At 58.9% G+C, this 54654-nt stretch carries 66 protein-coding genes and 1 tRNA gene (2 of these 67 cut by a window edge); 40 read left to right on the top strand and 27 right to left on the bottom strand.

Annotation, left to right across the window (positions count from 1 at the left end):
- Positions 1-125, top strand: partial view of a hypothetical protein gene (locus WDN46_23125; protein ID MEJ0096199.1) — the end only. It extends 262 nt beyond the left edge of the window; only the last 125 of its 387 coding nucleotides appear in the window; its start codon lies off the left edge, out of view; it ends in the stop codon at positions 123-125.
- Between the two features lie 44 nt (positions 126-169).
- Here the strand turns inward: WDN46_23125 and WDN46_23120 are convergent, their stop codons facing one another.
- From WDN46_23120 to WDN46_23095, 6 genes are all read right to left on the bottom strand, one after another.
- Positions 170-574, bottom strand: coding sequence for an HNH endonuclease (locus tag WDN46_23120; GenBank protein MEJ0096198.1), 405 nt, complete (start codon positions 572-574; stop codon positions 170-172).
- Positions 571-963 (bottom strand): DUF1367 family protein, encoded by a 393-nt coding sequence (locus WDN46_23115; protein ID MEJ0096197.1) that lies wholly within the window; start codon positions 961-963, stop codon positions 571-573. Before WDN46_23115 ends, WDN46_23120 begins: the two co-directional genes overlap by 4 nt.
- Positions 964-1025: 62 nt before the next feature.
- Positions 1026-2039, bottom strand: coding sequence for a hypothetical protein (locus WDN46_23110; GenBank protein MEJ0096196.1), 1014 nt, complete (start codon positions 2037-2039; stop codon positions 1026-1028).
- Positions 2036-3115 (bottom strand): hypothetical protein, encoded by a 1080-nt coding sequence (locus WDN46_23105; protein ID MEJ0096195.1) that lies wholly within the window; start codon positions 3113-3115, stop codon positions 2036-2038. Before WDN46_23105 ends, WDN46_23110 begins: the two co-directional genes overlap by 4 nt.
- A gap of 9 nt (positions 3116-3124) precedes the next feature.
- Positions 3125-3769, bottom strand: a complete 645-nt coding sequence (locus tag WDN46_23100; protein ID MEJ0096194.1) for a hypothetical protein — start codon at positions 3767-3769, stop codon at positions 3125-3127.
- A gap of 48 nt (positions 3770-3817) precedes the next feature.
- On the bottom strand, positions 3818-4120 hold the full coding sequence (locus WDN46_23095; protein ID MEJ0096193.1) for a hypothetical protein: 303 nt from the start codon (positions 4118-4120) through the stop codon (positions 3818-3820).
- Positions 4121-4131: 11 nt separating this feature from the next.
- Here WDN46_23095 and WDN46_23090 point away from each other — a divergent pair, with 11 nt between their 5' ends.
- On the top strand, positions 4132-4257 hold the full coding sequence (locus WDN46_23090; protein MEJ0096192.1) for a hypothetical protein: 126 nt from the start codon (positions 4132-4134) through the stop codon (positions 4255-4257).
- A gap of 244 nt (positions 4258-4501) precedes the next feature.
- On the opposite strand, the gene WDN46_23085 is transcribed toward WDN46_23090, so the two are convergent.
- The gene (locus WDN46_23085) at positions 4502-4999 is read right to left on the bottom strand and encodes a hypothetical protein (protein MEJ0096191.1); all 498 of its coding nucleotides are present in this window, start codon (positions 4997-4999) and stop codon (positions 4502-4504) included.
- Between the two features lie 33 nt (positions 5000-5032).
- Positions 5033-5707, bottom strand: a complete 675-nt coding sequence (locus WDN46_23080; protein MEJ0096190.1) for an XRE family transcriptional regulator — start codon at positions 5705-5707, stop codon at positions 5033-5035.
- A 648-nt stretch (positions 5708-6355) separates the two neighbouring features.
- On the opposite strand from WDN46_23080, the gene WDN46_23075 reads away from it, so the two are divergent.
- From WDN46_23075 to WDN46_23025, 11 genes are all read left to right on the top strand, one after another.
- A complete protein-coding gene (locus WDN46_23075) occupies positions 6356-6733 on the top strand; it encodes a hypothetical protein (protein MEJ0096189.1) in 378 nt (125 codons plus the stop codon).
- Entirely contained in the window at positions 6730-7122 is a 393-nt protein-coding gene (locus tag WDN46_23070; GenBank protein ID MEJ0096188.1) for a DUF1064 domain-containing protein, read from the top strand. Before WDN46_23075 ends, WDN46_23070 begins: the two co-directional genes overlap by 4 nt.
- On the top strand, positions 7119-7790 hold the full coding sequence (locus tag WDN46_23065) for a hypothetical protein (GenBank protein MEJ0096187.1): 672 nt from the start codon (positions 7119-7121) through the stop codon (positions 7788-7790). The genes WDN46_23070 and WDN46_23065 overlap by 4 nt, the downstream gene beginning before the upstream one ends.
- On the top strand, positions 7790-8167 hold the full coding sequence (locus WDN46_23060) for a hypothetical protein (GenBank protein ID MEJ0096186.1): 378 nt from the start codon (positions 7790-7792) through the stop codon (positions 8165-8167). Before WDN46_23065 ends, WDN46_23060 begins: the two co-directional genes overlap by 1 nt.
- Positions 8164-8499: a hypothetical protein gene (locus WDN46_23055; GenBank protein MEJ0096185.1), complete on the top strand. Its 336-nt coding sequence runs from the start codon at positions 8164-8166 to the stop codon at positions 8497-8499. The genes WDN46_23060 and WDN46_23055 overlap by 4 nt, the downstream gene beginning before the upstream one ends.
- Before the next feature lie 83 nt (positions 8500-8582).
- On the top strand, positions 8583-8864 hold the full coding sequence (locus WDN46_23050) for a hypothetical protein (protein MEJ0096184.1): 282 nt from the start codon (positions 8583-8585) through the stop codon (positions 8862-8864).
- Positions 8861-9427, top strand: coding sequence for a hypothetical protein (locus tag WDN46_23045; protein ID MEJ0096183.1), 567 nt, complete (start codon positions 8861-8863; stop codon positions 9425-9427). Before WDN46_23050 ends, WDN46_23045 begins: the two co-directional genes overlap by 4 nt.
- Positions 9427-10194 carry a BRO family protein gene (locus WDN46_23040; protein ID MEJ0096182.1) on the top strand — a complete coding sequence of 256 codons (768 nt, stop codon included), beginning with the start codon at positions 9427-9429 and terminating at the stop codon, positions 10192-10194. The genes WDN46_23045 and WDN46_23040 overlap by 1 nt, the downstream gene beginning before the upstream one ends.
- Positions 10195-10268: 74 nt before the next feature.
- Positions 10269-11291 carry a helicase-related protein gene (locus WDN46_23035; GenBank protein ID MEJ0096181.1) on the top strand — a complete coding sequence of 341 codons (1023 nt, stop codon included), beginning with the start codon at positions 10269-10271 and terminating at the stop codon, positions 11289-11291.
- Between the two features lie 218 nt (positions 11292-11509).
- A complete protein-coding gene (locus WDN46_23030; GenBank protein ID MEJ0096180.1) occupies positions 11510-11725 on the top strand; it encodes a KTSC domain-containing protein in 216 nt (71 codons plus the stop codon).
- 3 nt (positions 11726-11728) lie between these two features.
- A complete protein-coding gene (locus WDN46_23025) occupies positions 11729-12766 on the top strand; it encodes a cell wall hydrolase (GenBank protein ID MEJ0096179.1) in 1038 nt (345 codons plus the stop codon).
- 268 nt (positions 12767-13034) lie between these two features.
- Here WDN46_23025 and WDN46_23020 read toward each other — a convergent pair whose 3' ends face one another.
- From WDN46_23020 to WDN46_23005, 4 genes are all read right to left on the bottom strand, one after another.
- A complete protein-coding gene (locus WDN46_23020; GenBank protein MEJ0096178.1) occupies positions 13035-13223 on the bottom strand; it encodes a hypothetical protein in 189 nt (62 codons plus the stop codon).
- 202 nt (positions 13224-13425) lie between these two features.
- The gene (locus WDN46_23015; protein ID MEJ0096177.1) at positions 13426-13599 is read right to left on the bottom strand and encodes a hypothetical protein; all 174 of its coding nucleotides are present in this window, start codon (positions 13597-13599) and stop codon (positions 13426-13428) included.
- Positions 13600-13842: 243 nt separating this feature from the next.
- The gene (locus WDN46_23010) at positions 13843-14013 is read right to left on the bottom strand and encodes a hypothetical protein (protein MEJ0096176.1); all 171 of its coding nucleotides are present in this window, start codon (positions 14011-14013) and stop codon (positions 13843-13845) included.
- A gap of 41 nt (positions 14014-14054) precedes the next feature.
- Positions 14055-14201 carry a hypothetical protein gene (locus WDN46_23005; GenBank protein MEJ0096175.1) on the bottom strand — a complete coding sequence of 49 codons (147 nt, stop codon included), beginning with the start codon at positions 14199-14201 and terminating at the stop codon, positions 14055-14057.
- Between the two features lie 186 nt (positions 14202-14387).
- Here WDN46_23005 and WDN46_23000 point away from each other — a divergent pair, with 186 nt between their 5' ends.
- The 16 genes from WDN46_23000 (at position 14388) to WDN46_22925 (ending at position 28315) form a co-directional block, all read left to right on the top strand.
- Positions 14388-14975 carry a phage terminase small subunit-related protein gene (locus WDN46_23000; GenBank protein MEJ0096174.1) on the top strand — a complete coding sequence of 196 codons (588 nt, stop codon included), beginning with the start codon at positions 14388-14390 and terminating at the stop codon, positions 14973-14975.
- The gene (locus WDN46_22995) at positions 14972-15385 is read left to right on the top strand and encodes a hypothetical protein (protein MEJ0096173.1); all 414 of its coding nucleotides are present in this window, start codon (positions 14972-14974) and stop codon (positions 15383-15385) included. The genes WDN46_23000 and WDN46_22995 overlap by 4 nt, the downstream gene beginning before the upstream one ends.
- Positions 15382-15639 (top strand): hypothetical protein, encoded by a 258-nt coding sequence (locus WDN46_22990; protein ID MEJ0096172.1) that lies wholly within the window; start codon positions 15382-15384, stop codon positions 15637-15639. The genes WDN46_22995 and WDN46_22990 overlap by 4 nt, the downstream gene beginning before the upstream one ends.
- Positions 15640-15642: 3 nt before the next feature.
- Positions 15643-15795, top strand: a complete 153-nt coding sequence (locus WDN46_22985; GenBank protein ID MEJ0096171.1) for a hypothetical protein — start codon at positions 15643-15645, stop codon at positions 15793-15795.
- The gene (locus WDN46_22980) at positions 15792-16154 is read left to right on the top strand and encodes a hypothetical protein (GenBank protein MEJ0096170.1); all 363 of its coding nucleotides are present in this window, start codon (positions 15792-15794) and stop codon (positions 16152-16154) included. The genes WDN46_22985 and WDN46_22980 overlap by 4 nt, the downstream gene beginning before the upstream one ends.
- Positions 16151-16351 (top strand): hypothetical protein, encoded by a 201-nt coding sequence (locus WDN46_22975; protein ID MEJ0096169.1) that lies wholly within the window; start codon positions 16151-16153, stop codon positions 16349-16351. Before WDN46_22980 ends, WDN46_22975 begins: the two co-directional genes overlap by 4 nt.
- The gene (locus WDN46_22970) at positions 16348-16776 is read left to right on the top strand and encodes a hypothetical protein (protein MEJ0096168.1); all 429 of its coding nucleotides are present in this window, start codon (positions 16348-16350) and stop codon (positions 16774-16776) included. The genes WDN46_22975 and WDN46_22970 overlap by 4 nt, the downstream gene beginning before the upstream one ends.
- Before the next feature lie 30 nt (positions 16777-16806).
- Positions 16807-16986 carry a hypothetical protein gene (locus WDN46_22965; GenBank protein ID MEJ0096167.1) on the top strand — a complete coding sequence of 60 codons (180 nt, stop codon included), beginning with the start codon at positions 16807-16809 and terminating at the stop codon, positions 16984-16986.
- A 15-nt stretch (positions 16987-17001) separates the two neighbouring features.
- Positions 17002-17712 (top strand): DUF6551 family protein, encoded by a 711-nt coding sequence (locus WDN46_22960; protein MEJ0096166.1) that lies wholly within the window; start codon positions 17002-17004, stop codon positions 17710-17712.
- A gap of 196 nt (positions 17713-17908) precedes the next feature.
- Entirely contained in the window at positions 17909-19486 is a 1578-nt protein-coding gene (locus tag WDN46_22955) for a hypothetical protein (protein MEJ0096165.1), read from the top strand.
- An 85-nt stretch (positions 19487-19571) separates the two neighbouring features.
- Entirely contained in the window at positions 19572-26177 is a 6606-nt protein-coding gene (locus tag WDN46_22950) for a DEAD/DEAH box helicase family protein (GenBank protein ID MEJ0096164.1), read from the top strand.
- A gap of 83 nt (positions 26178-26260) precedes the next feature.
- Positions 26261-26551: a hypothetical protein gene (locus WDN46_22945; protein MEJ0096163.1), complete on the top strand. Its 291-nt coding sequence runs from the start codon at positions 26261-26263 to the stop codon at positions 26549-26551.
- A gap of 12 nt (positions 26552-26563) precedes the next feature.
- Complete coding sequence (locus WDN46_22940) at positions 26564-27094, top strand: hypothetical protein (protein MEJ0096162.1); 531 nt, start codon at positions 26564-26566, stop codon at positions 27092-27094.
- Positions 27091-27351, top strand: a complete 261-nt coding sequence (locus tag WDN46_22935; GenBank protein ID MEJ0096161.1) for a hypothetical protein — start codon at positions 27091-27093, stop codon at positions 27349-27351. Before WDN46_22940 ends, WDN46_22935 begins: the two co-directional genes overlap by 4 nt.
- A gap of 11 nt (positions 27352-27362) precedes the next feature.
- Entirely contained in the window at positions 27363-27782 is a 420-nt protein-coding gene (locus WDN46_22930) for a hypothetical protein (protein MEJ0096160.1), read from the top strand.
- Between the two features lie 17 nt (positions 27783-27799).
- Positions 27800-28315 (top strand): hypothetical protein, encoded by a 516-nt coding sequence (locus WDN46_22925; protein ID MEJ0096159.1) that lies wholly within the window; start codon positions 27800-27802, stop codon positions 28313-28315.
- A 1120-nt stretch (positions 28316-29435) separates the two neighbouring features.
- Here WDN46_22925 and WDN46_22920 read toward each other — a convergent pair.
- Positions 29436-29645: a hypothetical protein gene (locus WDN46_22920; protein MEJ0096158.1), complete on the bottom strand. Its 210-nt coding sequence runs from the start codon at positions 29643-29645 to the stop codon at positions 29436-29438.
- 335 nt (positions 29646-29980) lie between these two features.
- On the opposite strand from WDN46_22920, the gene WDN46_22915 reads away from it, so the two are divergent.
- The gene (locus WDN46_22915) at positions 29981-30901 is read left to right on the top strand and encodes an alpha/beta hydrolase (GenBank protein ID MEJ0096157.1); all 921 of its coding nucleotides are present in this window, start codon (positions 29981-29983) and stop codon (positions 30899-30901) included.
- Positions 30902-31374: 473 nt separating this feature from the next.
- Here WDN46_22915 and WDN46_22910 read toward each other — a convergent pair.
- Positions 31375-31450, bottom strand: a tRNA-Phe gene (locus tag WDN46_22910).
- A 140-nt stretch (positions 31451-31590) separates the two neighbouring features.
- On the bottom strand, positions 31591-32520 hold the full coding sequence (locus tag WDN46_22905; GenBank protein ID MEJ0096156.1) for an alpha/beta hydrolase: 930 nt from the start codon (positions 32518-32520) through the stop codon (positions 31591-31593).
- Positions 32521-32685: 165 nt separating this feature from the next.
- On the opposite strand from WDN46_22905, the gene WDN46_22900 reads away from it, so the two are divergent.
- Positions 32686-33090, top strand: coding sequence for a response regulator (locus WDN46_22900; protein ID MEJ0096155.1), 405 nt, complete (start codon positions 32686-32688; stop codon positions 33088-33090).
- 24 nt (positions 33091-33114) lie between these two features.
- On the opposite strand, the gene WDN46_22895 is transcribed toward WDN46_22900, so the two are convergent.
- Complete coding sequence (locus WDN46_22895) at positions 33115-35304, bottom strand: lytic transglycosylase domain-containing protein (GenBank protein MEJ0096154.1); 2190 nt, start codon at positions 35302-35304, stop codon at positions 33115-33117.
- A gap of 226 nt (positions 35305-35530) precedes the next feature.
- Here WDN46_22895 and dapA point away from each other — a divergent pair, with 226 nt between their 5' ends.
- The 4 genes from dapA to ribB all read left to right on the top strand — a co-directional run bounded on the left by dapA (position 35531) and on the right by ribB (position 39493).
- Entirely contained in the window at positions 35531-36424 is an 894-nt protein-coding gene (dapA, locus tag WDN46_22890; GenBank protein ID MEJ0096153.1) for a 4-hydroxy-tetrahydrodipicolinate synthase, read from the top strand.
- A gap of 28 nt (positions 36425-36452) precedes the next feature.
- Positions 36453-36929: an SsrA-binding protein SmpB gene (gene smpB, locus WDN46_22885; protein MEJ0096152.1), complete on the top strand. Its 477-nt coding sequence runs from the start codon at positions 36453-36455 to the stop codon at positions 36927-36929.
- A 53-nt stretch (positions 36930-36982) separates the two neighbouring features.
- Positions 36983-38098, top strand: coding sequence for a chorismate synthase (aroC, locus tag WDN46_22880; protein ID MEJ0096151.1), 1116 nt, complete (start codon positions 36983-36985; stop codon positions 38096-38098).
- Positions 38099-38203: 105 nt separating this feature from the next.
- The gene (ribB, locus tag WDN46_22875) at positions 38204-39493 is read left to right on the top strand and encodes a 3,4-dihydroxy-2-butanone-4-phosphate synthase (protein ID MEJ0096150.1); all 1290 of its coding nucleotides are present in this window, start codon (positions 38204-38206) and stop codon (positions 39491-39493) included.
- Positions 39494-39728: 235 nt separating this feature from the next.
- Here ribB and WDN46_22870 read toward each other — a convergent pair whose 3' ends face one another.
- Positions 39729-40034: an antibiotic biosynthesis monooxygenase gene (locus WDN46_22870; protein ID MEJ0096149.1), complete on the bottom strand. Its 306-nt coding sequence runs from the start codon at positions 40032-40034 to the stop codon at positions 39729-39731.
- Positions 40035-40359: 325 nt separating this feature from the next.
- Here WDN46_22870 and WDN46_22865 point away from each other — a divergent pair, with 325 nt between their 5' ends.
- A complete protein-coding gene (locus WDN46_22865; protein ID MEJ0096148.1) occupies positions 40360-41748 on the top strand; it encodes an FAD-binding oxidoreductase in 1389 nt (462 codons plus the stop codon).
- 40 nt (positions 41749-41788) lie between these two features.
- Here the strand turns inward: WDN46_22865 and WDN46_22860 are convergent, their stop codons facing one another.
- The 6 genes from WDN46_22860 to WDN46_22835 all read right to left on the bottom strand — a co-directional run bounded on the left by WDN46_22860 (position 41789) and on the right by WDN46_22835 (position 46722).
- Positions 41789-42469 (bottom strand): YoaK family protein, encoded by a 681-nt coding sequence (locus WDN46_22860; GenBank protein ID MEJ0096147.1) that lies wholly within the window; start codon positions 42467-42469, stop codon positions 41789-41791.
- Positions 42470-42572: 103 nt separating this feature from the next.
- Entirely contained in the window at positions 42573-42905 is a 333-nt protein-coding gene (locus WDN46_22855) for an HPr family phosphocarrier protein (protein ID MEJ0096146.1), read from the bottom strand.
- Complete coding sequence (locus WDN46_22850) at positions 42905-43306, bottom strand: PTS sugar transporter subunit IIA (protein ID MEJ0096145.1); 402 nt, start codon at positions 43304-43306, stop codon at positions 42905-42907. Before WDN46_22850 ends, WDN46_22855 begins: the two co-directional genes overlap by 1 nt.
- A 348-nt stretch (positions 43307-43654) precedes the next feature.
- Complete coding sequence (locus WDN46_22845; GenBank protein ID MEJ0096144.1) at positions 43655-44110, bottom strand: aldolase; 456 nt, start codon at positions 44108-44110, stop codon at positions 43655-43657.
- Between the two features lie 47 nt (positions 44111-44157).
- Positions 44158-45996 (bottom strand): sensor histidine kinase, encoded by a 1839-nt coding sequence (locus WDN46_22840; protein MEJ0096143.1) that lies wholly within the window; start codon positions 45994-45996, stop codon positions 44158-44160.
- Between the two features lie 30 nt (positions 45997-46026).
- A complete protein-coding gene (locus WDN46_22835; GenBank protein MEJ0096142.1) occupies positions 46027-46722 on the bottom strand; it encodes a response regulator transcription factor in 696 nt (231 codons plus the stop codon).
- A gap of 549 nt (positions 46723-47271) precedes the next feature.
- On the opposite strand from WDN46_22835, the gene WDN46_22830 reads away from it, so the two are divergent.
- Positions 47272-47643: a hypothetical protein gene (locus WDN46_22830; GenBank protein MEJ0096141.1), complete on the top strand. Its 372-nt coding sequence runs from the start codon at positions 47272-47274 to the stop codon at positions 47641-47643.
- A gap of 499 nt (positions 47644-48142) precedes the next feature.
- The gene (locus WDN46_22825) at positions 48143-48466 is read left to right on the top strand and encodes a hypothetical protein (GenBank protein MEJ0096140.1); all 324 of its coding nucleotides are present in this window, start codon (positions 48143-48145) and stop codon (positions 48464-48466) included.
- Positions 48467-48578: 112 nt separating this feature from the next.
- On the opposite strand, the gene WDN46_22820 is transcribed toward WDN46_22825, so the two are convergent.
- The 4 genes from WDN46_22820 to WDN46_22805 all read right to left on the bottom strand — a co-directional run bounded on the left by WDN46_22820 (position 48579) and on the right by WDN46_22805 (position 52197).
- The gene (locus WDN46_22820) at positions 48579-50237 is read right to left on the bottom strand and encodes a cisplatin damage response ATP-dependent DNA ligase (GenBank protein MEJ0096139.1); all 1659 of its coding nucleotides are present in this window, start codon (positions 50235-50237) and stop codon (positions 48579-48581) included.
- On the bottom strand, positions 50234-51268 hold the full coding sequence (locus WDN46_22815; GenBank protein MEJ0096138.1) for a ligase-associated DNA damage response exonuclease: 1035 nt from the start codon (positions 51266-51268) through the stop codon (positions 50234-50236). The genes WDN46_22820 and WDN46_22815 overlap by 4 nt, the downstream gene beginning before the upstream one ends.
- A gap of 63 nt (positions 51269-51331) precedes the next feature.
- Positions 51332-51634, bottom strand: a complete 303-nt coding sequence (locus tag WDN46_22810) for a hypothetical protein (protein MEJ0096137.1) — start codon at positions 51632-51634, stop codon at positions 51332-51334.
- 194 nt (positions 51635-51828) lie between these two features.
- Positions 51829-52197, bottom strand: coding sequence for a hypothetical protein (locus WDN46_22805; GenBank protein ID MEJ0096136.1), 369 nt, complete (start codon positions 52195-52197; stop codon positions 51829-51831).
- A 217-nt stretch (positions 52198-52414) separates the two neighbouring features.
- Between WDN46_22805 and WDN46_22800 the strand changes: the two genes are divergently transcribed.
- Both WDN46_22800 and WDN46_22795 read left to right on the top strand, forming a co-directional pair.
- Positions 52415-53290: a methyltransferase gene (locus tag WDN46_22800; protein ID MEJ0096135.1), complete on the top strand. Its 876-nt coding sequence runs from the start codon at positions 52415-52417 to the stop codon at positions 53288-53290.
- A gap of 18 nt (positions 53291-53308) precedes the next feature.
- Positions 53309-54654 carry the 5' portion of a ligase-associated DNA damage response DEXH box helicase gene (locus tag WDN46_22795; protein MEJ0096134.1) on the top strand. It continues 1258 nt past the right edge of the window, so 1346 of the gene's 2604 nt are visible here — the first part of the coding sequence; the start codon lies at positions 53309-53311; its stop codon lies beyond the right edge, outside the window.

The following is a 54654-nucleotide window of genomic DNA, read 5'->3' as shown; positions in this document are numbered from 1 at the left end:
TCAGGGTCGTTGATCCTGGCGAGTTCATCGATCGCGGCGCATCGCTCGCTATTCAGCATGATCATCGTTCCGCGCAGCTCGTCGATGATCCGATTGAGATTGACGATCTCCGCTTTGAGAGCTGAGGTTTCAGATCCGTGGGCGATATTCATTGTTTTAATCCTTCGTTTCATAGACGCCGGCCGAAGGCGTCAACGGTTCTGGCGTGGACTGGCAACTTTGGTGACGGCAGCGGTTTGTGCGGAAATGGCCGGCCTTGGATTTTGCGGGCCGGTTCCGTCCGAATATTGAATGCGGCTTTGGCCATCGCGTCCGTCTTCGCCTTCTCGGCGACATCGGCTTTAGTCTTGGCCTTGTGCGCGGCGAACGATATCGGCGCCAGATTTGACTCGCAGTTCTTGCCGCCGTTTATGATCGCGATGATGTGGTCGAGCTGCCACTTCGATCCGGGCGCAATCGGGACTCCGGTCTTGTAGCAAGTGAAGTTGTAGCGGCGCAGGATGCGCAGGCGAACCCGCTCGGGCGGCATCGAGTCGTCTGTTTTGCCAATCCACTCGGCGACTTCGCGGCTCATCGCCTGACCACTCTCTGTCCGATAGCGCTGGGGCCATCGACGATGGCGAAAACCTCTCGCTCGAGCGCTTCATCGTTCCAGTCCGGTAGCCAGCGGACGCAAATCGTGTTGATTGCCGCCTTCATGAACTTGTTGAAATCCGCCTGTTTCATGGATTGGAACGCGATCGATTTTGGTTTCATGTTGACGACGCCGGTGTCCGGCATGATGACCATCGTCGCGTGCCCTGTTGCGATCTTCGTGGCGTCGCTCGCGGCTTCGTCGATCTCGAAAAGGTCGTGATCAACGAGGATGCCCATGAGAGCCCACCACAGTCGAAGCTGTCGGAGGTTTCGGGGAAACTTGAACTCGCCAAGGCACTCGCTGCGGTCGCCCATCAGGCGAAGCATCTCGTAAGCTTCATCGCTTGCTGGGACGAGCGCGCGCCCGAACTTCCGCCAGATTGCCCGCATTATCCGCCGAGCCTCGCCTTGTGCTGGAAGAATGCCGCGTGAACCTTGTCGACAATCTCCTTCGCCGCCGTCTTCAGCCATCCGTCTTTTGCCTCGTCGGCGAGATCGAGGAGGCTTTCGAGCGTCTGCGCCGTTTCGAACGAGTCGATCATCTCGACCGCAAGATCGGCTTCCGACACAACGTCGGGCTCCGCCGTCTCGGCAATCTCACCTGTCTCTGGATCATGCGCCGGAAGGTCAGCGGCGGGCGCTGGCGGCTCTGGCGGCGTCGGACCGGACTTCGCCTCTACCGGCGCGTCAACACTGATAGCGGGCGGCGGCGGGGGCGGCGGCTCGCGGCGCGCGGGCTCTACGCGGACACTCTCAATGCGCGGCGCCGAAGAATGCGTCGGGCCGTCGAGATAATCCATCTCGTCGATCGTATAGACACCGAGCATAATCGACGGCGCGTGCAGACGGCCCCATTCGCGCGTTCCCCGATAGGCGAGCTGTATCCGCGCCTGCGACGCCTTTCTCCAAGGCGAGCCAGAATGATCCGTCTTCCATTGCCCGACGGTCCCCTGGACGGTGCGCGGCTCATCCTCATCGGGGAATTGTCCGCTAACCGTGATGCCAAGATTGTCGCCTGCGGCATCATCCCAATCGAACTTCAGCCGAATTTTCAGCTTTGACTCGATGACGGCGGCGATCAGCTTGCCCTCGTAGCAAAGCTTTCCCTTCACGACCGAGACGCACTGCGCGACGGCGAAGGGGTCGAAACCCCACCGCACGGCCTGGTTGACGACGAGGAAGCAATTCGAAACGACAGTCCGCAGCGGAAGCAGAGAGGTTTTCTTGTTGTTTCCCTCGCCTTCCGTGATCTTGCACAGCGAGTCGGGGATCAGATTTGACTCCGCCATCACCATAGCGATGCGCTGCATGTGCTCGAACCGTGCCGTATCGAGCGTCGGGACCGGATCGATGACTTGCAGCGCCTGGCGCTCGATCCGTTGGACTGACGTCATTTCGTTCATGATGCTGAAACAACCCCTTCTTCTTCGATGGACGCATGCTTCACGCCTGCTGCGCCCAGTTTTTGCGCCAACCTCTCGAGTAATGCGTAGATTTCCTCGTTTTCGATCTTGATCAGGTAAAGCGCGAGTTCATTCCTGTCCTTGCACCGCCAAGTCCGGCGCTTCCTTTGGGAGACCGTGCGAAGGTTGCCAGCCCGGACCGGTTCAGCCACTACGGCCGTCACCGTTACCGGCGCTTCGTTTGTCGCGGCAGCCTCGATATCAGCGAGGCGTTGACGCTCGGCAGTTGCGGCCGCAGCCTCAGCGGCAAGCCTGGTCTTCTCGGCGGTCAACCAGCCATTGAGGATCACGAGATAGCCCGCGCGAAGCGCCTCTGCGGCGTTACGCATCCCGAACCACTTCGCGTCGACGGCTCGCCCGGCCTTGAGGTGCGGCTCTTTCTCGACCTTGTGCTTGTCCTCGGCGGTCGTTTTAAATTCTGACATCTTGGTCGCGAAGTCGGCGAGCTTGTCGGCTTCCTCCTTCGTCGTCGGCGAGTTCTTGATGCTCTTGAGGAAATCCTTGGCGCGCGTCGAAACCTTATCGATCCGGTCCTGCAAATCCTTCTCTGGCGCCAGAACCTCGACGACACCTTCGGAATTGCTGCCAGCGACGGCGCGCGGGTTCTCTGCGGCTTCCGGCTCGATATCGGCTCCGAGCTTCTTGCGACCAAGCTCCAAAGTCCAAATGAGCCCAGCCTGTTGTTCCTTCATCGTCAGGCGCGTCTTGTATTCTGGCGGCCATTCCGCTTTGTCGCGCGTGACGGCGGTATAAAGCTCGTAGGGGATCGGGTAGACGAAGCAGCCCGACAGCTCCTCGCCGATTTCATCCTCCGACGTCAGCTTTGAGCCATCGCCGAAGATCGAGCGCTTGCACTGGATCTTGCCGGTTTCGTCGCGCCAAATAGCGATTGCCTCTTGGCCCTTGCTTGTGCCCTGGCGAAAGAAGCCGCTGGGGACATCGCCCCGCGACCATTCCATCGGCTTGCCGGCCAGGGCGGCTTGCCAACGAGCGTATTGGTTGACAGTCTGCGTCATGGAAATCTCCTAGAAAGGAATGTCGTCGTCGGCCATCGCTTGCATCGGCGGCGCGGGAGGCGCGGGCGGTGTTGGGGTCGCGTGCATCGGCGAGGCGCTGATCGGTAGCGTCTTGCGCACTTCATCGAATGCTTCTTCCGCTTGATGGCGGATCATCGCAGGAGCGTCGTTGTACCAAATGACCCGCTCCTCATCGCAAATGTCGAGCAGTTCATCCTGGCTTTGCGCGAGCTTGAAGCGCGCGAACATTTTTTGCAGCATCGACTGCACGTCGGCAGCCTCGCAATATGGCTTCTCCAATATCTCGCCTGTCTCGGGGTCATGCGGCGGAAGATCGGGCGCGGTCGGCGGTGCTGGGGCATCCTGCGGAGCAGCTAGAGCCGGTTCCTCGATAGCCGCTGGCTCGGCGGCCTTGGCGCTCGCCTGGCGGCGCTTAAACTCGCCCGCCGTGCGCCGAAGCTTGGCGATCCGGTTGCCGATTTCCTCGAACGCCTCGGCCAGCTCCAGGTCATGACGGAGAATGGCGGCGCGCACTTGCTCTATCGTGAGACCGACAAGGCGCGACTCGACATTCATCGACTCGTAGGACGCGCATTCGGTCTTGTCGTCGAAGCGTGTACCGTCGAACGCTTCGAACATTTCGATTATTTTCATTGTCCGAGTTCCTTGGTTGATCGTGACGTGATGCGTGACGCGGAGTTGCTACTCTGCGGCTATGTCGTGTCGCGCTGCGGGGCATCCAGCAGCGCGGCGAGCGCGCTCCTTCACATCGAGCTTGCGCTGATATTTCCAGCCGCTGAGCACATCGCGGGTGATGTCCGATATCGCTTCATCTTTGAAAGCGCTGAGGCCTTTCAGATGGATCACTTCGGAGATCGCTCTGCGGACGCGAAAATCATTGAGGCCGAAGTGCGCTATCGCGCGCTCGCACTTCACGCGGCGGGTCTTGGCCATCACCACCACCCAACCGGGTTGTAGTAGCGGCCAGTCCGCGAATATTCGCACTCGCGTCGGTCATGGTCAGACTGCTGGCGATCGAGATCATCTTCATGCGCGGCAACATGCGCGTCGTGCTGCATCTGCGGGCGAAGGGCATCGATCTCTGCGAGATCGGCGGTTTGGGAATTTTTGGGGGCGGCTGACATTTGTCGGCTCCATCGGGTCGATGGAGAAATGGTGCCGTAATGGCGACACTCCGTCAAGCGGAATGGAGCCATAATGGCGACGGGCGTAATTTTGTGCATGAATCAAAACAGGAGTCGGTTTCCCAACTCCTGTCCATCATGTGGAAACAAGCAGACGACAGGCGCTATGAAAAGATAGTCGTGGCGACAGCGGTCGCGCCGTCATTATCGCAGCCGAAATACCGTCACGCGGGAAATTACTTTATTTACCAATAGACGGCGGGCTTATTCTAACAAGAATAAGAAATAACAATAAAGATATAACACCGAGCATGAATACGACAGGTCCGGTATATGAAAACACATAGTAAAACATCAAAAATATAACATATAATATAACCAGACATACTACCGCAGCGCACACCGATATAAGAGCGATAAAAAGATAATATACAGTCTTAAGCGCTAAGCGAAATGTTCCTGTTACCAGGTTAAATACTCCTGTAGCAAGATCATGCAATGCCCTGACTATCACGCCAGGTATCGGTCCGCCATCGTGCTTTAATTTAGACACTATAATTATTGCTACGATGGATAGCATTACCCAGGCAACCGTATTCGTGCCGGTTCCACTCATAGAGTGCTGATCTATAAATTCAGCTTGCGTCGGCAGGGGCGCAGCCTCCCAACCATCCGGTATTTCTGGTGCGGCCTGTCTGATCGCGTAACCATAAGGAAGGTCAGATAGTCCGTCACTCATTTCTTAGACTTCATTTAAGTTTCTTCTTGTTATCTACCTTGGAGAATATACGCCGATCACTAGACCTATAATTTCAATTTGCATTCCATCATCAACACTGATCTCTTTGCTGTTTGGGACGTGCAGCGGGTCCTTAAATCTAACGTCGGTTGATCGCGGCCATAATTCGACGATGCCGTTTGAGACGACGATCTCTTTGCATGTGCGTTCCGTGCGGTGACCGTCTCGTCGCTCAACAACGACGATATCCCCGGTCTCTGGAGTCCGACGAGCAGTCCAATAGGCGACGCAAATCACATAGTCTCGATTAAAAATACGCCGAAGGTCCATGCTTGGCCCCGACACCTGAAAAGCAAATTGCTTCGCGGCGGGGAATCTCATCGGAATAACGGGTATTGGGTCAAACCCATCGGTGCTTAGGTCATCGTGTTCGAACCACAGGCCTGCAGCGACCGTGCCAAGCACAGGAACAAGGCTTACGGGTAGCTGTTTTTCGGACGGACCAAAAATCAATTCCTCGGGACCGATTTGTAGAATCGGCGCAATTTTCATGGCCCAGTCGCGATCCAGATCAAGTTTACCATTCACTATTTTCGACACGGTTTGCCGAGTTGTGCCAATGGCTCTCGCCAAAGCGCTTCCCGACATCTTTTTTTCGTCCAAAAAGTAACCGAGCCAGTTCATGCCGGAAGCGTAGAGCGGCTCCAAGCCGGCGACAACGCACCGTATTGGCGACAATTCTGCTTGACATGGTGCCGATCTGGCGACATTGTTCCGTCCCATGAAGTTATCTCGTTACATCAAGGACAGCGGTATTAAGCCATCCGACTTGGCGTTGGAGATGCACGTAAGCAGGCAGTGCGTCTATCGATGGTCAAGTGGCAAGAGGGCACCCCGCCCACGCCAAATGGCGCTGCTCATTGAAGTAACGAAAGGGCAGGTGATGCCCAATGACTTCATAGAGCCGCGTGATCGAGATTGAGCGACCCGCCGGTGTTTCTCGTCGCGAAGCCAGGCCTGTCTTCCAGACTAATCCAGTTAGGCATGTCCGCTTCATCTCAGTTTTCCTCAATGGCGAACGGGAACGACGCGGCAAGCGCGCGTAGGTCTTCAGGAGCCTCTCTATATGCCTGCTGAAGATCTCGTATTGCGTCCGCGAGTAAATGCCCGCGGCGCGGATCGAGCCGAAACAAACGGCTCAAAGCTTCGGCCACTTTCGGCGCTCCAACGCCGAATGGCCCGTCAGTATCGAGTTGAAGTTGGTCAATGAGTTCGATGCACATGTCTGTCCGCCTTCCAATCCTCAAGAACCACGGAGAGTTGGACATGCGCATCCTTGAATCAGGGATAGTTCCGATGGACACCGCAACCTTTGATGATGAGTCCGCCTCGAAATGGGTGGTCGAGCAAGTCGAACGCATGCGGCGAAGCGGTCGTAGTGATTGCGACAATCGCCCCGACGCCCGCGTAGTTGTTGCGCGTGACATCGGCATATCGCCTGGCACGGTTGAAAACATAGATCGCAAGCGGCTTCGGCGGAGTCTGCAAGGGATCATCCGTGACAAAATCCAAGAGCATAAAATCCGTTTCTTAGAGGCCGAAATAAAAAGGAATATGAATGAACTCGAACGCGCGAGGAGGACTGGTTCGCCACGTCTTCAGAAACATATTAGTGCGTTGGAAATGTCGACTAGCGAGGCTCATCTGGTCTTAGAAGCCGCGCTCCGCCAATGAGCATCACGTCACGCCAGCTTCAGCAGATGATGATTGGCGTGACGCCAAAGAAGTCGCGTTACCCGGTTGTTGAAAAGCATCTGCGCACCGTAGACGGAATCGTCTTCGCGAGCGGTCGCGAGGCCAAGAGATACAGCCAATTAAAGATCATGGAGCGTGCGGGCGAGATAACGCACCTCACGCTCCAGCCTGCCTTTGTCGCCTACATCGGCGGCGTGAAGTTTTGCACATATACGGCCGACTTTTCCTACTTCCGCAATGGCCTCGATCTCATGATCGTTGAGGATGTGAAGTCGAGCGGCACGCGGATCGATCCGGCATACCGGCTCCGCAAGAAGGCAGCCGAAATGTACCACGGCATTCACGTTACGGAAGTCTTGATGCGATGAGCAACAAAAGAGTTTCTGCCGAAGATTTAGAGATCGCCATTCAGATGATATTGGCCGGCAAGACCATGAAAATGGTCGCGTGCGCTATCGCGTCGTCGCCGCATGTCGTCGAAAAGATGGCGCGCCGCGATCCGCGCGTGATTGTGTTCAGAGAGGAGCGGAATAAGCAGCCGCGCTTCGATGATCCTGTCTTTGAGGCTGATTTGAGAGCCGCTTCGGAATGTGCCGGGCGCCGCATCCAGCTTCATTCATCCGCAAAATATGCCACCCTGCTCGTCATTGCCGCGAAGCACCCAAGGTACGGTAACAGCAACGTAGCCAAGCGCCTATCGATCTCGACGCCGAACGCAGCGCACTCGCATGCGCGCGCGAAACGGCGAGGCGGGGCCGGCGTCGTCAACGAGGCGAACCTCAGCGCCATCGCTGCCGCTATCGATTTTGTGATGCCACCGATGGACGATGAGCTTGACCAACAGGTCGCGGCACCTCCCGCGCCGCCCGTCGTGCTGATTGGTGATCTGCCTCCGCTTGCGCGTGATGAGCGCGTGGTGCGTGACGGCAATATCTGGCACGTCGATCAGCCGAGATCGCAGCCAAGAGTTTTGCACCTTGGCGAGCCCGCGCCTGGCCGCTCAGCTCTCGATCAGCGCCGCGCGGAGCAGCGATAATGGCGATGTCTCGGAACATCAGCGACATGAAGCGAAAGCTGCTTGTTGTGATGGTCGAAAAGGGATTGCGGGCTGACGAGATTTTCGCGCGCCTACCGGCCGGCACGTTCGCGAGCATAGATGCTGTTCGCGTTCATATTTCGAACCTCCGCCGCGACGGCACACTACCTCCGCCAGCGCACGCTCGTCATCACGAGTCACAGTTCACCATGAAATCTATGGGCGAAAGCCTATGGATGAAGCTGATCGAGCAGAGTCGCCGTCGGTGCCAAAGCCCTTGGGATTTCGCTTGCAACATTCTCGACATCGTTCTCAGCGAGCCCGCGCTGCTTCGCAACCTTCTCGATGAGGTTGAAGATCACGAGGCCGCAGAATGACGAGACATAGCCTCGCGCAACAGGTTGAGGGGCTTGATCTGCTCGCCCTCGGCCAACGCGATTGGCTCGATAGAGACACCCCCGCGAAGAAAAAGCTCGGCGAACACTTCGTCCAGCGAAAACGGGAGCAACACGAAATCACGCTGTCAACGCTGCGCACACTGAAAGCTATGGCTCCCTACGAGACCGAGCTGCGTGCATGGCTGGCGGCAAAAATTAAGGAGGCCAAAGATGTCAATGATGGACGACAACCAGAAGCCAGACCCGAATCGCGCGTGGAGGCTAGCAAATCCCGAGCGCGTGAAGGCAATGCATCGACGCGCGCAGGCTAAGCGCAAAGCCCGGCTCGGCGTACAGGGGCTTCGCTCTTACAACGCCGCCGCTCAGCGCCGATGCAGGGCGCGGAAGAAAATAGATGAACAAACCCCTGCGGAATGACGAGCGCGCGGGGAGAGATCCAGTCCACGCCGGCCCTGACACATTAGGCGTCCTGCCCGGAATGCTGATGGACGAGATGGATCCGACCCTCAGAAAGATCATCGCCTACAGCGAAATTTGCCACAGCCATCACAGCATCGATGACGCCCACGGCTACATCGAAGCCGCCGACAAATTGATCAACGAGGCCCGCACTCTCGCGAAGTTCCTCAGAGACATGAAGCTTTGCTTTCAACCCCCGAAGGATATCGTTCGATGACCGAATTACCGGCGCCGTTCGTCCCGGCTAATCTTGATCTGCGATCGTGCAGATGGATGAAATTCGACATTCTCGCTTTGACCTCGAGCGAGTTCAACCAGACCCACAATGATAGCGCCTGGCGTGCTGGCGTGACCCTGTGGTGCCGTGCGTGGCATCAGGTGCCGTGTGGATCTCTGCCCGACAACGACAACGCTCTGTGCGGCCTCGCCGGCCTCGGGCGCGACATCAAAGCATGGATGCGCATTCGTGGTGATGCGATGCACGGCTTCGTAAGGTGCTCGGACGGTCGCCTGTACAATCGCACGCTGTGCGATTTCGCTTCGGAAGTGTTCAAGGCTCGTGTGGGCGCGCGCGATAGAATGAGAGACGCACGTTCGCGTAACAAGACCGCAACGTCAGAAGAACGTGAGGAGCCGTTACCAGAACGTTTATACTCTACCTCTCCTACTACTCTCTCTACGTCTCAGAATAGTAGGCTATCCAATAAAGGAAGGGAGAGATCTATAGGGCTTGCTGCTGTTGGCGGCGTTGCGTTTGACGCTGACGGGGAGGATTTCTGATGGCGAACGTGGTTCAACTCTCCGTCGCCCCTCTCGACTTCGAGGGGAATACGATCCGATCCGTCTACATCGACGGAAAAAAATGGTTTGTGCTGCCCGATATCTGCAAGGTGTTGGAGATCAAAAACTCAAGCATGGTATCCCGTCGTCTCGACGCCGACGAGAAAGGGATAACAACAATTGATACCCGAGGCGGCCCTCAAAAGATCAGCATAATCAACGAGTCTGGCTGCTATGCGCTGACCCTTCGCAGCTACAAGACGGTAGCAAAGCGGTTTCGGAAATGGCTCACATCGGAAGTCATACCGTCTATCCGCGAAACGGGTTCCTACGGATTGCCAGCACCCGCGCTGGCAATCGACTATCTCAATCCCGCCTTGCAGCTCGGATTTGTGCAGGCTTTGCAAGCCCAGGCAGCGGCGTTGACCCAAGCGGTAGTCGAGCGTGACGTGACGATCGCGGTTCTTGAGCCGAAGGCCAAAATACTCGAAAAAATTATCGAGTCTGAACAGGACTATGGAATTTACGAAGCCGCAAAAGTAATCGGTCTACCGTGCAAGCGGTTCAAAGAGTGGCTCATCAAGAAGGACTGGATCTTCAAGCGCGGCCCGCAGGATAAAATCCATGCATCGGCCAGAGGCATCGCAGCCGGCGTGATGCGTATGCGCAAACGCAAATCGCCAGCGTTCGGACCCTTGTTCGGCGCCGGGCCCCTGAGTTTGATTTTATCATCATCGATGAATGTCATAATCAGTACGGCGCGCTGAACGAAAAGCTTCAGAGCGAGGAATGGAAAGACACGATAATCATCGGATTGACAGCAACGCCGTGGTCGAAAGGCATGGGACTGTATTGGACCAAGCTGATTGTCGCCGCGACCGTCGGCGAGCTGATCGACGAGGGCTTCTTGTCGCCATTCGAGGTGTACGCGCCGCCGCGTGAGGTTGATCTCAGCAAGGTCAAGATCACGGCGGGCGACTACAACGAGAAGCAGCTCGGCAAGACGATGAACCAACCGGAGCTGGTCGCGGACATCGTGAAGACGTGGCTCGAGCGCGGCGAAAACGAGCAGACGTTCTTGTTCGCGGTCGATCGCGCGCACGCCGCCAATCTGCAAAACGAGTTCCGCAAGGCCGGCGTCCCATGTGGATACATCGATGGCCATTCTGACGACGACGAGCGCAGAGAAACATTCCGTCGTTACCGGAATGGCGACGATCGAATCATCGCGAGTGTCGGCTGCTTGATTACCGGCGTTGACGAGGACGTGCGCTGCATCATTGTGGCGCGCCCGACCAAGAGCATCATCCTGAATGATCAGATGATCGGGCGAGGCCTGCGGACGGCAGCGGGCAAGAAGCGGCTTCTCATCCTCGACCACGCCGGCAATAGCCTGCGCGAAGGCGTTGGGCTCGTGACGGACCCGAGACCGACAAAGCTGAGCACGGCGAAGCCCGGCGAGCGCGAGCCACCGGAGGCCGAGGAGAAGAAGCCGCCGAAGAACCACAAGTGCCCGTCATGCGGTCGCGTGATGCCGCCCCAGGCGCGCGTGTGTCCATCATGCGGAGAGGTGTCGATCCCCAAGAGCGACGTGAAGGCTGCGGAGGGCGAGCTTGTCAAACTGAACGTCAGCAGGAAGGCAAGGAATGCCGAGCGCGCCGAACGACAGGCGTTCTATAGCGGTCTGCTTTGGATCGCCAAAAAGAATGGTAAGGCGGAAGGCTCTGCAGCTTACACCTTCAGGGAAAAATTCGGCTGCTGGCCAGATGGATTGCTCAAGGAAGCAAAGGTTCCGAGTCAGGAAGTTCGCGCCTATGAGACCAGCCGCCGAATCGCTTTCGCAAAATCTAGGAAACAGGGCTAGCAGGTGAATCGGATTTGGAGTCTAGTCCAATTCTACTCGCGGTTTCGCGGGCATATTAGGAGCGCCAATTCCGCTCAGGCTTTGGGGGCCGGTCTCAGTCACGCAAGCACAAGTCCAGATGGGGTGGCGCTCCGCCGGTTCAGGGACCGGTTCATTGGTACCTATAAATCTGGACAAGACCCCCACTCATTCACTTCGACAACGAACGGAAAACGATAATGGAAATGACCCCGGTTACATCGTCGAACATCGCGAGCATCGGCTACGACCCAGCCACACAGACGTTGCATGTCGCTTTTAAGACCGGCTCAACCCATGCGTATGCCGACGTATCGTCGAAGGTTCACGAGGACTTCATGGCTGCGAAGTCGCTCGGCAGTCACTTCTACAGCCATATCAAGAACAAGTTCAAATCGACGAAGCTTGAGGCGTAACGCATGACCGATATGAGCGCGCTCGACCGTGATCTTATGATCAGAACTGTTCTTGCCGAGGCTGGAAATCAGCCAGCTCAGGGTCAAGCTGCGGTCGCTCACGTCATCAATAATCGCGTCACGTCGGGCAAATACGGCGGTTCAACGCCGCATGAAGTGATCCTAGCGAAAAGCCAGTTCGAGCCTGTCAGCGACCACACCAGCTCGTTTTACACGGCTCAGCCCGGCGACCCAGCTTACCAGCAGGCCGCGCAAATCGTGGATGGCGTCAACTCGGGCGCCATCAAAGATCCGACAGGCGGAGCAACGCACTTTCTCAATGCGGCGACCGTGCGAGGCAGGGGAACGTATGGGAATGCCAACGGCTTGCCGGATTGGGCGCAAGGCACGCCAATCGCGACCATCGGCGCTCACAGCTTCTATGCCCCCAACGGCGCGGTAGGGGCCGGCGCTGGCAGCGCTACGCCAGGCGCAACGCCGTCTTCGTCAACGCCCGCTATGCCCTCGACAGCATCGACCCCATCCGCGCCCGCTCAGGGCGCAACGCCGTTGCTCGACGCCAAGATCGCGTCGCTCAGCAACCAGATTGGGCATGACGCCGGCGTCGCGCCGCAACAGCGCGGCTTGATCCCGCGCGTGCTGTTTGGCGACCAGCCGGGCGCGCCGCCGCAAAAAGGATTGTTCGGGGCGATCCCGACGCCAAACAATGGGCTTGGGCTTCTCGGCTCGCTATTCAAGCCGCAGGGCGCGCCGGCAGCGTCCCCGAGTGTTCCGCCCCCAGCCCCAGCTCTATCGCCTGCCACGCCTGTTCCGCCGCCCGCACCAGTGCAGAGCGCGCCTCTACCCCCGCCAGTCCCAGCCGTAGCCCAAGCAACGCCAACGCCGTCGGCCCCGACGCCTGGCGCTACGCCAGCTCAACCGACGCCTGGTGCCGCCCAGGGTGCGCCGCAGACGCCAGGCCAACAGGCCAGCGCCGCGCCGGCCAATCCAGACCTATTGGCGAGCCTTCAGGGGCTTTTCGGCGGAACCTCAAGCTCTTGAGATTTCGCCAGCAGCATCTGGCAAAGCAAGATGACAGGGCCAGGGACTTTCGTGGCCTCGTTCTCCCAGTTGTAGATCGTCCGATCGCCGGACGGCATCAGCAAGAACTCTGCAAATTTCTGCTGGCTCATACCTAAAACGTCGATCCGAACCGCTCGAACCAGTTTCGCGGCTTGCTTATTTGTCATCGTGATTCGCTCAAAAGAGATATCCGCGCCAGGGTAGCCCAACGCGGATTGATGGCAAAATGCACATACAGATCATGAGGTTAATCAGTGTCTATGTGACCCTCGAAGTAGCTAGAGTTTTCGATTATGATGCTAAAGAGAGACTCCTCTGAAATCCCGAGGAGATCAGCGATCATTTTCCAGTGCTCGCTGTCCGGCAGGTCGAGCCTTTCAACCACCTCCATCATATCGCGGACTTCTTCCTTCGTTCTTTCAGCTGCGCTAGCCATAATCGTCTCCTGATCAGGGACCAATCCCTTTGTGGCTGCACAATCGAACTCATGAAAAAATGCGCAGGTTCGCCGCGGCGCCCAAATTAGTCAGTCAAGCGGCGCTTGGACCTACCCTCGCGGATGAGAGGGAGCTATTGTCCCGGATCACAGGTGACCAATGCGTAGAGTTTCATTTAGTTCATTCCGTGATGCGTGATGCTTAGGCAACGATCTCGACGATCGCGACGGACGCGTCCGTCTTGTATTTGCTCCGCGCCGCCGCCTCGACCTTCTTCATCGAAGCATCGACGTCGGCTTCTTTGTTGCTGATCGCGTCGGGGGCGAGGACGATAATGATCGAGCCGTCCGTGAAGGAAACTTTGAATTTCAGCATATGCGTCACTCCGTGATGATTGGACCCTGCGTCCATTGAGGCGGCGCATGGCCGCCCTGTGGAGGCTAGCGACAACTGGTGAAGCGAATGCGGACGTAAAGGTCGGGCAAGAACTGTCTAATTGACGCCCGGTGAGTTCCGCCACGGCTGATCCAAGGAAATATTTTGGAGTCAGTTTTTGTCCATCCTTGCGCCAGAAGGAAATCGATCGCTTCCTGCATCGTGTCAAAATCAACGCCCATCTCAATACCCCGCGAAATTGCGCAGCGCGCTGAAGCTGCTGAACGAGCACCACTCGCAGACGTTCTGGCCAGTCACCAGTTGGCTGTTGTCGAGGACGAGCACGCGCCCGTCGCCCATGTCCGCAACGAACCAGTCGTGCGAGGCTGCCCATTTGATCTCCTGTTTAGTCATATCAATCACTCCGATTTGAGAAGGAGGGCCGAAGCCCTCGATTAGTTGAAGCCCCAAGCCTTGAGGCACTCGACCTCGACGTGCGAGGCCATGCAGACGGCCATTGGATGCCTGCGCAGGTATGTCTGGAGCCTGACGCGATTGGTGGGGGTTGGGCGAGCCTTGTAGGCGTTAATCAGCTTGGTCATTTCCATCTCCGTCGTTTGTCTATGACTCGTGTATAGGGAAATTAATTCCCTATGTCAACACGCATGCTAAAGATTTATGGAGGTGTTTATAAACACCCTGCGGCAATTGAAGCCGTGTCAACATTCATCATCAAAATCAGCACGATGCTATTGGCGAGCGCTCTTGGATGTTGCTAACTAGCAGACATGGCGAAAACACTTTCGAGCAAAAAGAAAAACACCCCGCAGCCGGAAATGCCGGCTCAGGATCGCGCCCCCGCAATTTGGGAGGAGTCCAAGCGGAAGGCCAATGCATCGGACATCGCCCGCCAGTTGAAGGATGAGGGCTATGGCGTCATATCGCCGAGCACCATTCGTCAATGGAAGTTCAAGGACGCATGGGACGTGACGGCTGGGCTAACTCAAGCGACCACGCTCGAGGAGATCGTCACGTACGAAGACGTGGCCGCTGCATTGCGTAGGGGCGGAGCGATAGGGGCGCTCAAGAACATGGAATGGATCAGCCGCCGTGATCCAGCGACGATGGAGAACGCCGACGCTCTGGTGGTCGACAAAATCAGCATGAGCATGATCGAGCATTCGGCGCTCCTGTACGACAAGGTGATCGCCCGCATGCAGACCGTGAAAGAGAACGCTATCGCTGCGCTCAACGTGCAGGGTCAGCAGCAAGGGCAAATGATCGAAGGCGAGTTTCAACGGATCGAACCGCCATCGGTCAACAGTTTGGATACGGCAGTCGCCGCATACTCAAGAGCAGCAGGACAGAGACGATGAGCACGATTGGGAAATGGCAATGGTGGGCGAGCACGGACGGCGAGAACTACGATGTGGGCCCACATGACTGCCGGGAGGATCTGATCGCGGAGCTTGATGCTGAGCGTGACATCGGCATGACCTTTACGATTACTGAGGCGCAGCAGGGCAGCTACAACTACCGCGTCATGAGCGGGCCGGGCATCATCGAGAAGATCGAGGATCGCAACGAGGAGCGTTCCTCCTATGAGAACGGCGAAACAGTGTTTGATGCTGTCGCTGACAATATCCTCGCCGAGCTGACGAACTCGGTGAATGACGCCATCGAGGATTGGGTGAGGATACACCAACTCGAGAAGCCAGCGGCTGTGTTCTCGGCCATGCGCAACGAGAGCACGCACACGGTACCGGCTCTATCGGGTGACGCATGAGCGCCAGCGAGAGGCCGGTGACCCCGCCGCCGCGCGATATGACGTTCTTCCGTGGCTGGGGCGCGCCGGGCGACGTCGACATCGAGGATCTGTCATGCGGCATCTATGCGCTCGTCGGCATGCGCGGGCCGATGCCATTCACTAGCGTGATGGCCATCTTCAACGCGACCGAGGACGCTGTTCGCAACGCCTCGGCAACCGATTACTGGCTGACGATCAGCGACGACGGCGTGATCAGCATCAAGGGAGCGTGACGCATGATCATTTGGCTTCTGGTGATTATCGCGATAGGGCGGCTGATCGAGCATCCGTCGTGGCCAGCCGTCCTGATCCTGGCGGTGTGCGTCATCTGCTTCACGTTCGCCTACGTGACGGATCGCGTGATGGATCACGACGGAGAGCAATCATGAGCGTGATGGTAGACCGCATCGCAAAGGCGTGGCGTGACGAGGCGCAGCTATGGTTCTGGTACTTCGACCATGCGGCGGAAACGCACAAGGCAGTTAGGATGAGCGAGCCAGGCCTTCCGACTAATCGCGAGCGCTTCACACCGGAGACGCACAAGCTCCAAGCGCTCCCAAGCAATCACGACGAGGCCAGTGTGATCTACAAGGCGTTGTTGGGCGCCGCCTGCGGCCTCGCCGTGCTCGAGGCTATGACCAAGCCGACGACGATGATGGTGGACGCCGGCGACGAGCGCGCGACCGATCACATCAGCGACAGCGCGGCGGACATCTGGACCGCCATGATCGAGAAGGCCAAGCAATGAGCAAGAAACTGAAAATGGCGATAGTCGGGCACAGAGGCGGGTACATCGGCGAGGTGGAGCTGGTCATCGAGAAGTCGGACGAGCATGGCGCTGAGCTGTGCATCGCGTTCCCTCGGGAGAAGCTGATGTTCTCGCGCGCTGATGCGTTTGAGATCGCCGCGTTCATCATCAGCGAGTACGGAGCGATCCCGCAATGATCAGCGACATCATCGACGGGCTCGGCCTGCGGCGTCACGCGCGCCATCTGCGCAATTGGTATGCCGCGAACAAGTTGCTCGAGGCGGATCTGACCCAGGCTATCCAGCACCGCGACGAGGCGCACGTCGAGTTCATGGCGCTGAAAAACCGTCCTGGAGCCAAGGAGAACATGACACCGCATACGTTGACACACCTGCCATCATCGCTAGCCGACGTGATGACTGATATCACTATCCAGCAGGGCATCGTCGACGAAATTCTGTGTAAGCTCAACGGCCCAAGCCCGCTCGCTGGCAGCAGCAGTAACGATAAAGCTGAGCCGGTTGGGTTGACCGAATTGCTCCACTCGCAGGTCTCGCACATTCGATCGCGGTTGGATCATCTGACCAGCTCGCTCTATTCCCTGAAAAGCCAGATCGGCTGATCCGCCCTCTAACTCGAAATCTACAACATCTTGAAAGCATTGTTTTTCTTCGTGTGGATGGCCTTCTTGTGTGGGCTTAGCTGGGGTTGGGTGCTCAACTTCATCGAAGTCGTTCACCTGGCGGCCTCCCACGCTCCGATCGACGCCATGCTGGTATTGCGTGGCCTTGGCATCTTCGCTGTTCCGCTCGGGGCCGCGCTGGGGTTTTAGGCGTATCAGCGCCCGATCCAGCGCCAGGACGAGGAGAACGTTCGCAAGATCGTCAAGGCATTCAATTGGTGCATGTTCGCCCCGGTCGTGGTCAGTCCGATCGACGGCGGCAACTATGCCATCATCGACGGCCAGCACCGCACGACGGGCGCATGGATGTGCGGCGTCAAGAGCGTCCCCTGCCAGATCATCCAGGCCGACCAGCGGCTGCAAGCCGAATGCTTCGGGGCGATCAATGGCGCGGTGACGAAGGTGACGAGCGCGGCCCGCTACAAGGCCATGTACACGGCCGGCAACCCGGAGGCGAAGCGACTCGACGCCATCGTGAAGGCGGCCAACGTCGACGTCATCGGCTACAACATCTCGACGAAGCGGATGGCGGCCAACGAGACGATAGCCATCGGCGCGATTATGCGCTCGCTCGAGAAATACGGCGACGAGGTGACGCGCGTCACGCTGCAAGTAATCGTCGCATCATCGGATGGCGAGGCTGGCAACCTCTCGTGCGCGAACATCCGGGCCGTGTCGGATGTCCTTGGCGATCACAAGGAGTGGCTACGGCATCCGAATCTGTTCGAGGCGTTCAAGAACCTCGATCTCGGCGACGTCAGGATCAAGGCGCAGGCTCGCTTGCGGCGCGGTGTGATCCTTGGCGATTTGGTCCAGGCCGAAGTCGTCACGCACCTCTCGGAATGGCTCGACACGCCAAAGGGTAAGATGAACTGATGTTCGGCGTGACGGCTACAACACGCGAGATGGCCGCGTTCGATCGGCTTCCGGCAGAGGCGCGCGCCATCGTCAGGGAATCGCCACAGCCATCGGCACTCCAAGTTGAAAAGCGGATAGAGGAAATTGGAATAAAGCGCTGGCTAGCGTCTTATGGGCGTGTTTCCTCATTAACGTTTCCGTTAAACTGACCCATATGCTCCGGCCCAAGACGCGATCCGCCGTGCGGAAGGCCGAGGCGCAAGCCGCTGACGCGCTATTCGGAACCGGCGACGTCGTTTCGATCAAGCCGCAGAACACCGGCGACCGATTTCAGGAAGCCAGCGCGGCTATCAAGCAAGAGTTGTTGAATTACCGGCTTTCGCGCGGCACGCGGCGCAACGGCATTCGCTGGTTCCAGATCGCTATGGGCGCGATCGAGAACGCCAAGATCACATCGATTGTCGCATCGAAGCAATCCTGGCTGTTTCAGGAGGAGGAGACCGGCGAGTTCGAAGCGAAAATGGTTACGGACCCGCACACCGGAGAAGTCACGCTCCAGAAGGCGCCGAAGATGCGCATCATCATGGATCGGCCCGACATCTTCCTGTTCCCGTCAGAAAACGTGCTGATGGACCCGAATTGCGATTGGACCAATCCGGCGCAGACCTCGCAATACGTTCAGCTTCGCTATCCGATGGCGCCCGACGACGCCTTGACGATGATCGAGAACAACGTCGGCTCGGCGAATATCCCCTGGTATCCAATCACCCGCGAACAGCTCATGGGCTACGTCGACGACACCGGCCCAATGGATGCCATTGCGATCAGCGAGGAGCAAAGCCTTCCAGACGCTGCCACGAACATCGCTAAGGGCGCGCTGACAGGCACCATTGCAGCCCCCATTCTCGGTGGCGCTGCGCATGGCGCTGGGGCAGTCGTAGGCGCTGGTCTTGGGAACCTCGGCGCGTCACTGAAGCCTGCGGCATTCGCCGATAAAACGATCGCCGAGAAGCTCGCCGACGCGAAAATCAGCCTTTCCGATCTCGTCGACGACATGCACGCTCACCATGATGCTGCGGCTACCGCTGGCGTGACGCCATCCTATACGCTTGCCGATGCCGCGAACGATGCGTTGGGAAATACAGCGAGAAATATCGCCGATCGGCCGGACAAGGCCGGACAGGCTGCGCGTGACCTATTTGAGCAGCGCCAAACCGATCAGCGCAACCGGATCGACGGTCATCTTGGCGAGCTATTCGGCCATGATGGTTCGCTCGAGACGATTGATCGCGTGAAGGCTGACCAAATCGCAAGAGCCACTCCACTTTATAAAGCGGCCTATGCCGATCCGATCGATCCGCTCGTTACGGCTCACCCGGACCCGGACTCTCCGTCGCTCAAAGACCTTACACCAAGCCTTCAGCGAGCGGGGGTTTTCGGCGCTACGCAAGACGCAATGGCTATCGACCGGACACCGTTCGATCTGAATACGCTTCAGCCGTGGGACTATATGAAGCGCGAACTAGATTACAAGATAAAGCGGGTAAACGCAGGGCAGGAAAATACCGGATCGGCAGACCTCCCAAAGTTGCGAAGGGATCTTATCGCTGAGCTTGATGCGCAGAGCCCGAATTATTCATTGGCTCGCGATGCATGGAGCGGTCCAGCCAAAGAGATGGAGTCGCTTGAGAATGGCGCGAATGCCACGAAGCCGGGATACACGCGTGAACAGGTTCAGCGGGACATCGCGGGAGCAACAGCCGGCGAGAAGGAGCTTTATCAACTCGGCTAAAGAAGCAGCGCCGCGTAGCCTCATCAAGTTTTTGCAAGAGGCAGGCGGCGTGCGCGATCAGGGCGGCGATTTGAAGTCAATGGGGATGAATCGTTTCCCCGGACTGATCCGAAAGAACGGCATGCCGCTGGATCGAGCCCGCGAGGCAGCCGCTGAGGCTGGATATCTCGGCGCTCATATCGATCACGCGATGGCAGAGACGACAATCAGCGACCTTAAGGACGCGATGGATCGCCATCCAACTTATTCAGTTCACGACCTCGACCGCGTTTTGGAGCGTGACTCGCATGCGGCGAACGCTGCCCAGGCTGAGCGCGAAGTTGACGATAACCGCCGTGCGATACACGACGGGTTTCGAGAATATGCGGTCGCGCAAGAGGAGCCCGATCACGATCTCGTCGACGCTGCCGCGCACATCATGCAGAATGAGGGAAAGTCATGGGATGACGCCCTCGAGGCCGCCGCGGTCCGATCGATAGATGATTTGCCGGAAGCGCGCGAAGCAATCGACGCCGAGGGCGCGAGTATCCCGTGGAGAAAGTTTGATGAGCCTGCAACCCCAACAGCTCCTGAGAGCGGTAAAGGCGCTGCGCCAACTGTCCAGCCAAGCGAAAAACCCGCAACTGAGGGAGCAATACAAGGTGGCGGCGTCAAACCTGCTGACGGTGGCAAAAATCCGCCAAGGGCAGAAGGCCAAAGCGGCAAAGCCCCACAAGTAGATCCGAAGGACGAATTTCGCGAAATTGGCCACAATGCCGACGGCAACCTGATTAGAGAGGACGGAAACGGCGTCCGCTCTTACTTTTACCGTGGATTTTGGCATAGCGAGTCGGTTGGACTCCAACGCACGCCTGCCGGGTGGAAGCACGTTCGCCCGACCATGCATGACGCCGAATATGAGCCGGTTGCCGCAAATACGTCGCCGGCGACCGAGGCCGGAGCCGAAGGCAAGCCTCAGACCGTCATTCCGGGCGCTGAGCGTATCAGTGACGCCGATCTCGCACAGCGCGAGGCCGAGAAGCCGCTTGCGCCAAAAGTCCCGCAGAAAGACGCGGGCGGCATGTTCGATGAGGCGAATACCGCGCCCCAGCTATTTGACAAACCCGCGAAGGCGTCCAAGTCTGAGCCGGAAAAGGATTTGACCAATGCCATCGGCGACAGTCTACGCACGGATGCACCAGCAATACCTGAAGGGCAGCAACCCATCGATGCTGGACGCCCTCCAGAAGTCGGGCCAACAGGCGGATTACTTGCGGACGGTGGGCGAGCAAGCAATGGACCTCTACGACACCCTGATAGCGCAGATAGTCAACAACCCGAACCTGCCGACCGACCCGCAGGAAAGGCTAAACGCAGTCCAAAGCGCCCCGCTGGTAGCGGAGGAGATAGTTCTGGCGGAGATAGTGTACGCACCGCGGCCGAACGCGGACGATTAGAGGCTGCCCAAAGCCTCGCCGATCGAGCGAAGCGCAACTATCTCATTGACCCGGAAGCCGACCAGATTGGCGTCGGTGGCCCGCGCGCCAAATTCCGCGCCAACATCGAGGCTATCCGCACGGTACACCAGGTGCTCGCCGAGGCGCGTGAGCCGACGCTCGCCGAGAAGCAGGCCCTCGTGCGCTATACCGGATGGGGATCGCTCTCTCAGAAGGCGTTCGATCAGGACAGGGAATACAAGGCCGAACGCGCTGAGTTGAAAGAGCTTTTGACGCCTGAAGAATATGCGGCTGCTCGAGCCTCGACGACGAATGCGCATTACACGAGCGTCCCGGTCATTCAGGGCATTTGGAAGGCCGTAGAGAGCCTTGGGTTCATGGGAGGTCGTGCGCTCGAGCCCGCAGCCGGCGTGGGCCACTTCATCGGCCTTACCCCGGAGTCGGCCCGCAATGTGACGGCCTGGACTGCGAGTGAGCTTGATCCGACGTCCGGCGCAATAGCCAAGATGCTGTATGGTGGAGCCGACGTAAACGTCACCGGCTTTCAGGATTTGAAGCGGCCGGACGATTATTTTGATCTCGCGATCTCGAATGTCCCATTCGGGGCCTATGGCATTCGCGACGCAAAATACGGCCTGCCGAACCTTCCGATCCACGACTATTTCTTCGTGCGCTCGCTCGACAAGGTACGCGCTGGCGGAATGGTAGCATTCATCACGTCACGCTACACGATGGACAAGGAGATGAGCCGGGCGCGCAAGATGATAAATCAGCGTGCTGACTTCATGGGCGCCATACGCCTGCCGGGCGGCAAGAAAGGCGCATTCGCCGGGAATGCTGGGACGGAAGTCACCACGGACATCATCTTTCTGCGCAAGCGCGCGAATGGTCAGTCTCCCGCAGAAAACGCACCAAGCTGGAATGATGTGACCGATATCCGGATCGGCGATGGAACTGCGCGCATCAACAAATATTTCGACGAACACCCCAACATTGTGTTGGGCGAGCACGTCTTGTCCGGGTCGATGTACCGGGCGAATGAATATGGCGTCGCCAGCGAGGATATCTCGAATATCGCCAATCAGATCGCCTCTGCGGCCTCGACCATTCCGCGGGACTTGCGCATGGTTCCGCGCTCGATCGAGGCCCGGACCCCGAAGCAAACGACAGAGGCGGCCGAGACAACCGGAAAAGTCAAAGAGGGCGGCTTTTTTGAGAAGGATGGAAAAATATTCCGTGTTCTCAATGGCGTGGGCCAGGAGACGAGCCTCAAGGGCGAAGATGTCGCAAAGGTAGCAAGCCTCTCGAGGATGCGTGACATTTTCAACGACCTCGTGTCATCGCAGGCGAGCGGTAAAACGGAAGCCAATGCGCATCTTCGCGAGAAGCTTTCTGCGGAATACGAAGCTTTTGTGAAAAAGCATGGACCGATCAGCCGAGAAGTCGTCACGGTCACAAAGCGGCTGAATAAGGCCGGCGAACCAGTCATCGTCACGTCGATGCCGAACTTCAAAGCGTTCCGACCCGATCCTGATGCCTACAAGGTATTGTCGCTCGAGAACTATGACGCGGAAACCGACAAGGCCCGCAAAACGGCGCTGTTCGAGCGCGACATCGTGTCCGCTCCTGTCGAGCGCATGATCTCAGGGCCTTCCGATGCGATGATGGCCTCTCTGGACGCCCGCGGCGGCGTCGATGAGTACTACATCGCTGACGCTCTGAAGATCCCCGTTGAACAGGTCGAGGCGGCCCTTGGCGATGTGGCCTATCGCGATCCAGCGGGAGGAAAGCTGGCGACGTCCGACGATTACCTTTCTGGCGACGTCGTTCAAAAGCTCGAAAACGCCGAGGCGGCGGCGAAGGACGATCCGCGGTTCGCCCGAAACGTCGAGGCGCTCAAGAAAGTCCAGCCCGAGCCTCTGACGTCGGTCGACATCAAGGCGCAGATCGGCGCGCCTTGGATACCAGATGACGTTTATAAGCAGTTTCTCGAGGAGCATTTAGGGGCAGACGGCTCAACCGTTCGCCGAAACCCCGTCACGGCGGAGTGGAACATCGGCGTTGCAGGAGCGTCCACAGAAGCCTACGCGAAGTATGCGACGAACCGCGTTGACCTTCCGCAGATCGTCGATGCCGCCATGAATATGCGTCGGATCACAGTCACCGATAAGCATTCGGACGGCACGTCGTCAGTCAACGACGCAGCGACTAAAGAAGCGAACATCAAGGTTGCCGACCTGAAAGATGCCTTCGCCGGCAATGATGAGACCGGCGCAGAAGGCTGGGTTTGGAAGAACGACGCTAACCGCGATCGCCTCGAGGCCATCTACAATCGGCAGTACAACTCGACGGTCAATCGTAAATTTGACGGTCAGCACCAAACCTTCCCAGGCATGACGCGGATGGCCGCGCAGTCGGACGGAACCATTGTACCGTTCGACCTCAGAGCGCATCAAAAGAACGCCGTCTGGCGTATCGTGCAGAACGGGAACACGCTTCTCGATCACGTTGTCGGCGCCGGAAAGACCTACACGATGGTCGCCGCCTCAATGGAAATGCGCCGGCTCGGTCTTGTCCGCAAGCCGATGCATATCATCCCGAACCACATGCTCGAGCAATACTCGCGCGAGTTTCTACAAGCCTATCCGACCGCTGATATCCTCGTGGCTGAAAAGGACGAGATGACGCGCGACGCTCGCCGGGCTTTCGCGGGCAAGGTGGCGACGGGAAATTGGGATGCGATTGTCATCACGCATGACGCCTTCGGTCGCATCAAGACCTCGGAAGAATGGCAGGCCTCCTACATAGACAAGCAGATGGAGCAGCTCGAGGAAATCATCGGCCAGATGCACGCGGACAAAAATGACAAGAAGACGGTCAAACAGGTCGAGACGGCCAAGAACAAGCTAGAGGCTCGCAAAAAGGCTCTCCTGAACATCGAGCGCAAGGATGGCGGCGTGACGTTCGAAGAACTCGGCGTCGATCACATTTTCCTCGATGAAGCGCACCTATTCAAGAACCTGGCGTTCGCCACGAAGATGACCCGCGTCAAGGGATTGTCTCAGGCCGCCAGCCAGCGCGCCGAGGATCTTTATCAAAAAATCCAGTGGCTCGAGCAGAACAAGCCCGGCCGTTCGGCGACATTCGCAAGCGGAACGCCGATCTCGAACACGCTGGCTGAAATGTTTACGATGCAGCGTTATCTGCAAGAGAATCGCTTGCGCCAGCTCGGCATCGATAAGTTCGATAATTGGGCGTCAACCTTCGGACAGACCGTCGACTCGATGGAGCTTTCGCCGGACGGACGCACCTATCAGCCCGTCACGTCTTTCTCGAAATTCGTCAATATTCCCGAGTTAGTTTCCATTTACTCGGAGATCGCAGATACGCAGACGGCAGACATGCTCAACCTGCCGCGCCCGGAGCTTGCAAAGAATGAGAGCGGCCAGCCGGGCATCCGCATCGTCCAGGCGGAACCGACCGAGGAAGAGGAACGGCTGATCGACGGCTTTGTGTCCCGCGCCGCGAACCTGAAAGGTGTTCGCCCGGGTAAGGGCTCGGACAACATGCTGAAGGTCGTGTCGGATGGCCGCAAGGTCGCGACAGACGCTCGCCTTTACAATCCCGATCTGCCCTTTAACCCGAATGGCAAAGTCGCACGGGCGATCGACAAGATCACGAAGATTTACAAGGAGGGCGAAGGCTCCGACAAGGTCAATAAGTTGCAGCTCGTATTCCTCGACATGGGCGTGCCGCAGACTCGCGCCGCCACGAAAAAGCCAAAGGCCGATCAGGTTGATGAGGGCGCGACAGACGAAGAAGACGCTGGCGAGCCATTAGAGACAGCGCGCATTAACCTCTATGAAGACATGGCCAAGCGCCTCGTCGAGCGCGGCATCCCGCGCAATGAAATCGCCTTCATTCATGACGCGAAGGACGACCAGGCCAAAGGCCGCCTCTTTGCGAAAGCGCGCTCAGGCGAAACCCGCGTCTTGTTCGGATCGACAGGCAAAATGGGCGTTGGAACGAACGTGCAACGCTTGATGACGGCGCTGCACCACATCGATGCGCCCTGGAAGCCCGCTGAGGTATCGCAGCGGGACGGACGCGGCTTGCGCCAGGGAAACATGAACAAGGAGCTTCAGCTCTATCGCTACGTGACGCAGCGGTCGTTCGATGCCTTCATGTGGCAAAAGCTCGATACCAAGGCGAAGTTCATCGGGCAGATCATCTCCGGAGCCAAAGGCGTGCGCTCCGCGGAGGACATCGATAATCCATTGCCGGAAGCGGCCGAAATGAAAGCCGCCGCCACAGGCGATATGCGCATTCTCGAGCAAGCCGAGCTAACCCGCAAAGTGAACCAGCTCACCGCTCAGCGCCGATCATTCGAGTCGACCCAATCAAGGCTCTCGGGCTCGATCAAATTCCTCAAATCCCGGCTCCTCCACTCGGCCAGCCAGATCGAGTCCGCGAAGACTGAAGCCGCGAAGGTTCAGGATGTCTCGGGCGATAACTTCAAGATCAACCTTTCTGGCGTGAAGGGAGGCGAGCAAACCAGCCGCGAGGCTGCCGGCGCGGCGGTTAAGAAATACTTCGTCGAAATGGAACGGTCTTTCATGAACTCGCAGGACGCGAGGATCGGAAATTATGCGGGGCTCGAGATTTCAGCGCGTGCTCAGCGCGTCTTTAACGAGTCAAACTACGGCGTGCGCATTCAGCCGTTCATTCGCTGGGAAGGCGGCGAGGTTCAGTCGCGCGAGAGCGTGTTTATTGACAAAGACGCGAACCTTGACGGGTTTACGCGCCGTCTCGACACCATGATTAGCGAGATCAAGCGACGCCCAGCCGTCCTCCAGGAAGGCATAGCGCGCGACAAGGCCGACCTTGCTCAGTCTGAAGGCGCTATGAAAGATAGCACCTGGCCGAGAGAAGCTGACTATCGCAGCACGGTCGAAAAGCTTTCGGCACTGAACAAGGCGCTTGCAGAGAAGGGCAAGCCCGCAGAGCAGCCGAAGGTCGCGGTCAACATGACTCCGGCACCGAAACCCGAGTCGGAGCCAGATAGCGTCGATGCCGTTCGCCGCCAGCTATCGATCGCGCAAGATCGCATCAATGCTCAAGTGCTCGATATTCAAAGAAGCACGACGATGAGTGGCGAGGAGAAGGATGCGCAGATCGAGTCGCTCAATGCGAAGGCCGTCTCAATGAACGAAGTAGCTGCGCGACGGATTGCTGCATTTATGAACAAACCGTGAACGATTTCGCGCCGTGCAGGATTTCTTGATCTAGCAGGATTTCCAGTCGTGCGTATTTTAGCAAAGAACAAAAGGAGAACGCCTTGACCGTGCTTTCAAAGTTCATTCAGGGCGTTTTTCAACAGCAAGTCTCTATCAATCAACGACTTACCAGCATCGAGGCAAAAATGGCCGCCATTGATACGCTCAACACCAACCTCGCCACCCTAAAAACTAGCGTTGACGCGCTTGTCGCCAAGCTGGGCTCCGAGCCCGCGCCTGTCGACCTGACCGGAGCGCTCGCTGTAGTCGCCTCCGCCCAGGCCGAGATCGACGCCGCGCTCGCTGTCCCCGCGTCCACCACGCCCGCCCCTTCGGTGACTTCAGCTTCCTAAGAAGGCGCGACAATGATCGACCAGGGCTCATTCTTCGACCATGTGCGGGCGGCGCCGTTCGACGGCAGGCTTAATCACCTGCAAGTCGACGGCATGACTCGCATTCTCGGGGAATGGTCCCGGCGCGATCTGACGGATCAACGGTGGCTCGCCTACATGCTGGCCACCGTTTTCCACGAGACCGGCACCGCGATGCAGCCGGTTCAAGAGGCAGGCAGCCAGGCCTATCTCCGCTCCAAGCCCTACTATCCGTATATCGGGGAAGGACTTGTCGGCGTCACATGGAAATCGAACTACGCGAAGTTCGGAGCCAAGAACCCCGGCGATTTGCTGCAATGGCCGCTGGCGCTCCGCGGACTTTACGACGGCATGATCAACGGCATGTACACGGGCGCCAGGCTCTCGACCTACTTCAGCTCAATGCATGCTGACTGGATCAACGCCAGGCGCATCATCAACGGCGAGGACAAGAACGTTCTCATTGCCGGCTACGGCCATTCATTTTTCACCGCGATTGGCGCGGCCAGCGGGGCGGCAAAATGAGCTTGTTCAGCGAAATCGTTTCATGGTTTTCCCCGGCAACGGCCACCGTCGAGAAGGTTGAGAAAGTCGTCGCTGCGGTTCCGGCCGACGTATCGACCGGCATATCGGATGTATCCAAAGTCCTTGCGGCTCTTACGCCGATCAGCCCCGACTTCGTGGCGCTCGAGGCCGCGTGGAAAGAGAAGAGCCTTCAGGCCGAACTCGCCGCTGGCCTCCCGATCGTCGAAGCGATCCTCAAGGCCATCTCCATTGTCTAAGGGCTCGCTTGATGACAGATCGAGAGGACGCAGATCGCCACCTTTACGAAGGTGAAATAAAGGGCACGCTCGCCGCTGTCGTCACCAATCAGAAGAACCTCAAGGAGAGCTTCATCGAGTTCAAGTCAGAGGTCCGCGAGGACATCAAAGACCTCCCTTCGGCAATCGCAAAAATCCTCGGGCTCGAGATCGCGGTCTTGCAGGCGGATATGAAGCGGATCGAAGCCAAAGGCGATACGACGGCGGCAAAGTCTGACGATCACTCCAAGCGCCTCAAGGTTCTCGAGAAGGCCGCCGCCGAGCGGGAAGGTGCGGCCAAGCACGTCGCCACGATCATCACCACGAGCGGTGTAGTCGGCGGCCTGTTCACCGCGATAGCGACCTATCTTTACATGATTTGGCACGGCTCGCCGCCGCCGTCCACTCCGTAGCCCACAAGGACTCTGGCATGATCAAAATTCTACTCTTGCTGGCTGCGATGCTGGCTCCGGCCTCGGCGTTCGCACAGGTTGTACAAGATGGAGCCCCGAACCCCGTACCCACCGGCATCGTCGGTTCCAACGTCGGGATATGCGACCCTGGCAATCCGACGAATTGCATAAAGCCAAATGCGGATGGATCGGTCACCGTCGAGGGTCCGGCTTTCGCTTTCGGCGATCACTCGCTCAACGCCGCGCTGTCGACAACGCCGGCCACCGGGGCGACCCTGACGACGACGCAGACCAATGTTGCCACAGCCGTCGTTTCTCTGGCTCCGATTAACGCCAACAATGTCCAGCGAATCGTCAAAAACTGCACGGTGGCTCCCAATGCGACGACGATCTTTATCGGAAACTCAAGCGTTACGGTTCTAACAGGATTTGCGCTCGCGCCGGGAGAGAGTAGAGATATGTCGGTATTCACTGGTCAAATTTTCGGCATCGGTAGCGATGCCAACGGCAGAGCCTGCTTTATGGCGAATTAGAGGGCCCGGTTCCGAGGCGATTACGGCACCGGCGGCGACCGGACACCGGTGGATCGCGAAGATCGAGCGAAGGGAAAGACAGGTCCTCGCCGCGGATGCGCCCTGAGGATCTACCTCTTCTCACCGGACTCCTTATCCAAAAAGTGAAGCGCGGCTTCGATCAGCGAGCGCGCCGCTTCCGGCCTTGTGGGCCTCGGATGAGGCTGGGCGGCAATCCAATTATCAATAGATTTGAGAGTATCGATAGCAATGCGAAGTGTTTTCGTTTCGGGGCGCACGCGTCCCGTCGGCCTACCTCTTTTCTTTTTTGTGGCAGGAAAATTTTGCTTTGCCTCAAACAAAGAATTTTACTCCTGGTGGCTCAGATGGGATGATTATCGGCCTATGGCGTCCAGTTTGTGGCTCTTCAGAAGCATCATTATCTGCCTCGCTCCTTCCTGCCAAAAGCACGGTTGGTTAGGAGCGAGAAAAATTTACGCAGTTTGTTACAGCATGATGTCCGTGCTCGCGAAAACTCGTCCGCCGCCTCGCCAGTAAGAGCACGATGGCTGCATGCAAGAACGCAACAATTTACCGTGCAACGGTGATCAATCGTCCCCATTTTCCGACAATCGATGGCTGCGGCGATTTTTTTTCGAAGTTGAAATCACGTCGTAACATCGCTGTTCCATATGCGTTGCTTGCTAGGCGGGAGTGCGTCGGCCTCCAGTCTAGTCGAAAATCGCGGGGCACCAGCCTGCGGGGAGCCGGGCCGCTTGTAGGACCGGCGCAAACGCGAGGAAGCTACGATGCCGTTGGCGAGTTCGAGCTGCAAAGCTCGGTTGGCCCTAACCAAAGTTGAGTTTTCTATGCTGAACGGCGCAAATCCTGTGGTCTGCGCAATCGCTAGAGATGACTTAGACAGGCTAGTTGGGTCGGCTTCTCGCAGTAAAGATCCTCTCGCTCTCTTTGAGATCTACCGAGTGCAAATCGAACGGATTGCAAGCCTTAAATTTGATCTCGGGCTCCGGTGCCCCAATGGCGACGTGTTCGTGCGAAGCGAAGACCTGAAGACTTTAGAATCGCGTTAGCCCACTTCCGACCCCATCCTGATTGCGGGTCATCGAGTAAAGGTTGCACATCAGACGTCGTGACCGCCGCGGAGAACCGCCAAAGCCTCACTTATCTCGAGGCCGAGGCCAGTTGGCTCGACGTGAACGGTATGGCCAAGCGGCTGCCATGAGAACTCCGGTGCCAGCTCGCGGGCATATTCCTGTGCCTCGCGCGTATCGCCGTGGCCATATTGATCCTCGATCCCCGGCGCCGAGAAGCAGAACCATTGCTTTTGCATGGGATATTCCTCCGCCAGGCGCTTCTGCCGCTCCTGCTCGAAAACCTTGTAAAATTCGTTCCAGTCCCAAAAACGCCTGCTGGGACAGCAATAGAGCCTGCGACATTGACGAAGAATCTCGTCATGTCATGCGGTTGCGCAGATGCTCGGGAGTTTCTACAGTCTCGAGATGAGATTTGATCCAGGCACCCCTCCGAAAGACATGTCATCAAGTAATAAACCCCGGATGAATTCTTACAGCGGCAACACATTTAATCGCGAAAGACAGGGCCTACCATCTAACGTAATTTTGTCTCTTGCCGCTACCCCCACCCTCTGAAAGGAACAATGTAGTTATGAGTACAGCGCTACAGGGCACTAGCCTCGCCACATCGACGGATCCTCTAGATTCGGGTGATCACGTCGTTAACCTGAACGGCGTCGAGCTCCACTACCGCGTATGTGGCAACGGACCGCTGTTATTTCTCATTTCTCCGGGGTGGGGAGTAGGCGCCGCCTATTTGGAAAAGGGATTCAAATTTCTGCAGGAGCGGTTCCGCCTCATCTTCGTCGACACCCGCGGAAGCGGCCTCTCCAGCCGCCCAGCCGACAGCGCGAAGATGAGCAGCGACGACATGGCGGATGACTTAGAAGCGCTGCGGGAGCATCTGACTCTTACTAACGTTCGACTTTTGGGTCATTCAAACTCCGGAGCCATTGCACTCTCCTATGCGGAACGCTACCCGGATCGTGTCGCCAAGCTGGTGCTTATCGACAGCCAGATGCTTGGCTTCAGCGCAGGCGGTGTTACACAAACATTTTTGGAGGCGAAAGCTGAAGATCCGCGGTATAAAGCGGCGGTGCAAGCAGCGATCGGCCATTTCTCCGGGAAGGCGAAACCCCTCGCAAGCGACGCCGATCTGTCAGCTTTTGTCGCGGCCCTTTTGCCGTTATATCTTCACAGTCCGGAGAAAAACTTGGCATTCGCCCAGGAGCAATTACTGTCCGGGCAGATCGCCTTTTACGCTTTTGAGGCCCAGAACGCAGCAGACAGAGCTGCCGGAAGTGACCAAATGGCCTTGCTTCATCAGGTGCGCGCTCCCGTGCTGATCATGATTGGCAGGCATGACTGGATTTGTCCAATGCCGGTCTCGGAGCGGCTGCATACGAGCATCCCCAACTCTCGACTGGTGATATTCGAAGAAAGCGGCCATATGCCATGGCTGGAAGAGCCCGAAAAATTCGCTACTGAGTTGCTGCGGTTTTTAGAAGGCTGATGCAGCGCCGATATGCGCGGACCTGCGAGGAGTCACGCGGGGAGCGGCCGGTCGAAAAGGCCACGCTGCTTTGGGTCGGCCGGCTTGGGGACGATCGCGCGACTAGTTATCCGCTCCGCGACGACGTCGGCCTTGCGGGCGGCACTGGGCAGGACGTTTGGCCATGGTTGCAAACGTAACATGGCCCAGCCGTTGGACAAAAAGATGATAGCAGCGCGCTATTGGTGAAATGGCGCTTGGCGAGCGATTCGGACAGTGCTGTTATCGATTTGGGCATGAGCCCTGTCAGGTTCACTGGCAAGACCGCCGTGTTTTCCTCGTTTCCACGGCGGTCATTTTTTCCTGAAATCGTTCTTCTTTGGTTCCAAATGATCGGTCTGAATGCCGACTCTGCCGTGAACATATGCTAGACAAATTTGTCTAACTTTTTGTCTAACATATATTTGGTGAAACAGCTAAGCCCTTGATTTCAATGGTGCCCAGGGGCGGAATCGAACCACCGACACTGCGATTTTCAGTCGCATGCTCTACCAACTGAGCTACCTGGGCATCGCCAGGGACAAGCCGCTCGCGAGATGCGTCTTATAGAGGAGCTGCATTCCTGTTGTCCAGCCGCCGCATTCGGGAATTTGCCAGAATCACGGGCAAATTCTTCGCGCTTGAGCGCGAAGCGGACCCCGGCTCGATCCTCAAAGGGCGGCTGCGTCAGCCGCCGCGGGTTGAGTGGCGCGCGCATCCGCCTTGGCGATGAAGGCGGAGACCCTGCCGATCGATTCGGGGTCAAGGAGAAGCGCGGGGTGACCTTGGCCGGCGACGACATAGGTTTCGCATAGAGGGTGCCGCATCGCCATTTCGGCGAGCGTCTGCGGCGAGAGAAGATCGGAATTCGCCGCCCTTATGGCGAGCAGAGCAACATTGCGCAAACCCTCGAATTGCGGCCAGAAACTCGGCAAGGCCTGCTCAAGGTCGAGATTCTCCAGTTGCTTCTTCAGCTTTGGGTCATAGCGGGGCCCGAAGCGTCCTTTTTCGTCGGCATAACTGATCTTCGCATAGGCCGACCAATCGGCTTCGCTGAGGCTATTGAATTGCTCGCTCATCGACCGTTTGAGCAACTCGACGGCATCGGCCAGCGACCGCGGCGGCGGCAGCTTTCCGACATAGCTGCGAATGCGGGCCATGCCGCGCGGCTCCACGACCGGGCCGATGTCGTTCAGGACGACGGCGGCTATCGCTGTGGGCCGCGTCGCCGACAAAAGCATGGCGTGCAGGCCCCCGCGCGAGGTTCCGACAAAGACCGCGCGCTCGATGCCGGCGGCCGTCAGAACTGTGAGTATGTCGTCGTTTTCGACCAGGAGGCTATAGTTTTTCCAATCCCGATCATAATCGGAGCGGCCCCGGCCGCGATAATCGAGCGCCAGAACCCGCCGCTTTGCGCCGGCAAGACCTGCGGCGAGGGCGCTGGCGAGAGGCCCGAAGTCGGCGGCGCTGCGCGTCAATCCTGGCAGGCAGACAACGGGAAGGCCGGGATCCAATGTCGAGCCGTAGTCGCGGACGTGGAGTTTCAGGCCGTCTGACGCCGAAAAAAAGCGGCTTTGAAAGGGAAGCTCCGAAAGCGCCATTGTGAAATCCAAATCCTGTCAAAGACCAAACCTTGGCGCCGGGAGTCGGCGAGCGGGCTCACCCCATCATTAATGCCGCGACAATGCTAAATTTAAAATGAAACCAATTTTTTACCAGAAATAGATCGCGCAGGAACGTATCTCAAATAGGGCTGTTTAGGACCCATGGAACAGCCCCAAAACCACTCTTCAGTCGTTCTAGTCGTCGAGGATGAGCCCTTCGTGCGGATGTTCGGAACGGATGTTCTCGAGAGCGCCGGTTTCGAGGTGATTGAGGCTTGCAACGCCGATGAGGCGCTCCGGGTTCTTGCCTCGCGCGAAGATGTGCGCGCGGTCTTCACCGACGTGGACATGCCTGGATCGCTCGACGGATTGGACCTTGCCTGGCGCATTCATGAGCGCTGGCCGGAGATTGGGGTGGTCTTGACGTCGGGACGCTGCTTCATCGAGCCGGGCGCTATGCCGCGCGAAGACGTATTCGTGTCCAAGCCCTACGCCGCGCCGGTTCTGGTGCGGCACATCGAAGCTCTAATGGCGCGCGCACCTGCTTCGGACGGGTCCTCGGACTAAGCTCAAATACTCAAAGATTCACGCTCAGAGCTTGGCTTCCGCCTTTTGAATTGCTGCGTTGGAGTCAGGCGGGGCGCCGAAGCGGACTCGGTAAATCCCGAGGTTTTCGAGGACGCGCTGCACGTAATTGCGCGTCTCCGTGATGGGAATCCGCTCGACCCAATCGATCGGATCGACGCCTGGTCTGCGCGGATCGCCATAGGCGTCGAGCCACTGCTTCACGCGTTTGCCGCCAGCGTTATAGGCGGCGAAGGCGAGCACATAAGAGCCGCGTTGCTCGGCGAGAAGCGCGCCAAGATGGGCCGCCGCCAGCCGCGCATTGAAGGCGGGATCGAACAAAAGCCGGTTCTCGTCGAAGACGACGCCGGCGCGTTCTGCGGTGCGCCTCGCCGTCGAGGCGATCATCTGCATCAGCCCTTTGGCCCCAGCGCTCGAGACCGCGTTGGGATCGAACGCGCTCTCTTGTCTCGCGATCGAGTAGACTACCGAAGTGTCCGCCGAGTTCTGCAAAGGCTCGAATGCCGGCACGCCATAGGTCGGGAAGGCAAGCGCGTCGAGGGCAATGCCGCGCTGGCCGGCAAGCTTGCCGATGGTGAGCGAAAGATGCGCGTCCTGCTGCTTGGCGACGATGCTCGCCAGCGCCGAGACTTGCGCCGGATCTTCGAGATGGCGGACCGCCTCCACGACGAGGGGGCTGGCGAGGCCTTTCTCGCCGATGGCGTATAGCAGTTCGACAACCTTGATCGAATCGTCGCGCGCGTCGCCTGTCGCTTCAGCGGCGGGGGTTCGGATCTGCGGCGCATTCACCCCAAGTTTGGCAAGCGCGAGCTGGCCGTAGTAGGTCGCCGGATGGGCTGCGGCTTGCTCGTAAAATGTCTTGGCGGCGACGGCCGCGCCTTCCGTCGCGGAGGCCTCGGCGGCCCGGCCGCGCCAATAGGCTGCGCGCGCCGCCGACATCGGCGTCAGGGCGAGCTTGGCGACGGCCTCGAAGTGGCCGGCAGCGCGAATTGGATCATTCAGGAAGCGAAGCGCGATCCAGCCGGCGTGAAACTCGGCCTCGATCTGCATTTCGCGCGTCATCGCCGAATGCTCCGCGCAGAGCTTGTAGGCGGCTTTTGCGTCGTTCTGGTCGAGCAGTTTGCGGGCGAGAAGCCGCCGCTCGACCCACCACTCATCGCCGTTGACGAGCACAACCGGATCGCGCGGGGCGGCCAGCATCGCGTTGGCCGCCTCGCGGATTTTGTCGGCGCGGCGCAGCTTCTGGATCATCGCGAACTGAAAGCCGGGGTCGGCGCGCAGAGGCGTCGGCACCGATGCGAGCAGCTTGTCGCTGGGCGCTTCGGCGCTGACGGCGGCTCGCGCCTTGGCGAGCGCCGCGACGTCCGGCCCGGCCAGGGTCGCGCTGCGCATGGCCCCTGCCATGTCCTCTTTATAGAGCAGACGGTCGGCCCGGTATTTATAGTCGGCTTTTTGCAGAAGGGCGCCGAAATCGGACCGGATCCGCGCTTCGAGCGCTCCATTGAGATCGGCGTCGCGCCAGACTTCGCGAACGAGCGCGGCGGCTTCCGCGGTTTTGCCGTCATCCCTCAGCACATGGGCCAGCGCGAGTCTGCCCGCCGGCGTCTGCGGCTCAGAGGCGGTGAAATAGGTTTTGATGAGATTCGCGCTTTTATGATCGCCAAACAGCGCTTCTTCACTGCGCCTGCGCAGCCAATCCTGCGCCGGCCAGGACGGATGCGCCGCCAGGAAAGCTTGAATCCGTTCAAATCCGGCCTCTCGCGGAAAGGTCCTCAAGGCGACCCATTCAAGCGCGATTTGAACGGTTTTGTCCTTGGCGGATTTGGCGGCGACGTCGCCCTGGGCGAGGGCGCCGGTTTTGTAAAAGCCGATCGCCTCGCTGAGCCCGGTCATGTCGAGACCCAGCTGCTTTGAGGCATCGGCAAGGTTCACGCTCGGCGTCTGCTCAGGATGAGGGGCGTCGCCGTTGCGCAAAGCTAAAGCTGCTTCATCGTCATCTTGGCTGTCGCCGTCGCCGAGAAAAGGCGCTGCAGGTGGCGTGAAACGCTGTTCGGAGACGACGAGATTCTGGGCGGCTTGTTGCCATTCGGAGATATCGAAATCCGCGCCGTTCTGTTTGATCCACGCGCTGCAAAGTCCGATTGTCAACGCGCCGGCGGCTGCGGCGAGCTTGAAATTGGATGGCCTCGTGATCATGCTTCGTCCAGTCCCGCAAGTTGGCGCAAGGGAAGTCCAGGTGAACCAATTCTCATTAACAAAGAGACAAATTAGCGCAGGAGGAGGTAGGGATTCATGCCGCAGGCCCCTTTCGGAAATTTAGTTTGGCGTTTATGTGTCTCTGTTCGCGCGGTTCGACTCGCGCTTGAGACTCAGCCTGAAAATTGCGGCGTTGATCGGGCGGATTACGGAAAGGTGACGTTCGATGACGAAGAAGGCGGCTTTTAAGGGGTCCATTACTGCGCTTGTTACCCCATTCAAGGCCGGCAAGTTCGACGAAGCGGCGTTTCGGGGACTGATCGAGTGGCAGATCGAGAGCGGCACGCATGGGCTCTCCCCCACCGGAACGACCGGGGAAAGCCCGACTTTATCGCCTTCGGAGCACCGCGAGGTCATCGCCGCCTGCATCAAGCAGGCGAGGGGGCGCGTGCCCGTTCTCGCCGGGACAGGATCGAACAATACGCATGAGGCGGTCGAGCTCGCCCGTTTTGCCGAGGGAGCCGGCGCCGATGGCCTTCTCGTTGTGGCGCCTTACTACAACAAGCCTTCGCAAGAGGGCTTATACCAGCACTTTAAGGCGATTAACGACGCGGTCGGCATTCCGATCATCCTCTACAACATTCCGCCGCGTTCCGTGGTTGACCTGTCGGTCGAGACCATGCAGCGGCTGTTCGAATTAAAGAACATCGCGGGCGTCAAGGACGCGACGGGCAATCTTGCGCGCACCGCGCAGCAAAGACAGGCGCTCGGCCCCGATTTCATCCAGCTGTCCGGCGAAGACATGACCGCGGTGGCGGTGATGTCGCTCGGAGGACATGGCTGCATCTCGGTGACCTCGAACATCGCGCCAAGGCAATGCGCGGAGATGCAGGAGGCGTGCCTCAGCAACGACTTCGCGACAGCCTTGAAGATCAATGATCGGCTTAGCCCGCTGCACCAGGCCTTGTTCATCGAGCCCAATCCCGCCGGACCGAAACATGCGCTGGCGGCGCTCGGCAGGATCACCGAGGAGGTTCGCCTTCCTATGTTGACGGCGACGGTCAAGGCGCATGGCCCAATCAAGGCTGCGATGGCGCATGCCGGGCTCATTAATGCGTGATTGGCTATCGCCCTGTGAGGTGGCTTGAGTGGCGCCGAAGAAAGAGAGCCTGTTCAAGATCGCTGCGGAAAATCGACGGGCGCGCTATAATTATGAGATCGGCGAGGTTTTCGAGGCCGGCCTGATGCTGACCGGCACCGAGGTCAAATCCTTGCGCACAGGCAAGGCGACGATCGCCGAAAGTTACGCCTCCGTCGAGCGCTCGGGCGAACTCTTTCTCCTCAACGCGACCATTCCAGAATATCTGCAGGCCAACCGGTTCAATCATGAGCCGAAACGGCCGCGAAAGCTATTGCTCAACATGCGCGAGATCGCAAAGCTGGCGCAGGGCACGGAGCGCGAGGGCATGACCATCGTGCCTCTCAAGATCTATTTCAACGAAAAGGGCAGGGCGAAAATCGAGATCGCCCTGGCGCGCGGCAAGCAGCTGCACGATAAGCGCGAGACCGAGAAAAAGCGCGATTGGAACCGCGAAAAGGGTCGCTTGATGCGCGAAAAAGGGTAATGCGCTAGGCTCCGCCGGACATTCGGTTCCCTTGTCTCATTGATCGCTAGCCCATGTCGCATAATAGCTTTGGCCACCTTTTCCGCGTGACGACCTTTGGCGAAAGCCATGGGCCTGCGATCGGCTGCGTCGTCGATGGTTGCCCGCCCTTGATCGAACTCACCGAGGAGGAGATCCAGACGTTTCTTGAGCGCCGCCGCCCGGGTCTCAATCGATTCACCACGCAGCGGCAGGAGGCGGACCGGGTCAAAATTCTGTCCGGCGTGTTTCTCGACGCAAAAAGCGGCCATCAGGTGACCACGGGGACGCCGATTGCGCTGGTGATCGAGAATACGGATCAGCGCTCGAAGGATTACGACGCGATCAAGGACGTCTATCGGCCGGGCCACGCCGATTTCACCTATGACGTCAAATATGGCGTTCGCGATCATCGCGGCGGCGGCCGCGCTTCCGCCCGCGAGACGGCGACCCGCGTCGCCGCTGGGGCCGTTGCGCGAAAGATTATTCCCGGCGTTCTGATTCGCGGTGCGTTGGTTCAGATTGGTCCGCATAAAATTGATCGAGCCAATTGGGACTGGGACGAATGCGCCAGAAATCCGTTCTTTTGCCCCGACGCCAAGGCGGCGGCATTTTTTGAAGGCTACCTCGACGGGGTGCGCAAAGCTGGTTCTTCGATTGGCGCGGTGATCGAAATCGTGGCGGAAAATGCGCCCGCCGGGTGGGGGGCGCCGATTTATGGCAAGCTCGATGCTGAGTTAGCCAGCGCCTTAATGTCGATCAATGCGGTGAAGGGCGTCGAAATCGGCGAGGGGTTCGCCAGTGCGGAACTTTCCGGCGAGGCCAACGCCGATGAAATGCGCTTTGGCAATGACGGCGCGCCCTTGTTTTTATCGAACCATGCAGGCGGCATTTTGGGCGGCATTTCGACGGGTCAGCCGATTGTTGCGCGCTTTGCGGTGAAGCCGACCTCCTCGATCCTGCAACCACGCCTGACCATCGATCGCACCGGCGCCGAAACGGAGATCGTCACCAAGGGGCGCCATGATCCGTGCGTTGGCATCAGGGCCGTTCCCGTCGGCGAGGCCATGGTCGCCTGCGTACTCGCCGACCAGTTTTTGCGCCATCGCGGCCAGATCGGCGAAGGCCGAGAATGGCCGTTCACCGGGTAAAAGCCATGTTTAGTGCTGCCAAACAGCGGGGAATAGAGTTCGTTTAGTTTGACTAAACGCACCAGGACGCCCATATCACGCGGGTAAACACACGCGGATCTTCGCATGAAACTTGGTGATTGGCTGAAGCGGAACAATGTCAGCCGCGCGGATTTTGCGCGCAGGGTCGGCCTATCGAAAGGGTCTATTTCGCAGTTCTGCAATCAGGATGACGCCTGGGTTTCGCGCGAGACGGCGCAGCAGATTTTGCGCGAGACCAGCGGAGCCGTCACGCCGAATGACTTTCTCGAGCTCGGCAAAACAATGGAGGTTGCGGCAATGGCCAATTCAGTCACCCAGGCCATCGAGGCCATTGCGCACGGAGAAATCGTCATCGTCACCGATGACGACGATCGCGAGAACGAGGGCGATCTCGTCTGCGCCGCCTCCCTCTGCACGCCGGAGAAGATGGCCTTCATCATTCGCAATTGTTGCGGCATCGTCTGCACCCCAATTACCGCGGCCGACGCCCGGCGGCTCAATCTTCAGCCGATGGTCGCGATGAATGACGCTCCGCACGGGACCGCTTTCACGGTCTCGATCGACGCCAAACATGGGCTGACGACCGGCATTTCCGCCGAACAGCGCAGCAATACGGTCCGCGCGCTCGCCAACGGCAATATGGGGGCTGCGGATTTCGTTCGGCCCGGACATGTTTTTCCGCTCATCGCGAAAGAGGGCGGCGTGCTGATGCGTTCCGGCCATACGGAAGCGGCGATCGATCTTGTGCGGTTAGCTGGGCTGCCTCCGGTTGGCGTCATTTGCGAACTGGCTAATGACGATGGGACGGTGATGGCCGGCTCGCAGATCGAGGTGTTTGCGGAAGAGCATGGCTTGAAGCGGATCTCGGTCGCGGATTTGATCGCCTATCGGCAAGCCCGCGAAAGAATAGTCGAGCGCGTCAACACATTTTCGGTGCAAGGGCCGAGCGGTCCGCTCACAGGTTACGCCTATGTCACGCCCTTCGATCAAGTTCAGCATTTCGCTTTTGTGCAGGGCGACATCGGCGATGGCCGCGATATGCCGACGCGGCTGCATCGCGCCGACATTATCGCCGACGTGATCACCGGCGGCGACAGCATTCGCAAGACTTTGGCCTCTTTCAAGAAAAGCGGACGCGGCGTCTTTATCTATTTGCGCGATGGCACGGCGGGCGTTCCTGTCACCATCGCGGGCGCGCCGGCCTTTGATTCGGAGTCGCAGCGGACCAAGGCGTGGCGAGAGGTCGGTCTCGGCGCCCAGATCCTTCGCGATCTTGGGATCTCCTCGATCCGGCTGCGCACCTCGGCTCCAATGACTTATGTCGGCCTCTCCGGCTTTGGGATTGAGATCTCATCCAGCGAGCCGGTTGAGTAGAGCATAATCCGCTGACGCCTCTGTTCAATCATGCCTGGATCCTCACCGCGCGCATGACGTTCTAACGCCGGCTCGCCCAACGGCGAGCCTTGACCGGCGCAAATCCACGTGAGGGTTTTTGGGCTCCAGGCGCTGGCTTGTTGAGCGGGTCGTATCCACTCAACAAGATGTTCGATTGTTCGCAGCCTCGACAATCGTATGAGCGGGCGGTCGAGGGAAGGCAGAAGCTATGCGCTTAAGAGCGCGGCAACTTGTCGGCGAGAACGTCCAGCTTCTCGATCTTGGGCGGGGTTGCGAAGAGTTCATCGGCTCTCGCCATCAGCGCTGCGGCAACCTTTCCTGAAAGATGCGCATCGCGCCCCGCCTCATGGGGAAACGCATCGAAAATCGCGAAGGTGGAAGGGCCAAAGCGCACCGCGAACCAGGCCTTTGTAGCGGGCTCCTGTTCCACGAGCGGCAGGGCGCTGCGCAGAAAAGCCTCAACATCAGCCTCCTTGCCCGGTTTTGCTTCCAGACGCACAAATAGCGCTTTGCTCACCATGTCGTTTTCCTTCTCGTCCAATGGCCTGTCCGCGGCCGAACGATCTACGCATCTGTCGGCCCGGCCGCGCAAACGAAACATACTGCCAGGGGGTGCGATTAGCGTCTGCGGCGGCGCCTTCTCGGCTATAGGCTAATCGACGATTTTGCGAGCCACAAATCGGTGAGCCAAGGGCTGACCGACAGTCATGAGCCGGAAGAGTTTTGGGCGCTCGTCGCGCAAGGCTTTCATTACATTCGTAACGCTACAACTTGCGCTCGCAATCGAGGCGTAACTCCTTGCGACTATTTCTTCCGGCCCTAAGTCCTATTAGCAGAGGTGGAACGTGAAAACTGCGACGCTCAAACGACGCGATGGAGCCTCTGTAGACGATGCGACCGTCGGCGCTTTCAAATCTGAGTTCGACGGACGGGTCACGCTGCCGGGCGATGCCGGCTACGATGTCGCGCGCAAAATCTGGAACGCGAACATCGACAAGCGCCCTGGCTTGATCGCCCGCTGTTCGGGGGTCTCGGACGTCGTCCGCGCGGTCAAGTTCGCGCGCGCGAATGATCTGCTCGTCGCGGTCAAGAGCGGCGGCCATAATGTTGGCGGAAGGGCTTTATGCGACGATGGAATCGTCATCGATCTATCGGCGATGAAGGGCATCTTCGTTGACCCAGCGCTGCGCACGGTTCGGGTGCAGGCGGGGGCGCTGTTATGCGACGTTGATCGTGAAACTCATCTGCACGGTCTCGCCGTGCCGGTCGGAACCGTCTCCAAAACAGGCATTGCGGGTCTCACGCTGGGCGGCGGCATTGGATGGCTGGTCCGCAAATATGGGCTGACGAGCGACAATCTCCTTTCCTGCGAAGTCGTTACCGCTGAGGCTAGGGTCGTCACCGCCAATGCCGACGTCAACGCGGATTTGTTCTGGGGCCTACGAGGCGGCGGCGGAAATTTCGGCGTCGTAACGTCCTTCCTGTACCGGGCGCACCCGGTTTCGTCCGTGCTGGGCGGCTTGCTCCTCTATACGCGCGATCAGGCTGCCGCCGTGTTGCGCCACTACCGCGCATTCATGGCGTCCGCGCCGGATGAACTGACGGCCTTCGCCGGTCTGATATCATTGCCGGACGGCATGCCGGTCGTCGGCGTGCTGCCTTGTTACTGCGGCGATCTAAGCGAGGGCGAGCGCGTCCTGAAGCCTTTGCGCTCTTTCGGCTCGCCGATTCTTGACGCGATACAACCCATGCCGATGCCGGCGATGCAGAAGCTTCTCGACGGCGGCTCTCCGGACGGCTCGCACAATTATTGGAAATCGACTTTCCTGAAAGAACTCAGCGACGACGCCATCGACGCGATCATTGACTACGCTAACCGGGCGGAATCGCCGCTGTCCGGCATCGTTATAGAGCTGTTCGGCGGCGCGGCAGGCAGAGTAGGCGCTGCCGACACGGCATTCGCGCAGCGGCAAGCGGAGTACAATGTCCAGATCGCGGCGCAGTGGACGAACGCCGCTGAGAGCGAAAAGCACATCGGCTGGGCGCGCGCCGCCTCGGATGCGCTGAAGCCGTACTCAAGCGGCGCCTATATGCTGAATTATCTTGGCGACGAGAAGCCGGACGCGGTCAAGGCGGCGTTCGGAAGCAATTACAAACGGCTGGCTGAGCTCAAGACCAAATACGATCCAACAAACTTCTTCAGCCTCAACCAAAACGTTGAACCGCTGCGCTGACCGCCGCGTGGCGCGGTCGGAAAGGAAATCAACCCGCGCCTCAGTCCGCCAATGGAAAGCGGATGGACGCGGCCAGCGCCAGCAAAACCAGTGTGGGCGCCAGTAATGTGCGAACGGCGAAGCTCGGCGTCGCGGCCCCGGCGAGCAGCGCCCCGACGACGAAGGCGAGCCATATGCCCGCGAGCAGCGCCGCTCGTCGCCCGTGGGTATCCGATTGGCCCTGTGCGTCAGCCAACGGCGCGCGCTTGACAGCCAGCGCAAGGTGCCGCCCCACATTGTTGAGGCCGCCCGTGACATACCCGAGACTTATCGACTGGCCGCCAACGCGGCTGAGCGCGGAATTCATCATCCCCATCGCTAGGCTAAGTATTGCGATGCTGAGCCAATCGGCGGCGCCAAGGTAAACGGCGCCCATATCGATAATGAGCAGCGCCGCGACGAGCGCAAGGAGCCAGCGCAACGGGTGGCGCAGGCCAGAATGGGTGATGAGCGTTCCCAAAAAGACGCCAATGACGAAGAGCGGGATAGGCAGCAAATTATGCCCCGCTTCCGCCAGCCTTCGCTGGCCGGCCTGCAGGCCGGTTTGCGTGGTGTCGCCGCTCATGAAGGATGCGTAGACCCGATAGTTCAGAAAACCATAGGAGTCGACATATCCGGCGATCAGAGCGAGGACCGCGGCTAATCCGCCCTGGGTTCGCGCCGAGGGCCGCGATGGCGGCATGTCGTTAGCTCCCGCTACGGAGGGGTGCGATGCCGCGCTCGCCGGCAAATTCAACGACGCTCAATGAATTGATGCGAGGGGGAAGCATATGCGGCGTTCGCGCTCATTCATCCTCGCCGAAGCGCTCGGCAACGAGAGCTTCGATCGCGTCGAGGGCCTGTTCCGCCTGCCGTCCGGTCGCGGTCACGGTGATCGTCATCCCCGCGCCCGCTCCGAGCGTGAGAATGCCCATGATCGACGCGCCGCCAACCATTTCTCCGCAGCGGCCAACCATTACGCACGCGTCAAAACTATCGACGCAGCGCACGAACTTCGCCGTCGCGCGCGCATGCAAGCCTTTGCGATTGAGGATCGTAAGCTCGCGCACTAGCGCCCCGTCCGGCGATTGGCCGGCGGGACAATCTTCGGCTCCGTATTGATCGGGGTCCTCTTCCACTACTGTCCACTCAAAACGCGGCTCGCAACATAAATATATTTGCGGCCAGCGTCCTGCGCCTGAATCACAGCCTGTTCGAGACTTGAGCTTTCGCGCACGGAAGCGAGCTTGATCAGCATCGGCAGATTAATGCCGGCGACCACCTCGACATGAGCGCCGTTCATAACCGATATGGCGAGATTGGATGGCGTGCCGCCGAACATATCGGTCAGCACGACGACGCCAAACCCGCTATCGACATCGCCGACCGCGGCGACGATGTCTTTGCGGCGTTGCTCGATATCATCGTCCGGCCCGATCGAAATTGTTTCGATCTGTTTTTGCGGACCCACCACATGCTCCAGCGCGGCGCGAAAGGCTGTCGCGAGATGGCCGTGGGTTACAAGAACCATTCCAATCATCGGATGCGCCTGCTCATTCAGGAACTCCGTTTGAGATCAGCGCCGGCAGGGCAGCATTCGTCAAGGAAAGGACCACGCATTTTTAAGAAGGTCCGGTTCAGAAGATCCGGCGCCGAAAAATCCGATACAGCAAAGGTCTGTATCGGCGGACTTGATTGAAAGATCTAGAGTTAGGAAGGTTCTGATTTGGATGGTCCCTTCGGCTCCGTGGCGGCGCCGGCGACTCTCTCTGCAAAGACCTCTTGAAGACCATTAAGCAACGCTATTTTGTGCGTTGCGGCGATCTTGGCAAGTAAAATGAATCGTTCTCCGTCGGATTATCGTGGCTTTTCTTTCATGAAGATATCATTAATGGCGCGTCAAGCGGAGACGCCGCAGCGTAGAAGCAGCTAAATCGCAAGTTGCGCCGCTTTGCCGCAGGATGAGCAGCGGCAAGCTTACGCCGGCCAAGAGCAAGCGATCTTCCTCCGGCTCGGGACAACGCGGCGGCGTTCTGTCCGGCGGAACGAGATCGACGACCAGCCGCACTATTGCCGCGGCGACGAAAGGCGTCGGCAGGATGCCTTGGCCGCGTTGCTCGATCCGCCCGAGGATCAACGGATGGCCCCGCGCGATCAAGCGACCGCCGCGGCTCTCGAGACCAATTCTGTCGTCGCCGACAAGTCTTGCGAAGGATCCGGCGCTTTCGGCCGCAGCGATCAAGGCCAAAGCGAGGCTGCTTTTTCCCGATCCAGATGCGCCGCGGATGAGGATTCCAGCCTCCTCGATGACGACGGCGCTCGCATGAACATCGATCGGAGACATTTGCTAGGAATATCGCTCGCGCTTCGGTTGAGACGGCGATCGCGTCGTCACGCTTTGGGCAGCCAAATCAATAGGCGCGCGCCTAGCACGGGTGCCTCTTCGTCTTCGGTGATCGCCCCGACGCGGTTGATCGCGGATATGCGCCCGCCGTGGGCTTCGATGATCTGGCGCGAGATCGACAAGCCGAGCCCCGAATTCTGGCCAAAGCCCTGACTGGGCCTATCCGTATAGAATCGTTCGAAAATACGTTCGAGGGCTTCGGCCGGAATGCCCGGTCCGTCATCATCGACGATGACTTCAAAACCCTCTCGCCAATCGCCATTGTCGGCGCAATCCTTTGCGGCGCGCAAATGCACCCGAACCCATCCGCCTGGGTTGGAGAATGATCTGGCGTTGTCGATCAGATTATTAAAAACCTGAGCGAGGCGTGAGTCATATCCAAGAACGCGAAAGTTGAGCTTGCGGCTTTCGTCTTGATAGCTGTTGCGGGCGACGGTGAGGCTGACGTGAACATTCGGTTCGGCGTTCACCTGATTTGCCATCGAGACGACGGCGTTTAGGATAAGTTCGAGATCAACCATCTCCATTTCGGCGCGCGCCAGCTCGGCGTCGAGCCTTGATGCGTCGGAGATGTCGCTGATCAGCCGGTCGAGGCGACGAACGTCGTGCTCGATGATGGCGAGGAGACGCTGTTGCGATTCTGGTTTGCGGGCGATGGGCAAGGTCTCGACCGCGCTGCGCAATGAGGTCAGCGGATTCTTTAATTCATGCGCGACGTCGGCGGCGAAGCTTTCAATCGCCTCGATCCGATCATAGAGCGCCTTGGTCATGTCGCGCAGAACGCCGGACAAATGGCCGATCTCGTCCGAACGGTCGGTGAAATTGGGAATTTCGCGGCGGAATTTCGTGCCGCGCCGGACCCGTTCCGCCGCCTCGGCGAGTCGGCGTATCGGCTCGGCGATCGTGCCCGCGGTGAACAGCGACAGAAGAAACATGATGACGGCGGAGGCAAGGAAGATGCGGACGATGGCCCAGCGCTCCGACGCGATAAGCTTGTCTATGTCGCCGCCCTGCGTCGAGAGCAGAAGCGCGCCGCGCACGACGCGGAAGCGCTGAATGGGCGCCGCCACGGAGACGATGGTTTCGCCTTTGGAGTTGACGCGAACGACCGATTGTTCGCCGCCGCCAAGAGCCAGAAGGACTTCCGGATGGTTCTTGCCGCTGTCGACGCCGCTGTCTTCATAAAGCGGCAGGTACGACCGCCAGAAAATGCTTTTCAGCTTCATCCACGTGCGATCGATGAGCGAGCTTGCCTCATCGGATGATGAAACCGGCGGGAGATCAAAACGCAAAATGTTCGAGCGGCTGGAAAGCGAACGCGAGTCGAGCAGCAGATAGCCGTCGCGATCGTAGATGCGCGCGCGCGTGCGCGTTGGCGAGGCAAGCCGGCGAAGCACGGGGCCGACCCGTTCGGGATTGATCGAAAACTCCAGCGACGGCGTCGTGTCGTCGGCGAGCCCATAGCTTTCGCCGGGCGCGAGCTGAAGCAGCTTCTCAGGATCGAGTGTGATCGAATCCGTATCGACCGTCGCAGAGGCTGCTATCGCCGCAGCGATGATTTCGCCCTGAGTCTGCAAACTTTGCACCCGCGCGTCGATGAGGCCTTCGCGAAATTGGTTGAGATAGAGAAAGCCGACGAGCAGCGCAACGAGACCGCCGAGGTTCAGGACTACGATGCGTCGCGTGAGAGATGATGAAAAGCGCGAAACCACCGCGCGAAAAAGGCCGCGCAGGCGCGCTGAAAAGCTGCGGCGCATTCGCCTCGCTCGCCGCGCGGCGTCGCGCGTTCGCTCGAAGTTCAGTTCCTCGCGCGCCTCAACAGTCATCGACCCGTCGTCCCCCCCGAGCGGACTACTCTACTCCTTGAAACGATAGCCAACCCCATAAAGCGTTTCGATCATCTCGAATTCGTCGTCAACGGCCTTGAATTTTTTGCGCAGGCGCTTGATGTGGCTGTCGATGGTTCGGTCGTCGACATAAACCTGATCGTCATAGGCCGCATCCATTAAAGCGTTGCGGCTTTTTACGACCCCTGGCCGCGTCGCGAGGGCTTGCAGGATCAGAAATTCGGTCACGGTGAGCGTCACCGCATCATTTTTCCAGGTGCAGGCGTGCCGCTCCGGATCCATTTTGAGCAGTCCGCGCTCCAGAATCTTCGCGTCGGCTTCTTTTTGAGTTGCGGCGTCCTTCGGGTTGGCGCGGCGCAAGATCGCCTTGACGCGCTCGACCAGAAGACGCTGCGAGAAGGGTTTGCGGATGAAATCGTCGGCGCCCATTTTGAGGCCGAACAGTTCGTCTATTTCCTCATCCTTGGAAGTCAGAAAAATCACCGGAAGGTCGGATTTCTGCCGCAAGCGGCGCAACAGCTCCATACCGTCCATTCGCGGCATCTTAATATCGAAGATCGCGAGATCGGGCGGATCGCTTTTCAAACCGTCGAGGGCGGTTGAGCCATCGGTGTAGGTTTGAACCCGGTAGCCTTCGCCTTCGAGGGCGATCGACACGGAGGTAAGGATATTGCGGTCATCATCGACCAGGGCAATCACGGGCATGAAATGGTCCTAACTTCATATCGAGCGCGCAAAGAACTTTGCGTGAACCGCTCGCGAAGTGAAAGTCTCACGCTTCAGGATGCCATTTGCGGCAGCGCGATATCCATTGACTCTTCGCGTCCGACACCAACTCCCAGCGCAAGTGTGAATTGAGATACCTTCCCAAACAACATCCGGGAGGCGCTATTTTTCACCTATACAGGCACGGCGTTCGAAAATCATCACTTAACTTAGCGTTGGCTCGGCCGCAGCAAAACTCAACCATCGTTTTTCCAGAGCGAGCCTGTGATTCTGCTTTAAGCAGGCGTCAGCGTCAACTTCTCATATCAGTAGATATGCGAGGCCGAAATAAGGCAAGCGCGTTTATCGCCCGTTTGCCGCCACCTTGCCGCCTGTTTCGCGCCTGCCGTTCCCAAGTGCTGCGCCAGTGCAGCCACAGCCTCGCCTGGTCGTCGCCACATGTGGCCGTCCTATTCATGAGTGACCATATTGTAAGAGGCTGTTCCGACCGGGGACGCGCCGCCAAGGCCTTTTGAGGACTGGACATCCTTGTTCATTGCAAAACACAACATCACTCACGAGCGCCAGGGAGCTTCTCTAATTGAGGTTTTCAAAATGAGTTTAACAGGAAAATTCGTTCATATCGTCGATGCCGAACATTATCGAACGGGGGAGGTCGCCGAGGAAGTCTCGCCTAGTATATATCTCATCAAATATGACTCCCCAAACGGTGGTCCTCCCGGCCTTCCCAGAATGGTTCTGGCCAGCACAGAACAAATTGTAGCCTCCGAAATGGAAGACTGGAGCTTCTTTGATTCGAAGGAACAACTGCAGCTCTGGGTCGATTGGCTAGAGCATTTTCCGCGCACGTTGCATCACCTGGAGCGGCAGCGAAATGATTTTGGCGTTCGGCTGAGGTGAACCCTCTAAAGCGGGCGCCATAATGCCGATGCCCGCTGAAGCCCAGAAATTACCGGGGAACCCCCAGCTCTCCGGTGGATTACTCCGACACTGGCTGCGTACAGGCTTTGATAATCGCACCCTCAACGGAGATTTTTCAAAATGCCTGACGAAACAAGATCAATCGAAGTCGCCAGAGGTCGAGGGTCCGAGGGAGCTCCTATTTCAAGGTGAGATCCACTGCGAAAAAGCTTTGGGAGCATTGCGCCGATTTAGCGTTTGTTGCTGTCTGGGCAGAAACTTTTTATGCGGAGAAGGAGCGATGCGCTCGCCCCAACAAATAGCTCCGCAGGGGAAGAACTGCTGCCGGCGATGCGTCGAGGCCCTTCAGGCGATTTAGCTCAATCCCCGCGCGCGACATTATCGAACACCAACAAATTTGGAAGGACGGAAGCGCTGGGCGACGCACGGCGTGCGTGACGCCAAGCGCTCCGACTAGCAACCCTATTGGAGAAGCAAAATGATTGGCATGCCAAATATCAGCAGGACAACTGACGCAAACGATCCGGCAATAGTGGCCAAGATCGAAGCCTTGGCTCAGCGAATGTTCCAAGGTGAAATTGACCTGTACATCACCGAGCACAAAGGCTGGGATATGCAGCAGGAGGAATACGCCGCCCTGTTCAACGAGATGGGGCTTGAGAGCCAATTCGCATCCGGCGATCTTGAAGAGCACTGCCTCAACCTGGCGCACAGCATCGTCATATACGAGGAGTTTGAAAAGGAGATCGAGGCAGACCGCCTCCTCAGACGACGCGCCGTCTTCGGAACGCCGCAAGACTAAAGTTAACCCCCGGCCACGAATCCCTCGGGGCGTGCAGGTTTTCTAAGCCATTGATATCGCAAGTACACCTCGACAGGATTCGCTCGCGCCCGCAGTTCCCAAAATATCGGCCCTATTTCAGCAACGCCTCCAGGCTCTCGATCCGATCGGCTTCGCGGGCCGGCTTATCCCAGCGAATGCGCGCGACGCGCGGAAAGCGCATCGCGACGCCCGATTTGTGCCGGCTCGAGCGGTTCAACCCCTCGAATGCGATCTCGAGGACGAGGCCCTCCTCGCCGCCGTGCGTGACCTCGCGCACCGGCCCAAACCGGTTAGCCGTATTGTTGCGAACATAGCGGTCGAGTTCGACAAGTTCGGCGTCAGTAAAGCCGAAATAAGACTTGCCGACTGGAATCAAATGCGCGCCTTCGCCGTCCTGCCGCCAGACGCCGAAGGTATAGTCGGAATAGAAGGATGAGCGTTTGCCGTGGCCGCGCTGGGCGTACATCAATACGGCATCGACTCTGAAAGGATCGCGCTTCCATTTATACCAAAGCCCTTTTGGCCGGCCTGGCGTGTAGATCGAATCGGCGCGTTTCAGCATCAACCCCTCAATGGCTTCGGCGTCGTCTTCTGCCCCAAAAGAGCCCGGCGCGCGACGAGCCTCGGCAAGCTCCGCCCAGGAGTCGAACGGGACCAGGGGCGATAGATCGAGGCGCGGGCAGCGCACATTCTCAACGAAGGCGCAAAGCCGTTTGCGTCGCTCAAGAAAGGGAAGCGGGCGCAGGTCCTCCTCGCCCTCGCGAAGCAGATCATAGGCGCGAATACAGGCTGGAAAATCGGCGAGCAATTTGGCCGAGACCGTCTTGCGGTTGAGCCGCTGTTGCAGCACGCCAAAGGGCTCGACGCGGCCCTCGCGCAAAATCAGCAATTCGCCATCCAGCGAATAGGTTTGGACGTCGATGTCCCACAACGCCTGCGTCAGATCGGGGAACGCCGGGGAAATATCTTCGCCGGTGCGGGAGAACAGCCGCGTCGTCTTTCGTCCGTCGGCGGCGACCCCGCTCACCGCCTGAACCCTTATGCCGTCCCATTTCCATTCCGCCAGGAACTCCGATGGCAGAAGTTCATCGAAGTCTTTGGGCTCGATGGCGTGAGCCAGCATGGCGGGATGGAACGGCGCGGGATCGGACGGATCCGGGCGTTCTTCGCGGCCCTCGAGCCAAGCGAAAAGATCGAGATAGGGTGGTGCCGATCCGTGCCAGACTTCCTCAATTTCATTGACAGCCTTGCCGCCGAGGTCAGCAAGCGCGGTTTTCGCCAGCCGCGCCGAGACGCCGATCCGCAGCGAGCCGGTGATAAGCTTTAGCAACGCCCATCGCCCGATTTCATCCAGAGCGTCGAGCCAGCCGCTAAGCTTTGCCGGCAGGCTAAGCTTGCTCGTTGAACCCAGTTCGCGCACGACTTCGGACAGCATCAACGGTGCGTGATTTGCGCCTTGGCCGGCTGGCGCACCATTTGGAGTTGGCCAAAGGAGGGCGACGGTTTCGGAAAGATCGCCGACGAAATCATAGGAAAGATCAAATAGAACCGGATCGACGCGTTCAGCGATGAGGCCGCGGATAAGGGCGGGTTTGGCGTGCTGGAACGACAGCGCGCCGGTCAGCGCGGCGAGGGCATAGCCGCGTTCGGGATCGAGCGTCGCGCCGAAATATTCCGTCATCAGGCGGAGCTTGCCGAGGCGGGACGGCTCAAATCCCAGTCGATCGAGAAGAAAAGCGAAATGATTCAAGCGCTCTCCCCTGAAGCGGGCGCCGCATCCGCATCTTCGTCGCCGTAGCCAAGGAGATGCAAAGGGTCGGCTTCGATGCCTGCCCCCCGCGCCCAATGCACCAGCGCATCCGCTTCGCCATGCGTCACGAGAACCTTCCGGCATCCCGTCTCGCGGATGGTGGCGATGAGCCCATCCCAGTCAGCATGATCTGAAATGACCAGCGGGAGTTCGACGCCGCGTTGACGCGCCCTGGCCCGCACCCGCATCCAGCCCGAGGCGAAAGCCGCAATGGGGTCGGGAAATTTGCGCGACCAGAGATCCTGCAAGGCCCCAGGCGGACAGATCACGATCTCGCCGCCCAGCTTTCCCCGATCATAGGCCGAGACCTTGCGAATCTCGCCAAGCTCTACGCCTTCGCTCGCATAGAAATCGGTCAGCTTTTCGATCGCGCCGTGAACGTAGATCGGCCGCTCGTAGCCGGCCGCCCTGAGCAGGGCCATCATCCGTTGCGCTTTTCCGAGCGCATAGGCGCCGACGAGATGGGTCCGCTCTGGAAACAATCGTTGCGAGGCGAGAAGCTTGGCGATTTCATCGCCAGTTTGCGAATGCCGGAACACCGGCAGGCCAAAGGTCGCCTCAGTGATGAAGACATCGCAGGAAAGCGGCTCGAAGCCCGTGCAGGTCGGGTCGGCCTCGCGCTTGTAGTCGCCGGACACGACGACGGTTTGGGCGCGGTTCGCCAGACGAATTTGAGCTGAGCCGAGGACGTGCCCGGCCGGATGGAAGCTGACCTCGACTTCTCCCAGCCTCAGCGCTTCGCCATAGGCTACGGATTGCGCCGCGCCGCAAAAACTGGCTCCCAGGCGGATCGCCATTATCGCCAGCGTTTCCCGGGTGGCTAGGACTTGGCCGTGTCCTGGCCGCGCATGATCGGAATGGGCGTGGGTAACCAGCGCGCGGTGAACAGGGCGCAGCGGATCGATAAAAAAATCGCCCGCAGGGCAATAAAGCCCGGCGGGCGCAAGGGAGAGAGGGTTATCCGACGCCATCGGCGGGAAATAGGGTTCGAAGGCATGGCCCGCAAGGCGCGCCGACCATCAAAGCGGAAACTTCTAATCGGAGCAGACGAGGCCGCGGGTCACATAGATCCGGCCATCAGGGCCCATCATCCGCGTAACGCGAACGCAATCTTCATCTTCGCCCGGCCCGGCGCGGCCCAGCTCCATGGCCGGACCCTTGGTCAGCGACTCATAAGCGCTGCGGTGCTCGACCATCTGGCCATTATAGGCAATCTTGCTCTTCGGGGTGATCGTCAGCGGAGCCGCGAAAACAGCTGCGCCCAAGCAGGATACGGCAATCGCAGCCATGGTGAGCTTGAGGGCATGCATTCCGATTGTTTTGCGCGATTTGACCATGAGCTCTGCTCCTTCCACCCGCCACGTTTGCTCGAAGGATATTCCCCCGAAAACCCGACAAGTGCTGTGCGGCAATACACAAGTAACAACGCCACGCAAGACGAAAGGTTGCGGCTCAGCCAGAAAAAATTTGAAAAAATATAGAAGCCCCGCCAAACCGACGGGGCTTCTATCCTAAGATGGGGCGCAAGCGCTCAATAGCAAACGCGGGCCGGCTGATAGCCGACGAATCGTCCCCAACCGTCATAAGTAGGCTGGTTCTGAACGTAGCAGCCGCCATAAGCGCCATAACCATAATAAGGATAGGCGGCGGCTCCAGCGAGAGCCCCGACTGCGAGGCCAGCCGCGAGCGGGACGCCCCAGCCGCCGCCATACCAGCGGCCGCCGCGCCAATATCCGCCATGCCACCCCGCGCCGCGCCAGCCGCCTCCATGCCAGCCGCCGCCATGAAAACCGCCGTGAAAGGCGGCGGCAGCCGCGGGCGTTGCAGTCGCGGCGCTGGCGAGCCCTAGCGACGCGGCGGCGACGGTCGCGATGGCGCCTTTCTTCAAATTGCTGATCATTTCAAGTTCTCCCTGACGTTCGGCGCGGCCTCCTGAGACCAACGCTTCATGGCCAAGATGCAGCCACGAGCCTGAACCTGTGATGAATGAAGGATCAACGAATCAGTTCAATTCGTGGAGAGAAATTTGGGGTCAAAAAATGCCGTTATCAGAACCAATCGCCAAGAACTCGAGTCAGAATTGGCTCCCGCCGATAAGGCGCTCTTCTGGCGACGTGGTGGTCGATCGCCGTTATCTTTATGCCCGCGCCATCGCCGCCGAAGGCGATCACGAAACGGCATCCGAGGTTTTGGAGCAGGCTTGCGAGCTGGCGCCAGATTGGGCGCCGCTATGGTTGGCGCTGGCGACCGCCTATGAAAAATCTGGCCGCGCAAAAGAGGCGGCGGCGGCGCTTCGGCGCCTGGCGGCGATCGACGCAGCGGGTGAATTCGGCGCCGAACTTCATCTTGCCCGTCTTGGCGTTGGAGAGACGCCCAAAACGGCGTCGAAATTTTATATTCAAGGGCTGTTCGATCAATATGCCGATCGTTTCGATGCGCATCTCGTCAATCAACTCGCCTATCGGGGACCCGCTCTGCTCACCGACGCTTTGACGCGGCTCGGGGCTGGGCGATTTGATCAACTCATCGATCTTGGCTGCGGCACCGGCCTTTGCGGCGCGGCCTTTCGCGGCTCAAGCGAGCATCTAAGCGGCGTTGATCTCTCTCCCGGCATGATTGAGGTTGCGCGGAAGAAAGCGATTTACGACCGACTCGAAACGGCCACGATGGACGATTTTCTCGGGCTTGAGCCACCCCTCAGCGCCAATCTTATTCTGGCCGGCGACGTGTTCATGTATGTCGGCGATCTGGCGCCTGTCTTCGCGGCCGCCGCCCGCACGCTTGCGCCGGACGGATTCTTCGCTTTCACGGTGCAGCGCGCCTTGGAGGGAACGTATAAGATTGGCCCTGACCTGAGATTTTTCCACAGCGATGCTTATGTGAAGGAGACCCTCGAAGCGGTTGGCCTGCGCGTTTGCCTAATGGAGCCGGTCTCGGCGCGAAGGGACGCCGGCTTCGACGTTCCGGGCCTCGTGGTCGTGGCCCGCGCATAAAACATTCCGGGGCGTTTTGTGAAAGGTTCGGCCTTCGAGCTTCCGCCGCGTTTTCTGAACTGGTTTTCAGCGCGCGGCTGGACGCCCCGGAAGCATCAAATCGAGCTATTGCGCTTCGCGCGCGAAGGCCAAAACACCCTTCTCATTGCGCCGACGGGGGCTGGCAAGACGCTTGCGGGATTCTTGCCGACCCTCGTCGATCTTGAACAGCCGCCGAACCGGCGCGGCCTCCACACCCTTTACATATCGCCGCTGAAAGCGTTGGCGGTAGACGTGCAGCGCAATCTCGAGACGCCGATTGCCGAGATGCGCCTTGGAGCGCGCGTCGAGACAAGAACGGGCGACACCTCCGCCTCGAAACGCCAGCGCCAGCGCCGTTATCCGCCGGACATTCTGCTGACGACGCCCGAGCAACTCGCTCTGCTGATCGCCAGCCCCGACGCGCAGCATTTCTTCGCCGGATTGCGTCGCGTCATATTCGATGAATTGCACGCCATCGCCGCGACGAAGCGCGGCGATCTCCTTTGCCTTGGGCTCGCGCGACTGCGGACGATCGCTCCTCATCTCACCGCCATCGGGTTGTCGGCGACCGTGCGCGACCCGGCGGAGTTGCAGCGCTGGCTGACGCCGCGGGGGACGCCGGGCGCCGACGCTGCACTGGTCCTCGCGGAGCCAGGCGCTGCCGCCGATCTTTCGATTTTGGATACGCGGGAGCATTTGCCTTGGGCCGGACATAGCGCCCGCCATGCGCTGGCCGAGATTTACGCCGCTATCAAAGCTGCGAAGATGAGCCTCGTCTTCGTCAATACGCGGGCGCAGGCGGAGTTTATTTTCCAGGAGTTATGGCGGCGAAACGAGGACGACTTGGCGATCGCGCTGCATCATGGCTCGCTCAATGTCGCGCAGCGCCGCCGCGTCGAGGCGGCGATGGCGGCCGGCAAACTGAAGGCGGTGGTCTGCACGTCAACGCTCGATCTTGGCGTCGACTGGGGCGATGTCGATCTCGTCATCAACGTCGGGGCTCCTAAGGGCGCAAGCCGTCTGACGCAGCGGATCGGACGCGCCAACCATCGGCTGGACGAACCGTCCCGCGCGATTCTCGTACCCGCCAACCGGTTCGAGGTGCTGGAATGCCGCGCCGCCATCGACGCCGCGAGAGAAGGGGCGCAGGATACGGCGCTGGCGCGGGCAGGGGCGCTCGACGTGCTGTGCCAACACATTTTAGGCGCGGCTTGCGCGGAGCCTTTCGCCGCGGATGCACTCTATATGGAGATCATATCCGCCGAACCTTACGCCAAACTGAGTCGAGAGATGTTCGACGCGGCGCTTGGCTTTGTCGCCACCGGCGGATATGCGTTGAAAAC

The sequence above is a fragment of the Methylocella sp. genome (genome assembly GCA_037200525.1).
In the GTDB taxonomy this organism is placed as follows: Bacteria; Pseudomonadota; Alphaproteobacteria; order Rhizobiales; family Beijerinckiaceae; genus Methylocapsa.
This window is presented reverse-complemented; position numbering and strand designations above follow the sequence as displayed.

Excerpts from the sequence above, each read along its gene's own strand:
- WDN46_23120 (MEJ0096198.1), bottom strand. The coding sequence starts at position 574 with ATGAGCCGCGAAGTCGCCGAGTGGATTGGCAAAACAGACGACTCGATG.
- WDN46_23115 (MEJ0096197.1), bottom strand. The coding sequence starts at position 963 with ATGCTTCGCCTGATGGGCGACCGCAGCGAGTGCCTTGGCGAGTTCAAG.
- WDN46_23110 (MEJ0096196.1), bottom strand. The coding sequence starts at position 2,039 with ATGAACGAAATGACGTCAGTCCAACGGATCGAGCGCCAGGCGCTGCAA.
- WDN46_23105 (MEJ0096195.1), bottom strand. The coding sequence starts at position 3,115 with ATGACGCAGACTGTCAACCAATACGCTCGTTGGCAAGCCGCCCTGGCC.
- WDN46_23100 (MEJ0096194.1), bottom strand. The coding sequence starts at position 3,769 with ATGAAAATAATCGAAATGTTCGAAGCGTTCGACGGTACACGCTTCGAC.
- WDN46_23090 (MEJ0096192.1), top strand. The coding sequence starts at position 4,132 with ATGGTCAGACTGCTGGCGATCGAGATCATCTTCATGCGCGGCAACATG.
- WDN46_23085 (MEJ0096191.1), bottom strand. The coding sequence starts at position 4,999 with ATGAGTGACGGACTATCTGACCTTCCTTATGGTTACGCGATCAGACAG.
- WDN46_23075 (MEJ0096189.1), top strand. The coding sequence starts at position 6,356 with ATGGACACCGCAACCTTTGATGATGAGTCCGCCTCGAAATGGGTGGTC.
- WDN46_23070 (MEJ0096188.1), top strand. The coding sequence starts at position 6,730 with ATGAGCATCACGTCACGCCAGCTTCAGCAGATGATGATTGGCGTGACG.
- WDN46_23065 (MEJ0096187.1), top strand. The coding sequence starts at position 7,119 with ATGAGCAACAAAAGAGTTTCTGCCGAAGATTTAGAGATCGCCATTCAG.
- WDN46_23060 (MEJ0096186.1), top strand. The coding sequence starts at position 7,790 with ATGGCGATGTCTCGGAACATCAGCGACATGAAGCGAAAGCTGCTTGTT.
- WDN46_23055 (MEJ0096185.1), top strand. The coding sequence starts at position 8,164 with ATGACGAGACATAGCCTCGCGCAACAGGTTGAGGGGCTTGATCTGCTC.
- WDN46_23050 (MEJ0096184.1), top strand. The coding sequence starts at position 8,583 with ATGAACAAACCCCTGCGGAATGACGAGCGCGCGGGGAGAGATCCAGTC.
- WDN46_23045 (MEJ0096183.1), top strand. The coding sequence starts at position 8,861 with ATGACCGAATTACCGGCGCCGTTCGTCCCGGCTAATCTTGATCTGCGA.
- WDN46_23040 (MEJ0096182.1), top strand. The coding sequence starts at position 9,427 with ATGGCGAACGTGGTTCAACTCTCCGTCGCCCCTCTCGACTTCGAGGGG.
- WDN46_23035 (MEJ0096181.1), top strand. The coding sequence starts at position 10,269 with ATGGGACTGTATTGGACCAAGCTGATTGTCGCCGCGACCGTCGGCGAG.
- WDN46_23030 (MEJ0096180.1), top strand. The coding sequence starts at position 11,510 with ATGGAAATGACCCCGGTTACATCGTCGAACATCGCGAGCATCGGCTAC.
- WDN46_23025 (MEJ0096179.1), top strand. The coding sequence starts at position 11,729 with ATGACCGATATGAGCGCGCTCGACCGTGATCTTATGATCAGAACTGTT.
- WDN46_23020 (MEJ0096178.1), bottom strand. The coding sequence starts at position 13,223 with ATGGCTAGCGCAGCTGAAAGAACGAAGGAAGAAGTCCGCGATATGATG.
- WDN46_23015 (MEJ0096177.1), bottom strand. The coding sequence starts at position 13,599 with ATGCTGAAATTCAAAGTTTCCTTCACGGACGGCTCGATCATTATCGTC.
- WDN46_23010 (MEJ0096176.1), bottom strand. The coding sequence starts at position 14,013 with ATGACTAAACAGGAGATCAAATGGGCAGCCTCGCACGACTGGTTCGTT.
- WDN46_23005 (MEJ0096175.1), bottom strand. The coding sequence starts at position 14,201 with ATGACCAAGCTGATTAACGCCTACAAGGCTCGCCCAACCCCCACCAAT.
- WDN46_23000 (MEJ0096174.1), top strand. The coding sequence starts at position 14,388 with ATGGCGAAAACACTTTCGAGCAAAAAGAAAAACACCCCGCAGCCGGAA.
- WDN46_22995 (MEJ0096173.1), top strand. The coding sequence starts at position 14,972 with ATGAGCACGATTGGGAAATGGCAATGGTGGGCGAGCACGGACGGCGAG.
- WDN46_22990 (MEJ0096172.1), top strand. The coding sequence starts at position 15,382 with ATGAGCGCCAGCGAGAGGCCGGTGACCCCGCCGCCGCGCGATATGACG.
- WDN46_22985 (MEJ0096171.1), top strand. The coding sequence starts at position 15,643 with ATGATCATTTGGCTTCTGGTGATTATCGCGATAGGGCGGCTGATCGAG.
- WDN46_22980 (MEJ0096170.1), top strand. The coding sequence starts at position 15,792 with ATGAGCGTGATGGTAGACCGCATCGCAAAGGCGTGGCGTGACGAGGCG.
- WDN46_22975 (MEJ0096169.1), top strand. The coding sequence starts at position 16,151 with ATGAGCAAGAAACTGAAAATGGCGATAGTCGGGCACAGAGGCGGGTAC.
- WDN46_22970 (MEJ0096168.1), top strand. The coding sequence starts at position 16,348 with ATGATCAGCGACATCATCGACGGGCTCGGCCTGCGGCGTCACGCGCGC.
- WDN46_22955 (MEJ0096165.1), top strand. The coding sequence starts at position 17,909 with ATGCTCCGGCCCAAGACGCGATCCGCCGTGCGGAAGGCCGAGGCGCAA.
- WDN46_22950 (MEJ0096164.1), top strand. The coding sequence starts at position 19,572 with ATGAATCGTTTCCCCGGACTGATCCGAAAGAACGGCATGCCGCTGGAT.
- WDN46_22940 (MEJ0096162.1), top strand. The coding sequence starts at position 26,564 with ATGATCGACCAGGGCTCATTCTTCGACCATGTGCGGGCGGCGCCGTTC.
- WDN46_22935 (MEJ0096161.1), top strand. The coding sequence starts at position 27,091 with ATGAGCTTGTTCAGCGAAATCGTTTCATGGTTTTCCCCGGCAACGGCC.
- WDN46_22930 (MEJ0096160.1), top strand. The coding sequence starts at position 27,363 with ATGACAGATCGAGAGGACGCAGATCGCCACCTTTACGAAGGTGAAATA.
- WDN46_22925 (MEJ0096159.1), top strand. The coding sequence starts at position 27,800 with ATGATCAAAATTCTACTCTTGCTGGCTGCGATGCTGGCTCCGGCCTCG.
- WDN46_22920 (MEJ0096158.1), bottom strand. The coding sequence starts at position 29,645 with ATGCAAAAGCAATGGTTCTGCTTCTCGGCGCCGGGGATCGAGGATCAA.
- WDN46_22915 (MEJ0096157.1), top strand. The coding sequence starts at position 29,981 with ATGAGTACAGCGCTACAGGGCACTAGCCTCGCCACATCGACGGATCCT.
- WDN46_22905 (MEJ0096156.1), bottom strand. The coding sequence starts at position 32,520 with ATGGCGCTTTCGGAGCTTCCCTTTCAAAGCCGCTTTTTTTCGGCGTCA.
- WDN46_22900 (MEJ0096155.1), top strand. The coding sequence starts at position 32,686 with ATGGAACAGCCCCAAAACCACTCTTCAGTCGTTCTAGTCGTCGAGGAT.
- WDN46_22895 (MEJ0096154.1), bottom strand. The coding sequence starts at position 35,304 with ATGATCACGAGGCCATCCAATTTCAAGCTCGCCGCAGCCGCCGGCGCG.
- dapA (MEJ0096153.1), top strand. The coding sequence starts at position 35,531 with ATGACGAAGAAGGCGGCTTTTAAGGGGTCCATTACTGCGCTTGTTACC.
- aroC (MEJ0096151.1), top strand. The coding sequence starts at position 36,983 with ATGTCGCATAATAGCTTTGGCCACCTTTTCCGCGTGACGACCTTTGGC.
- ribB (MEJ0096150.1), top strand. The coding sequence starts at position 38,204 with ATGAAACTTGGTGATTGGCTGAAGCGGAACAATGTCAGCCGCGCGGAT.
- WDN46_22870 (MEJ0096149.1), bottom strand. The coding sequence starts at position 40,034 with ATGGTGAGCAAAGCGCTATTTGTGCGTCTGGAAGCAAAACCGGGCAAG.
- WDN46_22860 (MEJ0096147.1), bottom strand. The coding sequence starts at position 42,469 with ATGCCGCCATCGCGGCCCTCGGCGCGAACCCAGGGCGGATTAGCCGCG.
- WDN46_22850 (MEJ0096145.1), bottom strand. The coding sequence starts at position 43,306 with ATGATTGGAATGGTTCTTGTAACCCACGGCCATCTCGCGACAGCCTTT.
- WDN46_22845 (MEJ0096144.1), bottom strand. The coding sequence starts at position 44,110 with ATGTCTCCGATCGATGTTCATGCGAGCGCCGTCGTCATCGAGGAGGCT.
- WDN46_22840 (MEJ0096143.1), bottom strand. The coding sequence starts at position 45,996 with ATGACTGTTGAGGCGCGCGAGGAACTGAACTTCGAGCGAACGCGCGAC.
- WDN46_22835 (MEJ0096142.1), bottom strand. The coding sequence starts at position 46,722 with ATGCCCGTGATTGCCCTGGTCGATGATGACCGCAATATCCTTACCTCC.
- WDN46_22825 (MEJ0096140.1), top strand. The coding sequence starts at position 48,143 with ATGATTGGCATGCCAAATATCAGCAGGACAACTGACGCAAACGATCCG.
- WDN46_22815 (MEJ0096138.1), bottom strand. The coding sequence starts at position 51,268 with ATGGCGTCGGATAACCCTCTCTCCCTTGCGCCCGCCGGGCTTTATTGC.
- WDN46_22810 (MEJ0096137.1), bottom strand. The coding sequence starts at position 51,634 with ATGGTCAAATCGCGCAAAACAATCGGAATGCATGCCCTCAAGCTCACC.
- WDN46_22805 (MEJ0096136.1), bottom strand. The coding sequence starts at position 52,197 with ATGATCAGCAATTTGAAGAAAGGCGCCATCGCGACCGTCGCCGCCGCG.